At 71.5% G+C, this 56,674-nt stretch carries 52 protein-coding genes (2 of these 52 cut by a window edge); 13 read left to right on the top strand and 39 right to left on the bottom strand.

Going from position 1 to position 56,674, the window contains the following annotated elements; genetic code table 11:
- The 9 genes from ACFVJQ_RS06295 to infC all read right to left on the bottom strand — a co-directional run.
- Nucleotides 1-263, bottom strand: the 5' portion of a protein-coding gene (locus ACFVJQ_RS06295) for a transcriptional regulator (protein ID WP_385515969.1). The gene continues 1,078 nt to the left of window position 1, outside the view; the window shows 263 of its 1,341 coding nt (coding positions 1-263); the start codon lies at nt 261-263; the stop codon falls past the left edge of the window.
- A gap of 223 nt (nt 264-486) precedes the next feature.
- The gene (locus ACFVJQ_RS06290) at nt 487-1,464 is read right to left on the bottom strand and encodes a PP2C family protein-serine/threonine phosphatase (RefSeq protein ID WP_385781649.1); all 978 of its coding nucleotides are present in this window, start codon (nt 1,462-1,464) and stop codon (nt 487-489) included.
- A gap of 148 nt (nt 1,465-1,612) precedes the next feature.
- Nucleotides 1,613-4,126, bottom strand: coding sequence for a phenylalanine--tRNA ligase subunit beta (pheT, locus tag ACFVJQ_RS06285; protein WP_385515968.1), 2,514 nt, complete (start codon nt 4,124-4,126; stop codon nt 1,613-1,615).
- Nucleotides 4,126-5,247, bottom strand: a complete 1,122-nt coding sequence (gene pheS, locus ACFVJQ_RS06280) for a phenylalanine--tRNA ligase subunit alpha (protein WP_385515967.1) — start codon at nt 5,245-5,247, stop codon at nt 4,126-4,128. The genes pheT and pheS overlap by 1 nt, the downstream gene beginning before the upstream one ends.
- A gap of 129 nt (nt 5,248-5,376) precedes the next feature.
- The gene (locus ACFVJQ_RS06275; protein ID WP_385781348.1) at nt 5,377-6,513 is read right to left on the bottom strand and encodes an ATP-binding protein; all 1,137 of its coding nucleotides are present in this window, start codon (nt 6,511-6,513) and stop codon (nt 5,377-5,379) included.
- Between the two features lie 53 nt (nt 6,514-6,566).
- The gene (locus ACFVJQ_RS06270; RefSeq protein ID WP_385515965.1) at nt 6,567-7,418 is read right to left on the bottom strand and encodes a TrmH family RNA methyltransferase; all 852 of its coding nucleotides are present in this window, start codon (nt 7,416-7,418) and stop codon (nt 6,567-6,569) included.
- Between the two features lie 178 nt (nt 7,419-7,596).
- Nucleotides 7,597-7,980, bottom strand: coding sequence for a 50S ribosomal protein L20 (rplT, locus tag ACFVJQ_RS06265; protein WP_004933571.1), 384 nt, complete (start codon nt 7,978-7,980; stop codon nt 7,597-7,599).
- A gap of 96 nt (nt 7,981-8,076) precedes the next feature.
- Entirely contained in the window at nt 8,077-8,271 is a 195-nt protein-coding gene (rpmI, locus tag ACFVJQ_RS06260) for a 50S ribosomal protein L35 (protein ID WP_007829094.1), read from the bottom strand.
- Nucleotides 8,272-8,379: 108 nt separating this feature from the next.
- Entirely contained in the window at nt 8,380-9,018 is a 639-nt protein-coding gene (infC, locus tag ACFVJQ_RS06255) for a translation initiation factor IF-3 (protein WP_385262136.1), read from the bottom strand.
- Between the two features lie 381 nt (nt 9,019-9,399).
- On the opposite strand from infC, the gene ACFVJQ_RS06250 reads away from it, so the two are divergent.
- Entirely contained in the window at nt 9,400-9,747 is a 348-nt protein-coding gene (locus ACFVJQ_RS06250; RefSeq protein ID WP_224738340.1) for a DUF1844 domain-containing protein, read from the top strand.
- 1 nt (nt 9,748) lies between these two features.
- On the opposite strand, the gene ACFVJQ_RS06245 is transcribed toward ACFVJQ_RS06250, so the two are convergent.
- Nucleotides 9,749-10,480 carry an SseB family protein gene (locus ACFVJQ_RS06245; protein ID WP_385515964.1) on the bottom strand — a complete coding sequence of 244 codons (732 nt, stop codon included), beginning with the start codon at nt 10,478-10,480 and terminating at the stop codon, nt 9,749-9,751.
- 148 nt (nt 10,481-10,628) lie between these two features.
- Here ACFVJQ_RS06245 and ACFVJQ_RS06240 point away from each other — a divergent pair, with 148 nt between their 5' ends.
- Nucleotides 10,629-11,594 carry a serine hydrolase gene (locus ACFVJQ_RS06240; protein ID WP_385781343.1) on the top strand — a complete coding sequence of 322 codons (966 nt, stop codon included), beginning with the start codon at nt 10,629-10,631 and terminating at the stop codon, nt 11,592-11,594.
- Here ACFVJQ_RS06240 and mycP read toward each other — a convergent pair.
- Nucleotides 11,591-12,772, bottom strand: coding sequence for a type VII secretion-associated serine protease mycosin (mycP, locus tag ACFVJQ_RS06235; protein ID WP_385515962.1), 1,182 nt, complete (start codon nt 12,770-12,772; stop codon nt 11,591-11,593). The genes ACFVJQ_RS06240 and mycP overlap by 4 nt on opposite strands.
- Complete coding sequence (locus ACFVJQ_RS06230; protein ID WP_385781340.1) at nt 12,769-13,857, bottom strand: hypothetical protein; 1,089 nt, start codon at nt 13,855-13,857, stop codon at nt 12,769-12,771. The genes mycP and ACFVJQ_RS06230 overlap by 4 nt, the downstream gene beginning before the upstream one ends.
- Before the next feature lie 687 nt (nt 13,858-14,544).
- Here ACFVJQ_RS06230 and ACFVJQ_RS06225 point away from each other — a divergent pair.
- Entirely contained in the window at nt 14,545-15,747 is a 1,203-nt protein-coding gene (locus ACFVJQ_RS06225) for an amino acid deaminase/aldolase (RefSeq protein WP_385515960.1), read from the top strand.
- Between the two features lie 4 nt (nt 15,748-15,751).
- Here the strand turns inward: ACFVJQ_RS06225 and ACFVJQ_RS06220 are convergent, their stop codons facing one another.
- From ACFVJQ_RS06220 to ACFVJQ_RS06205, 4 genes are read right to left on the bottom strand one after another with little or no spacing between them, the layout of a single operon-like run.
- Nucleotides 15,752-16,666, bottom strand: a complete 915-nt coding sequence (locus tag ACFVJQ_RS06220; protein WP_385515998.1) for a DUF2510 domain-containing protein — start codon at nt 16,664-16,666, stop codon at nt 15,752-15,754.
- A 27-nt stretch (nt 16,667-16,693) separates the two neighbouring features.
- Nucleotides 16,694-17,476 carry a 3-oxoacyl-ACP reductase gene (locus ACFVJQ_RS06215; protein ID WP_224738237.1) on the bottom strand — a complete coding sequence of 261 codons (783 nt, stop codon included), beginning with the start codon at nt 17,474-17,476 and terminating at the stop codon, nt 16,694-16,696.
- The gene (locus ACFVJQ_RS06210) at nt 17,473-18,846 is read right to left on the bottom strand and encodes an aldehyde dehydrogenase family protein (RefSeq protein WP_385515959.1); all 1,374 of its coding nucleotides are present in this window, start codon (nt 18,844-18,846) and stop codon (nt 17,473-17,475) included. Before ACFVJQ_RS06210 ends, ACFVJQ_RS06215 begins: the two co-directional genes overlap by 4 nt.
- A gap of 8 nt (nt 18,847-18,854) precedes the next feature.
- The gene (locus ACFVJQ_RS06205) at nt 18,855-20,219 is read right to left on the bottom strand and encodes a glutamine synthetase family protein (RefSeq protein ID WP_385515958.1); all 1,365 of its coding nucleotides are present in this window, start codon (nt 20,217-20,219) and stop codon (nt 18,855-18,857) included.
- A gap of 119 nt (nt 20,220-20,338) precedes the next feature.
- Between ACFVJQ_RS06205 and ACFVJQ_RS06200 the strand changes: the two genes are divergently transcribed.
- Together ACFVJQ_RS06200 and ACFVJQ_RS06195 are read left to right on the top strand one after the other, a co-directional pair.
- Nucleotides 20,339-21,073 carry a FadR/GntR family transcriptional regulator gene (locus ACFVJQ_RS06200; RefSeq protein ID WP_224738234.1) on the top strand — a complete coding sequence of 245 codons (735 nt, stop codon included), beginning with the start codon at nt 20,339-20,341 and terminating at the stop codon, nt 21,071-21,073.
- Between the two features lie 69 nt (nt 21,074-21,142).
- The gene (locus tag ACFVJQ_RS06195) at nt 21,143-21,832 is read left to right on the top strand and encodes a gamma-glutamyl-gamma-aminobutyrate hydrolase family protein (RefSeq protein WP_385515957.1); all 690 of its coding nucleotides are present in this window, start codon (nt 21,143-21,145) and stop codon (nt 21,830-21,832) included.
- Between the two features lie 156 nt (nt 21,833-21,988).
- On the opposite strand, the gene ACFVJQ_RS06190 is transcribed toward ACFVJQ_RS06195, so the two are convergent.
- From ACFVJQ_RS06190 to ACFVJQ_RS06170, 5 genes are all read right to left on the bottom strand, one after another.
- On the bottom strand, nt 21,989-22,951 hold the full coding sequence (locus tag ACFVJQ_RS06190; RefSeq protein WP_385515956.1) for a LysR family transcriptional regulator: 963 nt from the start codon (nt 22,949-22,951) through the stop codon (nt 21,989-21,991).
- 58 nt (nt 22,952-23,009) lie between these two features.
- Entirely contained in the window at nt 23,010-23,729 is a 720-nt protein-coding gene (locus ACFVJQ_RS06185; protein ID WP_385515955.1) for a helical backbone metal receptor, read from the bottom strand.
- Nucleotides 23,729-24,295 (bottom strand): helix-turn-helix domain-containing protein, encoded by a 567-nt coding sequence (locus ACFVJQ_RS06180; RefSeq protein ID WP_129796937.1) that lies wholly within the window; start codon nt 24,293-24,295, stop codon nt 23,729-23,731. Before ACFVJQ_RS06180 ends, ACFVJQ_RS06185 begins: the two co-directional genes overlap by 1 nt.
- A gap of 464 nt (nt 24,296-24,759) precedes the next feature.
- Entirely contained in the window at nt 24,760-27,375 is a 2,616-nt protein-coding gene (locus tag ACFVJQ_RS06175; RefSeq protein WP_385781332.1) for an ABC transporter permease/substrate binding protein, read from the bottom strand.
- Nucleotides 27,368-28,456, bottom strand: coding sequence for a glycine betaine/L-proline ABC transporter ATP-binding protein (locus ACFVJQ_RS06170; RefSeq protein ID WP_385781329.1), 1,089 nt, complete (start codon nt 28,454-28,456; stop codon nt 27,368-27,370). The genes ACFVJQ_RS06175 and ACFVJQ_RS06170 overlap by 8 nt, the downstream gene beginning before the upstream one ends.
- 198 nt (nt 28,457-28,654) lie before the next feature.
- Here ACFVJQ_RS06170 and ACFVJQ_RS06165 point away from each other — a divergent pair, with 198 nt between their 5' ends.
- Nucleotides 28,655-29,584, top strand: a complete 930-nt coding sequence (locus ACFVJQ_RS06165; protein ID WP_385514519.1) for a 5'-3' exonuclease H3TH domain-containing protein — start codon at nt 28,655-28,657, stop codon at nt 29,582-29,584.
- Between the two features lie 115 nt (nt 29,585-29,699).
- Entirely contained in the window at nt 29,700-30,545 is an 846-nt protein-coding gene (locus ACFVJQ_RS06160; RefSeq protein WP_385514491.1) for a siderophore-interacting protein, read from the top strand.
- A gap of 63 nt (nt 30,546-30,608) precedes the next feature.
- Here the strand turns inward: ACFVJQ_RS06160 and ACFVJQ_RS06155 are convergent, their stop codons facing one another.
- From ACFVJQ_RS06155 to ACFVJQ_RS06145, 3 genes are all read right to left on the bottom strand, one after another.
- The gene (locus tag ACFVJQ_RS06155) at nt 30,609-31,385 is read right to left on the bottom strand and encodes an ABC transporter permease (protein ID WP_385514492.1); all 777 of its coding nucleotides are present in this window, start codon (nt 31,383-31,385) and stop codon (nt 30,609-30,611) included.
- Nucleotides 31,382-32,389 (bottom strand): ATP-binding cassette domain-containing protein, encoded by a 1,008-nt coding sequence (locus tag ACFVJQ_RS06150; RefSeq protein WP_385514493.1) that lies wholly within the window; start codon nt 32,387-32,389, stop codon nt 31,382-31,384. Before ACFVJQ_RS06150 ends, ACFVJQ_RS06155 begins: the two co-directional genes overlap by 4 nt.
- Nucleotides 32,390-32,565: 176 nt before the next feature.
- Nucleotides 32,566-33,213, bottom strand: coding sequence for a PadR family transcriptional regulator (locus ACFVJQ_RS06145; RefSeq protein ID WP_385514494.1), 648 nt, complete (start codon nt 33,211-33,213; stop codon nt 32,566-32,568).
- 228 nt (nt 33,214-33,441) lie between these two features.
- Between ACFVJQ_RS06145 and ACFVJQ_RS06140 the strand changes: the two genes are divergently transcribed.
- The gene (locus ACFVJQ_RS06140; protein ID WP_385781324.1) at nt 33,442-34,983 is read left to right on the top strand and encodes an amino acid permease; all 1,542 of its coding nucleotides are present in this window, start codon (nt 33,442-33,444) and stop codon (nt 34,981-34,983) included.
- A gap of 1 nt (nt 34,984) precedes the next feature.
- Here ACFVJQ_RS06140 and ACFVJQ_RS06135 read toward each other — a convergent pair whose 3' ends face one another.
- A complete protein-coding gene (locus tag ACFVJQ_RS06135) occupies nt 34,985-35,566 on the bottom strand; it encodes a GNAT family N-acetyltransferase (RefSeq protein ID WP_385781321.1) in 582 nt (193 codons plus the stop codon).
- Between the two features lie 79 nt (nt 35,567-35,645).
- On the opposite strand from ACFVJQ_RS06135, the gene ACFVJQ_RS06130 reads away from it, so the two are divergent.
- Complete coding sequence (locus ACFVJQ_RS06130; protein ID WP_385514497.1) at nt 35,646-36,593, top strand: RluA family pseudouridine synthase; 948 nt, start codon at nt 35,646-35,648, stop codon at nt 36,591-36,593.
- Here ACFVJQ_RS06130 and ACFVJQ_RS06125 read toward each other — a convergent pair.
- From ACFVJQ_RS06125 to ACFVJQ_RS06100, 6 genes are all read right to left on the bottom strand, one after another.
- Nucleotides 36,587-38,065 (bottom strand): cytochrome P450, encoded by a 1,479-nt coding sequence (locus ACFVJQ_RS06125; RefSeq protein ID WP_385514498.1) that lies wholly within the window; start codon nt 38,063-38,065, stop codon nt 36,587-36,589. The two genes, ACFVJQ_RS06130 and ACFVJQ_RS06125, sit on opposite strands and share 7 nt — an antisense overlap.
- A gap of 48 nt (nt 38,066-38,113) precedes the next feature.
- Entirely contained in the window at nt 38,114-38,734 is a 621-nt protein-coding gene (locus ACFVJQ_RS06120) for an ATP/GTP-binding protein (protein WP_385514499.1), read from the bottom strand.
- Nucleotides 38,715-39,110 (bottom strand): DUF742 domain-containing protein, encoded by a 396-nt coding sequence (locus ACFVJQ_RS06115; protein ID WP_385781316.1) that lies wholly within the window; start codon nt 39,108-39,110, stop codon nt 38,715-38,717. The genes ACFVJQ_RS06120 and ACFVJQ_RS06115 overlap by 20 nt, the downstream gene beginning before the upstream one ends.
- A complete protein-coding gene (locus ACFVJQ_RS06110; protein ID WP_129796948.1) occupies nt 39,107-39,514 on the bottom strand; it encodes a roadblock/LC7 domain-containing protein in 408 nt (135 codons plus the stop codon). The genes ACFVJQ_RS06115 and ACFVJQ_RS06110 overlap by 4 nt, the downstream gene beginning before the upstream one ends.
- Entirely contained in the window at nt 39,511-41,157 is a 1,647-nt protein-coding gene (locus ACFVJQ_RS06105) for a sensor histidine kinase (RefSeq protein ID WP_385514500.1), read from the bottom strand. Before ACFVJQ_RS06105 ends, ACFVJQ_RS06110 begins: the two co-directional genes overlap by 4 nt.
- Before the next feature lie 303 nt (nt 41,158-41,460).
- Nucleotides 41,461-42,096, bottom strand: a complete 636-nt coding sequence (locus tag ACFVJQ_RS06100) for a TetR/AcrR family transcriptional regulator (protein ID WP_385781311.1) — start codon at nt 42,094-42,096, stop codon at nt 41,461-41,463.
- Between the two features lie 161 nt (nt 42,097-42,257).
- Here ACFVJQ_RS06100 and ACFVJQ_RS06095 point away from each other — a divergent pair, with 161 nt between their 5' ends.
- From ACFVJQ_RS06095 to atzF, 4 genes are read left to right on the top strand one after another with little or no spacing between them, the layout of a single operon-like run.
- Nucleotides 42,258-43,082, top strand: coding sequence for an urea amidolyase associated protein UAAP1 (locus ACFVJQ_RS06095; RefSeq protein ID WP_385781308.1), 825 nt, complete (start codon nt 42,258-42,260; stop codon nt 43,080-43,082).
- A 5-nt stretch (nt 43,083-43,087) separates the two neighbouring features.
- A complete protein-coding gene (locus tag ACFVJQ_RS06090) occupies nt 43,088-43,687 on the top strand; it encodes an urea amidolyase associated protein UAAP2 (protein ID WP_385514520.1) in 600 nt (199 codons plus the stop codon).
- Nucleotides 43,684-47,196 (top strand): 5-oxoprolinase/urea amidolyase family protein, encoded by a 3,513-nt coding sequence (locus tag ACFVJQ_RS06085; RefSeq protein WP_385781305.1) that lies wholly within the window; start codon nt 43,684-43,686, stop codon nt 47,194-47,196. Before ACFVJQ_RS06090 ends, ACFVJQ_RS06085 begins: the two co-directional genes overlap by 4 nt.
- Before the next feature lie 17 nt (nt 47,197-47,213).
- Nucleotides 47,214-48,878: an allophanate hydrolase gene (atzF, locus tag ACFVJQ_RS06080; RefSeq protein ID WP_385781302.1), complete on the top strand. Its 1,665-nt coding sequence runs from the start codon at nt 47,214-47,216 to the stop codon at nt 48,876-48,878.
- 80 nt (nt 48,879-48,958) lie between these two features.
- Here atzF and ACFVJQ_RS06075 read toward each other — a convergent pair whose 3' ends face one another.
- The 8 genes from ACFVJQ_RS06075 to ACFVJQ_RS06040 all read right to left on the bottom strand — a co-directional run.
- Nucleotides 48,959-51,808, bottom strand: a complete 2,850-nt coding sequence (locus tag ACFVJQ_RS06075) for a DEAD/DEAH box helicase (RefSeq protein WP_385514505.1) — start codon at nt 51,806-51,808, stop codon at nt 48,959-48,961.
- Nucleotides 51,809-51,848: 40 nt separating this feature from the next.
- Nucleotides 51,849-52,739 carry a diacylglycerol kinase gene (locus tag ACFVJQ_RS06070; RefSeq protein ID WP_385514506.1) on the bottom strand — a complete coding sequence of 297 codons (891 nt, stop codon included), beginning with the start codon at nt 52,737-52,739 and terminating at the stop codon, nt 51,849-51,851.
- Between the two features lie 58 nt (nt 52,740-52,797).
- The gene (gene tatC / locus ACFVJQ_RS06065) at nt 52,798-53,751 is read right to left on the bottom strand and encodes a twin-arginine translocase subunit TatC (RefSeq protein ID WP_385514507.1); all 954 of its coding nucleotides are present in this window, start codon (nt 53,749-53,751) and stop codon (nt 52,798-52,800) included.
- Between the two features lie 47 nt (nt 53,752-53,798).
- Entirely contained in the window at nt 53,799-54,086 is a 288-nt protein-coding gene (gene tatA, locus ACFVJQ_RS06060; protein WP_224736490.1) for a Sec-independent protein translocase subunit TatA, read from the bottom strand.
- Between the two features lie 259 nt (nt 54,087-54,345).
- On the bottom strand, nt 54,346-54,540 hold the full coding sequence (locus ACFVJQ_RS06055) for a hypothetical protein (protein ID WP_129796954.1): 195 nt from the start codon (nt 54,538-54,540) through the stop codon (nt 54,346-54,348).
- A gap of 20 nt (nt 54,541-54,560) precedes the next feature.
- Nucleotides 54,561-54,854 carry a hypothetical protein gene (locus tag ACFVJQ_RS06050; protein WP_385514508.1) on the bottom strand — a complete coding sequence of 98 codons (294 nt, stop codon included), beginning with the start codon at nt 54,852-54,854 and terminating at the stop codon, nt 54,561-54,563.
- Nucleotides 54,851-55,900: a helix-turn-helix transcriptional regulator gene (locus ACFVJQ_RS06045; RefSeq protein WP_385781297.1), complete on the bottom strand. Its 1,050-nt coding sequence runs from the start codon at nt 55,898-55,900 to the stop codon at nt 54,851-54,853. Before ACFVJQ_RS06045 ends, ACFVJQ_RS06050 begins: the two co-directional genes overlap by 4 nt.
- A 19-nt stretch (nt 55,901-55,919) precedes the next feature.
- Nucleotides 55,920-56,674: the 3' portion of a YafY family protein gene (locus ACFVJQ_RS06040; RefSeq protein ID WP_224736494.1), read on the bottom strand. Its footprint extends 199 nt past the window's final position; the window shows 755 of its 954 coding nt (coding positions 200-954); its start codon lies off the right edge, out of view; its stop codon occupies nt 55,920-55,922.

Below are 56,674 nucleotides of genomic sequence, written 5' to 3'. Positions count from 1 at the left end.
GCGCCGGCCGACTCCCCCGGTACGCCGAGTCCGATGTCGTCGAGTGTCACCGGCCGGTGCAGCCGGGCGGCGAGCACCTCGCAGATCAGGTCGGGCACCTGGCCACGCGGCCGCTGGCCCTTCAACCAGCGGGCCACGGCGGTGTGTTCGTAACGGAGCGCGAGCCCGCGCGCCCGCCCGGCCTGGTTCACATGTGCCGCGAGGCCGGCGTGCGAGATCCCCGCCTCGTCCAGGATCGCGTCGAGCAGAGTGTTGGGCTGCATCGGAAAGGCCCCCCAGATGGCTCGGTGTCGACAGCGTAGTGAATTCGCCTTCACACGGGGTGTGAACGGAGTGCGCGAATCCGGGCTGTGCGCGCACTGTTGCGGAGAGTTTCCGGCCGGTTGACTGAAATGCCTCGCAAGAGGCCGGCCGGGCCGTCGGCTCCCCCTCGTACAGCGGCGGCCCGGCGGCGGCGCTGCGCTCGCTGTGCCGGGGACCGTAGGGCTAGCGGTGGGTTGTCGGCTGCGGGTGGGGGGTGGCTGGTCGCGCCCGCGCGGCGGAGCCGCATGTGTCACTGTCCCGCGCCCCTGAGGGGCGTCTGTGGTGCCGTTCGTTGCGTAGTGCCAGTAGGGCTATGTCGTCGGTGGGGCTGCCGCTGGTGTGGCCCAACACGCGGATGAAGACGGCACCCAGCATGGACTGCGGGGTGTGCGCGCCCTCGCGCAGAGCCTCCGTGAGTACGTCCGGCAGCGGAAAGAACCGGCCATGCACGTCTCGGGCGTCCTCGGCGCCGTCCGTGAAGAGGAACAGTGCCTCGCCGGGCCGGAGTTGGCCGAAGGGTGCGGCGGGCAGGTCGAGCGGTAGCGGGAACGAGCCCAGGGGTGGGAGGGGATCGGCTCGGGCGAGTGGTTCGACGTGGGTGCCGAGGAGCCGGTACGGCCAGGGGTGGCCGCAGTTGAGGGCCCGCACCTCGCCGTCCCGCCCGATCTCCAGCAGCAGGACGGTCACGAACTCCTCGGCCACAAGGCCGTCGGACCGCTCTCTCAGGTACCGGGCCAGGGCGCGGTCCAGCCGGCGCAGAACTCCGGCGAGTTCCGGCTCGTCGTGCACGGCCTCCCGGAAGCTGCCGAGGACGGCGGCGACGGTCCCTGTCGCGGCCAGCCCGTGCCCGCGTACGTCCCCCATCACAACGCGGACACCGTGCTCGGTGGCGACGACCTCGTACAGATCGCCGCCGACGGAGGAGCTGCGGTCGGCGGCGAGCTGGGCGGCGGCGACGCTCAGCCCGTCGATGCGCGGGGGCACGGGCCGCAGCAGCGCGTCCTGCGCGCCCCCCATGGTGGGAAGCCCCAGCGCAAACACCCTGCCGGGCACCCGCAGCTTACGGATCATACGGATGCCCCCATTGCAGGCCGTAACAGCGCAGACCGGCCTCGAAAGACCGGTCCGATTCTGTCGCCGTGTGCCCCGTAAGAGCCAGATCGCCCGAACTTGCCACCCGAACGAGTGAGGTGACCGATAGGGGGTGTGGGGGGCATGCCCCCCCCACAAGGGGCGCGGGGAACTGCGCAACCAGCCACGAACAACCCGCAGCCGCCCACCAACGCGCAGTCCCCGGCGCTACCGCGACCTAACTCCGCAGCACTGCCCCCGTACGCTCAGCGGCCAGCGCCACCGCCGCGTCCCGAGCCGCCGACGCCTCGTCGACCGTCAGCGTCCGGTCAGCCGCACGGAACCGCAGCGCGTACGCCAGCGACTTCCGCCCGTCGCCGAGCTGCTCCGCGTTCTCGTACACGTCGAACAGCCGGATGGACTCGAGCAGTTCACCGGCGCCCTCGCGCAGCGCGGCCTCGACCTCGGCGTGCGGGACCGGTTGGTCGACGACGAGCGCGACGTCCTGCGTGGCGACCGGGAACGTGGAGATGCGCGGCGCCTGCGGGGTGCCGTCGCCCACCTGCTCCAGGGCGTCCAGGTCGAGCTCCATCGCGCAGGTGCGGGCGGGCAGGCCCAGCGCCTTCAGGACGCGCGGGTGCAGCTCACCGGCGTGCCCCACGACCCGCTCGGTGCCGTCGGCGACGACCACGAGCTCGGCACAGCGACCCGGGTGCCACGGCCCGTACTGGCCCTTGCGCACGACGAGTTCGGCGCCCGCCTCACGGGCCACCGTGCGTGCAGCCTCGATCGCGTCGGCCCAGTCGGCCGGGCGGTCCTTGCCCCACCAGCCGGCCTGTTCACGTGCGCCCGCGAGGACGACGGCCACGTGCCGCGGCTGCTCGGGCAGCGCGGCGTTCAGCGTGGCGATCTCCTCGTCGGTGGGGCGACGGTCGACCGGCAGATGGGTGGCGACGCCCTGGTCCTCACGCGGATGGAACACCAGCCCCGTCTCGAACAGCGCCAGGTCGTGCGAGCCCCGGCCGTCATTGCGCCGCAGGGCACCGAGCAGGCCCGGCAGCAGCGACGTACGGAGCGCGGGCTCCTCGTCGTTGAGCGGGTTGACCAGCCGGACGACGCGGCGGGCGGGGTCGTCGGCGTCGAGGCCGAGCTGGTCGAAGACCTGCTCGCTGACGAACGGGTAGTTCGGCGCCTCGACGTAGCCCGCACCGGCCAGGGCACGGCCGACCCGGCGGTGCAGCCGCTGCCGGTGGGTCAGGCCGCGGCCCGACGGGGGCTTGGGCAGCGTGGAGGGCAGGTTCTCGTAGCCCTCGAGCCGGATGACCTCTTCGGCGAGGTCGTTCTGCTCGAGCAGGTCGGGCCGCCAGGACGGCACGGTGACGATCAGCTCGTCCTGCCCGTACACGTCGCAGCCGATCTGCTGGAGGCGGCGTACGACGGTCTCGCGGCCGTACTCGACGCCCGCGACCTTGTCCGGGTGGTCGGCCGGAACGGTGATGGTGTGCGGCGCGGAGGGAGTGATGACCTCGGTGACACCGGCCTCGGCGGTGCCGCCCGCGAGCAGCACCAGCAGGTCCACCGTGCGCTGGGCGGCGGCGGACGCGGCCTCGGGGTCGACGCCCCGCTCGAAGCGCCGGGACGCCTCGGAGGACAGCTTGTGCCGGCGGGCCGTCCGTGCGATCGACACCGCGTCGAAGTGCGCGGCCTCGATCACGATGTCGGTCGTGGCGCCCTCGGTGTTCTCGTGGTCGGCGATCTCGGTGTTGGCGCCGCCCATGACGCCGGCGAGCCCGATGGGCCCGCGCTCGTCGGTGATCACCAGGTCCTCGGCGTGCAGCGTGCGGGTGACCCCGTCGAGGGTGACGATCTTCTCGCCCTCCTCGGCCCGCCGCACACCGATCGTGCCCTGGACCAGTGAGCGGTCGTAGGCGTGGAGCGGCTGGCCGAGCTCCATCATCACGTAGTTGGTGACGTCGACGGCGAGCGAGATCGGACGCATGCCGACCTTCTGGAGCCGGCGCTGGAGCCAGATCGGGGAGCGGGCCTCGGGCCGCAGGCCGCTGATCGTGCGGGCGGTGAAGCGGTCGCAGCCGAGCGGCTCGGAGACCTTCACCGGGTAGCCGTAGGCGTTCGGCGCCGGTACGTCGAGCAGGGCCGGGTCGCGCAGCGGCAGGCCGTAGGCGATGGCGGCCTCGCGGGCGACGCCGCGGATGGACAGACAGTCGCCGCGGTTGGCGGTGACGGCGATGTCCAGCACCTCGTCGACCAGCTCGAGCAGCTCGATGGCGTCCTTGCCGACCTCGGTCTCGGGCGGCAGCACGATGATGCCGTGCGTGCCGTCGTCGCCCATCCCCAGCTCGCTGCTGGAGCAGATCATGCCGTGCGAGTTCCTGCCGTACGTCTTGCGCGCGGAGATCGCGAAGCCGCCGGGCAGCACGGCGCCCGGGAGGACCACGACGACCTTGTCGCCCTCGGCGAAGTTGCGGGCGCCGCAGACGATCTCCTGGGGCTCACCCGTGCCGTTGGCGGTGCCGACGTCGACGGTGCAGAAGCGGATCGGCTTCTTGAACTCCGTCAGCTCCTCGATGGTCAGCACCTGACCGACGACGAGGGGGCCCTTGAGGTCGGCGCCGAGCTGCTCGACGGTCTCGACCTCAAGACCGGCCGAAATGAGCTTGGCCTGCACGTCACGACCCGTCTCCGTCTCCGGCAGGTCGACGTACTCCCGCAGCCAAGAAAGCGGGACCCGCATCAGATCTCCATCCCGAACGGCCGGGTGAACCGGACGTCACCCTCGACCATGTCTCGCATGTCCTCGACGTTGTGGCGGAACATCAGCATCCGCTCGATGCCGAACCCGAAGGCGAAGCCGCTGTACTTCTCCGGGTCGACGCCGCAGGCGGTGAGCACCCGCGGGTTGACCATGCCGCAGCCGCCGAGCTCGATCCAGCCCTCGCTGGAGCAGGTGCGGCAGGGCCGGTCGGGGTTGCCGACGGACTCGCCGCGGCAGACGTAGCACACCATGTCCATCTCGGCGGACGGCTCGGTGAACGGGAAGAAGTTCGGCCGCAGCCGCGTCTTCATCCCCTCGCCGAACAGGGACTGGACCATGTGGTCCAGGGTGCCCTTGAGGTCCGCCATGGTCAGGCCCTCGTCGACGGCGAGCAGCTCGACCTGGTGGAAGACCGGGGTGTGCGTGGCGTCCAGCTCGTCGGTGCGGTACACGCGGCCGGGGCAGATCACGTAGACCGGCAGCTCACGGTCGAGCAGGGAGCGGATCTGCACGGGCGAGGTGTGGGTACGCAGCACGACGCCGGAGTCGCCGGAGCCGTCCGGGCCCTCGATGAAGAACGTGTCCGCCTCGCCGCGGGCCGGGTGGTCCGGGCCGATGTTCAAAGCGTCGAAGTTGAACCACTCGGCCTCGACCTGCGGTCCCTCGGCGACCTCGTAGCCCATGGCCACGAAGACGTCCTCGATGCGCTCCGAGAGCGTGGTGAGCGGGTGGCGGGCGCCGGCCGGTACGCGGTCGTACGGCAGCGTGACGTCCACGTCCTCCTCGACCAGCACGCGCGCGTCGCGCTCGGCCTCCAGCTCGGCCTGGCGGGCGGCGAGGGCCTTGTTCACGGCGCCGCGGGCCTGGCCGACGCGCTTGCCGGCCTCGGCCTTGGCGTGCGGGGGCAGGGCGCCGATCTCGCGGTTGGCGAGGGCCAGCGGGGAGGTGCCGCCGGTGTGGGCGACCTTGGCCTCCTGGAGCGCGTCGAGGGAGTCCGCGGCGGCGAAGGCGGCGAGCGCCTCGTCCCGCATGCGCTCGATCTCTTCCGGTTTCAACGTCTCGACCTCGACAGGGTCGTACGACTTATTCGGTGCCGACATCTCTTCCCGTGCTTCCGATTGGCTGGCTGAAGGTCCCCGTCACCGACTCACAAGGCCGTCTCCGGGACACAAAGGTGCCAAAGGCCGAGTCTAACGGGGTGGAGGTAGGCGAATGCGCCCGTGGGCCGCTCAGGTCAGATATGCCGGAGCGCTCACGGGCAACGTAAATCGAAACTCGGCGCCGCCACCGGCGGCGCGGCCGACCGTGATGGTGCCGCCGTGGGCCTCGACGATGCCCTTGACGATGTACAGCCCAAGGCCCGTGCCGCCGCGCTTGCTGCCCCGCCAGAAGCGGGTGAAGACGCGGTTCATGGACTCCTCCGGAATGCCGGTGCCCTCGTCGCTCACGGTGACCGACGTGCCGACGTCCTCTCCCTCGCGGGGGGACGTGGCGGGCGTTACGTCGATCGTGACGGTTCCCTCGCCGTGCCGCACGGCATTTTCGATGAGGTTGCTGAGCACCTGGTCGATCTTGTCGGGGTCGGCCCACAGGGCGGGCAGCGGCTGCTCGATGCGCAGCAGGAACCGGTCGGCGGACAGTCCGGCCGCGACGTACGCCTGGATGTGCCGGCCGACGGCGGCCCCGATGTCGACGGGCTGGCGGCGCACCTCCAGCCGACCGGAGTCGATCCGGGAGATGTCCAGCAGCTCCGCGATGAGCCGGGTGACGCGGTCGGCGTCGGCATCGACCGTCTCGAGCATCAGCCGCTTCTGGTCGTCGGTGAACCTCTCCCACTTGGCGAGGAGGGTGGCGGTGAAGCCCTTGACGGAGGTGAGCGGCGAGCGCAGTTCGTGGGCGACGGTGGCGATCAGTTCGGCGTGGCTGCGCTCGGTGCGGCGGCGGGCCTCGGTGTCGCGCAGGGAGACGACGACGCGGCGGACGGGGCCGGTGGGTTCCGTACGGACGTAGCGCGCCGAGACGAGCACCTCCCGGCCACCCGGCAGCAGCAGGTTCCGCTCGGGCTGCCGGACCCGGATGGCGAGCCCGCCGTAGGGATCGGTCAGCTGCCACCACCGCCTGCCCTCCAGGTCCTCCAAGGGCAGGGCCTTGTCGAGGCGCTGTCCGAGGACGTCCTGCGCGGCAACCGTGGTGATGCGTTCGGCGGCGGAGTTGAAGCAGATCACCCGCCCGTGCTCGTCCGCGACGACGAGCCCGTCGGGCAGTTCGTCGGGGTCGATGCCGAGCTCGGCAGGATCGCCGTAGCGGGGCTCGGGCGGGCGCCGTACGTCCCGTCCCCCCGGTGCGCTGCTCGTGCCGACACTCATCCCCGTACCCCACCTCTCAGACGGCGCAGGTGGCCCCCGAGCTGGTCACCCTACTAGCTGTCGGTGACGGAGCGGCAGCCTCCGGGGGCGCGCTGTGCACGGGCCGACGCGTAGAGACATACGGCCGCGGCGGTGGCGAGGTTCAGGCTCTCGGCCTTCCCGTGGATCGGGACGCGGACGACGGCGTCCGCGAGCGCGCGGGTCTCCTCCGGGAGCCCCCACGCCTCGTTGCCGAAGACCCATGCGGTCGGCCCGCCCATGGTCCCCTTGTCGAGCTCCTCGTCGAGGTCGTGCTCCCCGGCCCCGTCGGCGGCCAGGATCCGCACACCGGCTTCCGTCAATCCCGCCACGGCCCGCTCGACGGGCACACCCACGGCGACCGGCAGATGGAACAGCGAGCCCACGGAGGCGCGGACGGCCTTGGGGTTGTACAGATCGACGGAGGCGTCGGTCAGCACGACGGCCTCGGCCCCGGCGGCGTCCGCGCACCGCAGCACGGTGCCGGCGTTGCCGGGGTCGCGCACATGCGCGAGCACGGCCACGAGCTTGGGCCGCGCACGGAGGATGTCCTCGAAAGGCGTGTCGAGGAACCGGCAGATCCCGACGAGCCCCTGCGGGGTCACGGTCGTGGAGATGTCCGCGATGACCTCTTCGGAGGCGAGGTGGACACGGGCGCCGGTGTCACGGGCCAGGCCGATGATGTCCGCGTACCGCTCGGCGGCCTCCACGGTGGCGAACAGCTCGACCAGCGTGTCCGGCTGCGCACCTGCCTCCCGCACGGCCTGCGGCCCCTCCGCCAGAAACAGCCGCTCTTTCCCCCGAAAGTTCCGCTTGGCCAGCCGCCGCGCGGCCAAGACGCGGGGAGAACGGGGGGAGATCAGCTCGGGGGTGGGGGCATTGTTCACTTCAGTAACTCTCCGCTACGACGGCGATCGGTCGCTTCTTCTCCGCCGCAACGGCGCTCAGCCACGACGGCGGATTCCGGCGGTGCCGAACCAACCGGTGCTCATACCAACGGACCCGCAGGCATCGCCCACGGGTCCGTTCAGTCACGTCGGACGTCGGCCTGAGCCGGCGCAGCGATCACGCAGCCTTCGGCGCGTTGACGTCGGCCGGCAGCGCCTTCTGCGCGACCTCGACGAGCGCGGCGAACGCGGTGGCGTCGTTCACGGCCAGCTCGGCCAGGATCTTGCGGTCGACCTCGACGTTCGCGGCCTTCAGACCCTGGATGAAGCGGTTGTACGTGATGCCGTTGGCGCGGGCAGCGGCGTTGATGCGCTGGATCCACAGCTGGCGGAAGTCACCCTTGCGCTTCTTGCGGTCGTTGTAGTTGTAGACCAGCGAGTGGGTGACCTGCTCCTTGGCCTTGCGGTACAGGCGCGAACGCTGACCGCGGTAGCCGGAGGCCTGCTCGAGGATCGCCCGGCGCTTCTTGTGGGCGTTCACTGCCCGCTTGACGCGTGCCACTTTTTAACTCCTTGTAGCGGGGCCGCGGTTGGACTCACACGGCCCGGAAACGATTGGGTCCCGGTCCAGACGCAGGGCGCTCGGCGCGCCGCTGGGTCACTTGCCGAGAAGCTTCTTGATCTTCTTGGCGTCGCCCGGGGCCATCTCGGCGTTGCCGGTGAGGCGACGCGTCAGACGGGACGACTTGTGCTCGAGCAGGTGGCGCTTGCCGGCGCGCTCACGGAGCACCTTGCCGGAGCCGGTGACCTTGAAGCGCTTGCTGGCACCGCTGTGCGACTTGTTCTTCGGCATAGCGCCGTTCTCTCCTCGTCGGTGGCGCTCCGGTGCCCGGTCGCGAAACCGGGCACGGTGGAGCGTCGCTCTTGTATCGGTTGTGTCCTGGGACTGACGTCCCCGGGGTCACGCCTCGGCGGGCTCCTCGGTGGGGGCCTCGGCATCGGCGGGGTTCTGCGAGCGACCGGGGTTGGCCTTCGCGGACGCCTTGCGGGCCTCCTGCGCCTGGCGGGCCTCGGCCATCGCCTCGGTCTTCTTCTTGTGCGGACCGAGAACCATGATCATGTTGCGGCCGTCCTGCTTCGGGTTCGACTCGACGAATCCGAGGTCCTGGACGTCCTCCGCGAGACGCTGCAGCAGTCGGTAGCCCAGCTCGGGCCGGGACTGCTCGCGACCACGGAACATGATCGTGATCTTGACCTTGTCGCCCTGCTTGAGGAACCGGACGACGTGACCCTTCTTGGTGTCATAGTCGTGCGGGTCGATCTTCGGCCGGAGCTTCATCTCCTTGATGACCGTGTGCGCCTGGTTCTTGCGCGCCTCACGGGCCTTCATGGCCGACTCGTACTTGAACTTCCCGTAGTCCATGAGCTTGCACACGGGCGGACGGGCGTTCGCCGCGACCTCGACCAGGTCCAGGTCGTACTCCTGCGCAAGCTCCAGTGCCTTGGCCAGCGGGACAATGCCCACCTGCTCGCCACTGGGACCGACAAGTCGCACCTCGGGAACGCGAATCCGGTCGTTGATGCGGGGCTCGGCGCTGATGGATCCTCCTCGGTAGCACCACGCGACGGTCTGGCGGACAGCCGCGTAACGTCTCTGTTCGTTAGACCTAACCGCGCCGAAGCACAAAAAATGCCCCGGACGATCACAGGCGGGGCTCCTCGAACTACCGGAGCGACCGCCGCGGTGACCGCGGGGCGCACTTTCGGGCGGTGGCCGCCGCTGGGGACGGGACCGCCTGACCGGTGACCCGCCGCCCTGAGGGCGGCCAGGTGGGAGTTCGAAAGCCTCCACTTGTAGGTCGGTCACACTTACACACATGCGTGTCCGACCGGTCGTTACACAAGGTTAGCAGCCTCGGCCGGAAAGGGCTAACTGAGGCCGACTGGGGCTGGTTGTCCCTCTGCCCCTATGGTGAACGGCATGAGTGAAGAGACGCCCGACTTCAACGCCATGACCCGCGACATCGCCGAGGTCCCCGCGGTCGAGGTGATCGTGACGGTCGCCGTCAACCTGATGAGCGCCGCCGCGGTGAAGCTCGGTCTGACCGAGGAGGGCGAGAAGCACAAGGACCTGGACGAGGCCCGCAAGCTGATCCACGCCCTGGCCGGTCTGCTGGACGGGAGCGCGACCGAGATCAGCTCGTTCCACGCGGCCCCGCTGCGCGACGGCCTGAAGTCGCTCCAGCTGGCGTTCCGCGAGGCGTCCCTGGTCCCGGACGAGCCGGGCCAGGGTCCGGGCGAGAAGTACACGGGCCCGGTCTACCGCTGACCTAACCCTTTACGTACAGGGGCTCGCCCGGTGGCGTCGTCCCGGCTGGCAGCAGTGCCAGGTCGAGGCCGCGTACCAGGCGGGCCCTCAGTGTTTCGTCGGCGGCCATGCGCCGGGCCACCGCGCGGGCGGCATCGGCCGGGGCGGCGGCCGGATCGAGGACGAGGGCCAGGGTGCCGTCGGCCTGTCCCGGGCCGAGGTGGGCGCGCAGTACGGCCGGCTCGGCGGCGACCGCGGCCCGTACCGCCGCGACGACGGCGGGGTCGGCGAGCGGGTCGGTGGTCGTACGCCCCTCGGCCAGCGCCAGCAGTGCGGGACCGGTCAGCTCGAACGGCACCGGTCCGGCGAGGTCCAGCACCACGGTGTCGGCCTTCTCGTGTGCGGCCGCCTGGAGAGCCTGGTGCAGAGGTACGGCCACCGGCCGGGCCTGCGGGTCCCAGCGGGCCAGCGAGTCGGTGGACGTGAAGGCGGGCAGGGCGGTGCGGTCACCGGCCTTGAGGGTCGGTACGGCCATGTCGCTGGTCTTCTCGCGGCGCAGCCCGTTCTCGTCCTCCTCGACCTCGCCGAGCACGGCCACCACGGGGACGAGCAGCCGGGCGCCCTTGAGCGCCGCCAGCACCGGTCCCACGGCGGTACGGTCCTCGGCCCAGGCGGCGAGCGCCGCGCTCAGCCGGGGATCGGCCGAGCCGTCGTCGTCGGAGAAGCCGGGGTCGGGAATGTTCTTGTTCGCCACGGTCACCGACCCTATAGGGGGGATGCTGCTGCGCTTGTGCGGGCCCGGTAACGCGGCCGTGACACCGCTCACGGGTTTCCCGGCATTTCTGACACACATCTAACGTCCGTCTAACGGCCCGCACAGGTGCCGCCGTCAGCATCGCGGCATGGAGTCCCGCAGAGCCCGCCGCACCCGTACCTTGATCTGCGCTGCCGCTGCCTCTGCTGTCGTGATGGGCGGTACGGCCTACGTGACGGCGCAGGCGCACTCCGGAGTGCCGGCCGTATCGTCGGCCGTGACGCCGTCGGCCCCGGCGTCGGGCAACGCCTCGGCGTCGGACATCGGGGAGGCATCGGTGGAACCTGTGGCGCGGCCGACGGTGGATCGTGACGCGCTGCTGGCCGAGGCCGTGCGGGGCGTGCCGGTCGAGGACGGCGCGGACGTGTCGGTGGCGGTGCTGGACGTGGACTCCGGGGAGGGTGCCTCGTACGGGGAAGGCACCTTCGACACCGCGAGCATCGTCAAGGTGGACATCCTGGCGACGCTGCTGTTGCAGGCGCAGGATGCGGGGCGGCAGCTGACGGCGGCGGAGCAGGCGTACGCCACGGCGATGATCGAGCACAGCGACAACGACTCCGCGTCGGCCCTGTGGCGGACGATCGGCGGGGCGGAGGGGCTGGACGCCGCGAACGAGCGGTTCGGGCTGACCGGCACCGAGGGCGGCGGCGGCCTGCTGTGGGGCCTGACCCAGACCACGGCTGTCGACCAACTCACCCTGCTCCAGCAGGTGTTCGGAGAGGAATCAGAGCTGCACGCGGCCTCGCGGTCGTATCTCCGGGAGCTGATGGGGCGGATCGCCGCCGGTCAGCAGTGGGGTGTGTCGGCCGCCGGGGACGACACGGCGTGGGCCCTGAAGAACGGCTGGCTGCCGCGGACCGCGACGGGTCTGTGGGACGTCAACAGCATCGGGCGGGTGACGGTCGACGGCCGTGACTACCTGGTGGCGGTGCTGTCGGACGGCAACTCGACCAAGGAGAAGGGGATCGCACTGGTCGAGGCGGCAGCGCGAGCGGCGGTGTCGGTGTTCGCCGGGACTTCCCTGCCAACGTCGTCCGCTGCCACCGCTGGTTAGCGCGTCAGGCCGTACCTGCGGCGGCCGCGCCACAGGACGACCGCCGTGATCAGCAGCACGCCGCCGGCGCCGCCGGCGAGCGGGGCGGCCCACCTCGTGGCGTCGTCGTCGGAATCCGCCGTGTCCGGGCCGGAGCCGAAGTACTTGTCGCCGTACGCCGCGGACTGCAGTCCCTCCGGCTTCAGCCGGCCGGCCTCCTCGATGGCGGCGGCCGGGTCGACGAAGCCGAAGCCGCGGGAGTCGTCGCGGCCGTCGGCCGGGGCGTTGCGGGCCGTGTCCTGGAGGAGCCGCTTGATCTGGGCGGGGGTCAGGCCCGGGTGGGCCGACTTGACGAGGGCGACGGCGCCGGAGACGAAGGCGGCGGCTGCGCTGGTGCCCCAGCCCTCGTAGTACCTGCGGTCGGGGTCGGCGATGACGACGTCGACGCCGGGGGCGCTGACGGTGGCGTACCAGCGGCGGGTGGAGAAGGAGGCGCGGGTGCCGAACTTGTCGACGGCGGTCGCGGCGATGACGCCCGGGTAGGCGGCCGGGTAGGAGATGTGGTCGCCCTTCTCGCCGCCGTTGCCGGCCGAGGCGACGACGACGGAGCCCTTCTTCAGGGCGTACTGGACGGCCTCGTCCTCGGCGGGTTCGGGGTGGGCGGAGGCGGAGTCGTCGCCGAGGGAGAGGTTGATGACGTCGGCGCCGTGGTCGGCGGCCCAGCGGATGCCGTCCGCGAGGGCGTTGCCGCGGGTCTTCCGGGCCTTGGCCCGGGCCGGGTCGCCGTCTTCGAGGATCACGCGGACGGGGAGGATCTTCGCCTCGGGCGCGATACCCAGGACGCCGTCGCTGTTGCCGGCGCCATGGCCGTGACCGGCGATGATCCCGGCCATCGCGGTGCCGTGGCGGGCCCAGGCGCGGTCGCCGGGCTCGGCTCCGAAGCGGATCATGTCCTTGCCGTCGAGGACGTTGCCGACGAGGTCGGGATGGTCGGCATCGACGCCCGTGTCGAGGACGGCGACGGTGATGCCCTCGCCCTTGGTGGTCTGCCAGGCCTGCGCGGTGTGCATGGCGTCCAGCGCCCACTGCTCGGCGCGGATGCCGTCGGCGTGCGCGGCGGTGGGCGGGACGAGGGCGACCGAGGCGGCGACGAGGACGCTCACGAGGCCGGCCCTGCGGGCGGCTGCGACGGGCTTCATGAGGGCTGTTCCGTGGACGAGGTGACGGACTTGCGCAGGCTGCGCTCGACACGGTCGGCGAGGCCCTTGGCCTCGTGGCCGAGGCCCGCCTGGGCGGGGGCGCTGGTGGCGCCGGAGCGCATCGCCTCCGCGGCGGGCTGCGGTTCGTCGACCGTGCGGGCGTCGGCCCAGCCGGAGACGGCGTAGACGACGACGGGGGCGTCGGTGAGGACGGAGACGGTCCACGAGGCACGCTGCTCGGCGCCGAAGCCGGCGGCGACCGTGCCCTTCGCGGCGTACGGGCGGGGCATCAGGTCGCTGCGGCGGTCCAGGCGCTCGTCCTCGAAGCGGACGTCCAGGGAGCGCATGGCGGCGGCGTCGGCCTTGGTGAAGAGCAGGCCGACGGTGGTGACGTAGCTCTGGGTGGCGTCGGTATAAGTGGCGCGCAGCAGGCGCTGACAGCCGACCGGGGCGAGTGCCCTGCGCAGCAGGGGGTCGAAGGCGTCCGCGCAGCCGCTGTCCGGGGCGACGGCGATACGGGTCCAGGTGCGGTCGGCGCCACCGGGGCCGGCGCCGCGCCCCTGCACGGTGGGCGGGAACAGCTGATCCACCGGCACGCTGTGCCACAGGCTCCCGGCTGCCGCAAAGGCCCCGCGTTCCCCGGCCTCTCCTGAGTCCCCGATCAGCCAGCTCCCCGTCACGGCGCCCCCGATGAGCCCCAGCCCGAGCACGACACAGGCGGCGACCGCCACGATACGCCCCCGTACCCGCACGCCGAACGACCGCGGCCGCGCCGACTCGTCGTACCCCTCGGGCTCCCCGAACGTGACGACCGGCCGCTGGGGCACCGACTGGGTACTCCAGGAGAACGCGGGGTTCGGGGAGACGGGGGTGGCGTTTTCCGGTGCGGATGACGTGGGCGAACCGTGCCGCCGCTCGCGTGCCGGGGCCGGGTCCGCAGGGATCGGGCGCAGACGCCGCGTCGTCTCCGAGGGCGCCTCGGCGGGCACACCGACCGGCCGCGGCGGCACGGGCCGACGGGTCGGCCGAGGCGGCACACTGCTCGGGGCGGCCGAGCCGGGGGCGGCTCCGGGGCGTGCGGGCACGGTGGGGCGGTTGCTCGGATCCGTCGGCCTCTCAGGACGCGCGGGCGCACTCGGCCGATCACCTGAACGCGGCGGCACGGCTCTCCGCGTGGTCGTTCCGCCGCTCTCACCCCGGGTCGGCGGTGGTGCGTCCGGGAAGCGGGCGGATGCGGGAGGCGGGGGCGGGGTGAAGGGGCCGGTGTCTCCGGCCGCCGTGGCCCGGCGTCCGCCGTCCCGGTCGCCGGCGTCCGTCCGGGACGGAGCGTGCAGGCCCGGGAAGGTGGTGGTGCTGCCGTTGCGGGGTGGCGGGGGGTCGCCGGCCGCTGTGGTGGGCGTCGGCGGCTCGGTGCGGCGTTCGGAGGGCGCCGCAGGGTCGGGCTCGTTCCCGGGGGTCGGCGGGTGGGGCGGACGGGGAGGTGTGGCCGGGCGGGGAGGTATGGGCGCGTGCCGCGCTTCCGTGCTCATGCACCCCCCGTTTCCTCGTGCCCGGTCCCGTGTCCTCGTACGCGGGCCGTCGTCGTCAATTCGCACGCATACCCGCACCGGCGGACCGGCATCCGGCGCGAGTGGCGCGCAGAGTCGTTCCTCCGTGCGTGCGCGTCACTCTACGGGTTGCCCCGGGTCGAACGGGAACCAGTCCACGAGCCCGGGGGATCTGCCCGGAACATCCCCCTACCCTGCGGTAATCCTGTCTGGCAGGCTTCGTTCATGACTGCGCGCGCCGCCGACCGGGCCCGTTACGACCGGGCCACCGCCCATCTCGACGCCCCTCTCGCGATCGTGGACCTGGACGCCTTCGACGCCAACGCGGACGACATGCTCCGCCGGGCGGGCGGGAAGCCGATCCGTGTCGCCAGCAAGTCCGTCCGCTGCCGTGCCCTGCTCGAACGCGTCCTCGCGAAGGACGGTTTCGCGGGCATCATGTCGTTCACCCTGGCCGAGTCCCTGTGGCTGGCGCGGTCGGGGTTCGACGACATTCTGCTCGCCTACCCGTCGGCCGACCGCGCCGGATTCGCCGAACTGGCCGCCGATCCCAAGCTGGCCGCCGCGGTCACGGTGATGATCGACGACCCCGCCCAGCTGACCCTGATCGACGGGGCGCGCGACGGCGGCCGTGAAGTGGTGCGCGTCTGCCTGGAGTTGGACACCTCGCTGAAGCTGCTCGGCGGGCGGGTGCGCGTCGGGGCCCGCCGCTCGCCGCTGCACTCTCCCGCCCAGGTCGCCGACATGGCACGGGCGGTGGCCCGGCGGCCGGGGTTCGAGGTCGTGGGGATCATGGCGTACGAGGGGCACATCGCCGGTGTCGGGGATGCGGTCGCCGGACGGCCGCTGCGCTCGCGTGCCGTGCGGTTGATGCAGGCCACCGCCCGCCGGGAGCTTGCCGAACGGCGCGCCGCGGTGGTGCGCGCGGTGCGGGCCGTGGTGCCGGGGCTGGAGTTCGTCAACGGCGGCGGCACGGGCAGTGTGCAGCACACGGCGGCGGAGGACGCGGTCACCGAGATCGGGGCGGGGTCGGGGCTGTACGTACCGCGGCTGTTCGACAACTACACGTCCTTCACCGGGCGTCCGGCGGCGCTGTTCGCGCAGCCGGTGGTGCGCCGACCCGGCGTGGGGGTCGTGACCGTGCTCGGCGGCGGCTATCCGGCCTCCGGCGCCGCCGGGGCGGACCGGCTGCCGGTGCCGTATCTGCCTCAGGGGCTGCGGTACGACCCCCAGGAGGGTGCCGGCGAGGTGCAGACCCCGCTGCTCGGTTCCCCCGCCGACGATCTGCTGATCGGCGACAAGGTGTGGTTCCGGCACGCCAAGGCCGGTGAGCTGTGCGAGCGGTTCGACGCGCTGCATCTCGTCGAGGGCGACCGGGTGACGGCGACGGTTCCGACGTACCGGGGTGAGGGCCGCACCTTCTTGTGAGGGGTCAGTTCGACGGGCCGACGCTGCTGCCCACGCCGCCACCGGCCTCGTCGCCGATCGACCGGATCCCCTTGGTGATCCGGTCCATGTCGGCCAGCGGCGGGCCGTCCTCGCCCGCGTCGAAGACGTAGCGCACGATGACCGGCGACTCGGTGCCGACGCTGGACTGGAAGGCGAGGGACTGGACGTAACCGCCGGGCCCCTCGGCCGTTCTGACGCGCCAGCGCACGAAGTACCCGGCGCGGCCCGCCACCGCGACCGGCCCCGACGCGACGAGTCGGTGGGACTCGATGCCCCCGTAGGGGCGGCGGCCGACGACGTCACGGTCGTAGGCCTCGTCGGCGGCGTCCGGGATGTCCGCCTTGGCGAGGGCCTCGGGGGACGTCTCGTCGTTCTCGGTCACCGTGCGCGAGATGACCAGTCCGTGCCGGCAGAAGCCGCCGTCGCCGGGGCAGTCGTAGGTGCCGTCCGTCGTCATCATGACGTTGTCCGTGGTGACGTTCTCCGGCCTGACCCAGCCGTCGAGCAACGGCACGGTGATGCCGTTGAGTTCGTCGACGACGACGGCCGGATCGTCGGCGGACGGTTCGGAGGTGGAGACCGACGGTTCGGGGGTGGACGCCGACGGTGCAGGTGTTCCACTGGTCGTGGCTGTGCTGGGTGCTGCGGGATTCGCCTCCGTGCCGCCCCCGTTGCCGTCGTCGCCGAGGACGACCGCCCCGGTGACGATCGCGGCGACCAGAACCACCCCGGCGGCGGTGAGGGCGACGGCCTTCGCGCGCGTGGACGTGCCGGCCGTCGGGGACGGCGGGCCGGGGACCTCCGGTGTGCGCCGGTGGTCCGTCCAGGCCGTGCCGTCCCACCAGCGTTCGACGTGCGGGGCCGACGGATCGCGGTACCAGCCGGGCGGGGGCGTCATGCTCATCCCGGCACTGTAGGACGACTCCTACAGCGGTGTGACGTACGCCCCCGAGATCCCGCCGTCCACCAGGAAGTCGGTGGCGTTGACGAAGGAGGAGTCGTCGCTGGCCAGGAACGCGACCGCGGCGGCGATCTCCTCGGCTTCGGCGAACCGGCCGAGCGGGATGTGGACGAGCCGGCGTGCGGCGCGCTCCGGGTCCTTGGCGAACAGCTCCTGGAGGAGCGGGGTGTTGACCGGGCCCGGGCAGAGGGCGTTCACGCGGATGCCCTCGCGGGCGAACTGCACGCCGAGTTCACGGGACATGGCGAGCACGCCGCCCTTGGAGGCGGTGTACGAGATCTGCGAGGTGGCCGCGCCCATGCGGGCGACGAAGGACGCGGTGTTGATGATGGAGCCCTTGCCCTGGCGCCGCATGTAGGGGATGGCCGCCTTGCAGCACAGGTAGACGGAGGTGAGGTTGACCTCCTGGACGCGCTTCCAGGCCTCCAGGCCGGTCTCCAGGATGGAGTCGTCGTCGGGTGGGGAGATGCCGGCGTTGTTGAAGGCGATGTCGACGCTGCCGTAGGTGTCGTACGCCGTCCGGAACAGGGCCTCGACCTGCTCGGGGTCGGTGACGTCGACCTTCGCGAAGAGGCCGCCGACCTCCTCGGCGGCCGCTTTGCCGCGCTGCTCGTCGACGTCGCCGCAGACCACGTGCGCGCCCTCGGAGGCGAGCCGGCGGGCGGTGGCGAGGCCGATGCCGCTGCCGGCTCCGGTGACGACGGCGGTGCGGCCGACGAGCCGGCGGCAGATGATGTCTTCGCTCACTGTGCGGGGCCCTCCGTGCTGATGAAGACGTTCTTGGTTTCGGTGAAGGCGGCCAGTGCGTCCGGGCCGAGTTCGCGGCCGATGCCGGACTGTTTGAAGCCGCCGAACGGGGTCCAGTAGCGGACGCTGGAGTGGGAGTTGACGGACAGGTTGCCGGCCCGGACCGCCTGCGAGACGCGCAGGGCGCGGCCGATGTCGCGGGTCCAGATGGAGCCGGAGAGGCCGTAGTCGGTGGCGTTGGCCAGGCGGACGGCGTCGGCCTCGTCGTCGAAGGGCAGGACGACGGCGACGGGGCCGAAGACCTCCTCGACGGCCACGCGCGCGTGCGGGTCGACTCCGGTCAGCACGGTCGGCGGGAACCAGAAGCCGGGGCCTTCGGGGGCCTTGCCGCGGATGCCCTGGGCGTCGGTCGGGACGTAGGAACGGACGCGCTCCAGCTGGGCCTTGGAGATGAGGGGGCCCATGTCGGTCTTCTCGTCGGCGGGGTCGCCGACGGTCACGGCCTCGATCGCCGGGGCGAGCAGCTCTAGGAACCGGTCGTGGGCGGAGCGCTGGACGAGGATGCGGGTGCGGGCGCAGCAGTCCTGGCCGGAGTTGTCGAGGAAGGACATGGGTGCGGCGGCGGCCGCGGCTTCGAGGTCGGCGTCGGCGAAGACGATGTTGGGGCTCTTGCCGCCGAGTTCGAGGGTGACGCGCTTGAGGAGGGCCGAGCCCTTGGCCAGCACCTGTTTGCCCACGGCCGTTGACCCGGTGAAGACGATCTTCGCCACGCCCGGATGCTCGACGAGCGCGTTCCCCGTGACAGGGCCGTGTCCGGGCAGCACCTGGAACAGGCCCTCGGGCAGGCCCGCCTCCAGGGCAAGTCCGGCCAGGCGGAGTGCGGTGAGCGGGGTTGTCTCGGCGGGCTTGAGGATGACCGCGTTGCCTGCGGCGAGCGCCGGTGCCGTGCCCCAGGCCGCGATCGGCATGGGGAAGTTCCAGGGCGCGATGACACCGACCACGCCGAGCGGTTCGAGGATCGTGACGTCGAGGCCGCCCGGGACCGGGATCTGTCGTCCGGTCAGCCGCTCCACTCCCCCGGCCGCGTAGTCGAGCAGATCACGGACGTTGCCCGCCTCCCAGCGGGCGTTGCCGAGGGTGTGTCCGGCCTCGCGGACCTCCAGCCGGGCGAGTTCTTCGAGGTGTTCGTCGACCGTGACGGCGAACCGGCGCAGCAGGCGCGCGCGGTCGCCGGGTGCGCGGCCCGCCCAGTCCGCCTGCGCCCGGGCGGCGCGCACGACGGCCGCGTCGACGTCGGCCGCGGTCGCGCCGGGGACAGTGGCGACGACCTCCTCGGTCGCCGGGTTCAGCACCTGGAGTTCGTACGACAAGAAGGGCCTCACATGCGTTCGAAGGAGCGGCGCAGCTCCCAGTCGGTGACCGCGGCGTCGAAGGCCTCGAGCTCGACCCGGGCCATGTTGCGGTAGTGCGCGACGACCTCGTCGCCGAAGGCGGCCTTGGCGATCGGGCTGTTCTCCCAGAGCTCGGCGGCCTCGCGGAGCGTGCCGGGGACGTGCGCGAAGTCGGCGGTGTAGGCGTTGCCGGGGCAGGGCTCGGGCAGCTGGAGCTTCTGCTCGATCCCGTACAGGCCCGCGGCCACCATGCCCGCCACCGCGAGGTGCGGGTTGACGTCCCCGCCGGGCAGCCGGTTCTCGAACCGCAGGGAGCGGCCGTGGCCGACGACGCGCAGCGCGCAGGTGCGGTTGTCGTACCCCCAGGCGACGGCGGTCGGGGCGAAGGAGCCGGGCTGGAAGCGTTTGTACGAGTTGATGTGGGGCGCGTAGAGCAGGGAGAAGTCCCGCAGCGCGGCGAGCTGCCCGGCGAGGAAGTACCGCATGACGTCGGACATGCCGTCCGGCGCGCTGCCCGGCATGACGTTCCTGCCGTGCTCGTCCGCCAACGACAGGTGGATGTGGCAGGAGTTGCCCTCCCGCTCGTTGTACTTCGCCATGAAGGTGATCGACATGCCCTCCTGGGCGGCGATCTCCTTGGTGCCGGTCTTGTAGACGGCGTGCTGGTCACAGGTGACCAGGGCCTCGGCGTAGCGGAACGCGATCTCGTGCTGGCCGGGGTTGCACTCGCCCTTGGCGGACTCGACGGTCATCCCGGCGCCGGCCATCTCGTTGCGGATCCGGCGCAGCAGGGGCTCGATGCGGCCGGTGCCGAGGACCGAGTAGTCGATGTTGTACTGGTTGGCCGGGGTGAGCCCGCGGTATCCGGCGTCCCAGGCCTGCTCGTAGGTGTCCTTGAAGACGATGAACTCCAGCTCGGTGCCGACCTGGGCGGTGAGGCCGAGGTCGGCGAGGCGCTCCAGCTGGCGCCGCAGGATCTGCCGGGGCGCGGCCACGACCGGGGAGCCGTCGCTCCAGGCGAGGTCGGCGATCACCATGGCGGTGCCCTCGTTCCACGGCACCCGGCGCAGGGTGCTCAGGTCGGGGTGCATGGCGAAGTCGCCGTAGCCCCGGTCCCAGGAGGACATCTCGTAGCCGTCGACGGTGTTCATCTCGGTGTCGACGGCGAGGAGGTAGTTGCAGCCCTCCGTGCCGTGTTCGAGCACCTCGTCGAGGAAGAAACGCGCGGCGAACCGCTTGCCCTGCAGCCGTCCCTGCATGTCGGGGAAGGCCAGGACGACGGTGTCGATCTCGCCGCCCGCGACGAGGGCGTGCAGCTCCTCGACGCTGAGCGGGGGTGTGCGGTCTGCCACGGGAGGGCCTCCTTGGGGCATCTTCCGTCGTCTTTCCGGCTTCTGCGCGCTTCTTCGGACGGCGCCGAGAGCCATAAGGTATTGCTGAGAACCATTGCTTGGGAAGGGGGCACGGCCATATGCCGGTGGATCCGGTCGGCGGCCCGGACGACCCGCTGACGCCGGTACTGCGGCCGGTGCGGGCGGGCAACGGCTTCGAGGAGGCGCTGGAGCAGATCCTCCAGGTCGTACGGCTCGGTCTGGTGCCCGGCGGGGAGCGGCTGCCCGCGGAGCGGGAGCTGGCGGAGCGGCTCGGGATCAGCCGGGTGACGCTGCGCGAGGTGCTGAAGGTGCTCCAGGACCAGGGGCTCGTGGAGTCGCGGCGCGGACGGTACGGCGGAACGTTCGTGCTGCCCCGCACGGACGCCGCCGGCGAGAGCGAGCTGCGGCGGCGGGTCGCCGCGGTCGACATCGAGGACGTGCTGCGGTTCCGGGAAGTGCTGGAGGTGGGCGCGGCGGGGCTGTGCGCGGCACACGGGCTCGACGACGAGCAGGCGGACCGGCTGCGGGACGCGCTCGCCCGCACGCACGACGCCCCGCTCGCCGACTACCGGCGCCTGGACACGCTGCTCCACCTCACCCTCGCCGAGCTGTCCGGATCGCCGACGCTGACCGCGCAGTACGCGGCGGTACGGGCGACGGTGAACGACCTGCTCGACTGCATCCCGCTCCTGGTCCGCAACCTGGAGCACTCGCAGCGCCAGCACACCGCGCTGGTGGAGGCGGTGCTCGACGGCGACGCGGACGGGGCGCGGGAGATCATGCGGGAGCACTGCGCGGGGACCGCGGCACTGCTGCGGGGGTTCCTGGCCTGAGGCCTTGTGCCGTACCGCTGCCGACGGCAAAGGTATGAGGGCGATCCATTGAGGGCAGCGGGAGGACGTATGACCGGCAGGCCGCTGATCGGCGTCAGTACGTATCTGGAGGCCGGGGCGCGCTGGGGCGTGTGGGAACTGGACGCGGCACTGCTGCCGGCCGGGTACCCGCGGCTGGTGCAGCGCGCGGGCGGGCTGGCCGCGATGCTGCCGCCGGATGCGGCGCAGCACGCGGCGGCGACGGTGGCCCGCCTCGACGCTCTGGTGATCGCGGGTGGCCCGGACGTCGAACCGGTCCGCTACGGCGCGTCCCCCGACCCCCGCACCGGGCCGCCCGCGCGGGAACGGGACGCCTGGGAACTGGCCCTGATCGAGGCGGCGCTGGCCGCGCACGTACCGCTGCTGGGGATCTGTCGGGGCATGCAGCTGCTGAACGTCGCCCTCGGCGGCACGCTCGTCCAGCACCTCGACGGGCACGCGGAGGTGGTGGGGGTCTTCGGCCACCATGCGGTCAAGCCGGTGCCGGGCACGCTGTACGCGGGTGTCGTCCCGGAGGAGACGTCCGTACCGACGTACCACCACCAGTCCGTGGACCGGCTCGGCACCGGTCTCGTTCCCTCGGCGCACGCGGCGGACGGCACTGTGGAGGCGATCGAGCTGCCGTCCGCGGAGGGGTGGGTGCTGGGGGTGCAGTGGCATCCGGAGATGGGGGAGGACTTGCGGGTGATGCGGGCGCTGGTCGACGCGGCGGCTTCTTGACCTGCGTGCGCGGTGCCCAAGAACTCGGTTCCGACTGCCGGATGGCGGCTGCGGGTCTTGGTGGGCTGGTCGCGCCCACGCGGCAGAGCCGCACAATGTCACAGCCCCGCGCCCCTTCAGGGCGCTGTCCCGGCCGACGGGTCCACGAAACCGGTGTCAGCCCCGTCGCTCCTTGGCCGGCGACACCCGCGTCAGCCCCAGCAGCTCCCGGGCCGGTCCCGTCGGTCGGTGGCCCGTGCGCCAGACCGCCCGTAGGTCGCGGCGAAGCCGTGCGCCGTCCACCGGGACGCTGACCAGGCGCCGGGTGGACAGTTCCTCCCCGACCGCCAGTTCGCTCAGCACCGCCGGTCCGGCGCCGCCGACGGCGGATGCCTTCACGGCCGTCGTGGAGGACAACTCGATCAGCGGCCGGGCGAGGCCGCCCAGCGCGGCGTCCAGGACCTGGCGGGTGCCCGAGCCCTTCTCCCGGAGGACCAGCGGCGTAGCCGCCAGTTCCTCGGCCGAAAGGGGGCGGCGTCGGCGGGCCCAGGGGTGGCCGGGTGCTGTGACGACGATCAGGTGGTCGTGGGCGATGACGACCGAGTCCAGTCCGGTCGGCACCGACAGTCCCTCCACGAAGCCCAGGTCGGCCTCGTCGGCCAGCAGCCGCTCCGCCACGGCCGCCGAGTTGCCCGCGAGCAGTGACACCGCCGTGTCCGGTCGCTGTGCGCGCAGCGCCAGCAGCCAGCCCGGCAGCAGGTACTCGGCGATCGTCATGCTGGCCGCGACCCGCAGCCGCGAGTCCCGCCGGTCCCGCAGCGCCTGTGCTCCCACGTCGAAGGCCTCCGCCGCCTCGACGACCCGGCGTGCCCAGTCCGTCACCAGCGCACCGGCGTCCGTGAGCTGCGATCCGCGCGGGGACCGGTCCACCAGGGCCACGCCCAGCTGCCGCTCCATGGAGCGGATCCGGCTGCTGGCCGCCGGCTGGGTGATGCCGACCTCACGGGCCGCCGCGCCGAGGCTGCCCAGCCGGGCCACCGCCAGCAGCAGCTCCAGCGCGCCCAGATCGGGCACCCGGTGCGCCAGCGAACCACCGCCCGTGGACGGCCGCCCGTTCTCCTGCTCCTCCGACCAGCTCATAACTCCACCTTATGCCCCCGGTAGAGGCATACTCCCTGGCTCCCCGGTGGGGGCCTGCTCAGCGGAGAGCTGCTCGCAGGGCCTCGCCCAGCACCCGTGGTGCCTCGACGAGCGATGGCCCGTACCACGTCAGGTGCCGGCCGCTGACGAGTGCGCACGGCAGCCCCGCGAAGGCCTCCGGTCCGTCGTCTGCGGTGAAGCGGTAGGGCTCGTCCGGCAGCACGACCACGTCCGGTGCCGCCGCGCGCAGGTCCTCGAGGGGAATCCGTGGATAGCGGTCCGCATGGCCCGCGTACAGGTGGTCGACGCCGAGCCGGGCCAGTACGTCGCCCGCGAAGGTGTCCCGGCCGAGCACCATCCACGGCCGCCGCCAGATCGGCACCACGGCGGTCGTACGCGGGTCCAGGACGGGTGGCCGCGACCAGGCCGCCTCGGCCTCGTCCAGCCACTGCGGCCGGGACCCGGCACCGCAGGCGTCCAGCACCCGGGCCAGCTCACGGAAGGCCTGCGGCACGTCCCGCACCTCGGTCACCAGTACCTCGACGCCGGCGGCGCGCAGGGCGTCGAGGTCGGGGGCGCGGTTCTCCTCCTCGTTGGCGATCACCAGGTCGGGGGCGAGGGCGAGGATACGCTCGGCCTTCGGGTTCTTGGTGCCGCCGACGCGGATGACGCCGAGATCCGCCGGACGGGTGCACCAGTCGGTGGCGCCGACCAGGGCGCCGGGCACGGACACCGCCACGGCCTCCGTCAGCGACGGCACCAGCGAGACGACCCGCACTACCGGGGCTTGTCGTGGACGGCCTCGATGTGCTCGGCCACGGCGACGACGAGGACCCGTGTGTCCGGCTCGGCGGCCCGCCAGCGGTGCCGGACGCCGCCCGTGAGGTACAGCGTGTCGCCGCGGCCCAGGCGATAGGCGCGGCCCTCCGCCTCTATCTCCACCGCGCCGTCCGCGACGTACAGCAACTGGTCGTTGCGGTACTGGAATTCACGGCCGGCGTCATGGTCGCCCGTGAACTCCGAGGCGTGCATCTGATGGTGACCGCGCACCAGGGAGCGCACCTGCGGTTCGGGCGTCGGCTCGGTGCTCTCGCAGCGCACCACGTCGACGCTGCACGCCGGATCGGCGGCCGCGAGGAGTTCGACGGCGGTGGTGCGCAGGGCGTCGGCGACCTTCTCCAGGGAGCTGCGGCTGGGTCGCGCCCGGTCGTTCTCCACCTGGCTCAGGAAGGGGACCGACAGGCCGCTGCGCTCGGCCACGACGGCGAGGGTGAGCTCCAGGGCGCGGCGCCGCCGCCGTACGGCCGCGCCTACTCGAAGGGACTGCTCTTTGTGGTCGCCCATCGCTCCGGCTCCCTCCTTCGCTCGTCGCTCGCTCCTCATGCGCCGCTGTGTCCGGGCGCACTCCGTTCTGATGAGTTCTCTGCACCCTACGCATGTTCGGCAAACCGTTTCATGCGCCTGTCACATCGCCGTCACACCGGGTGCCTCCCGACCTCACAGTTCGCGCCAGTGGATCGGCCCTCACAGTGGTCTTACGCTGGCGTCCTTCTCACTGCAACGCGTGAGGCTCGCCAGGTGTTCTCACCACCGCGGCGGCGGCCATGCGGTCGAGCGGACGAGGCTCGGGCAGGACGTAGCTCTTCGTGGTTGGCCGGATCCTTTTCGTTCCTTCCATTGTCCAGGTACGGGGCAATGCCACGAGGGGTGGGCTTCGCCGCACGCGTCGGTCGTGCGGCGAAGCCCACCCCTCGGGCAGGGCGTGCCGGGCCGGTCAGGTCACCCGGGCACGCGTCGGGGGACGACGGTCACTGCGGTGTCATCCGGCTCACCATGTCGGGGTGCTCCTCGAGCCAGGCGGCGACGGCCTCCTCCTCGTGGCCCTGGCCGCGGTCCTTGATCTCCGCCTCCAGGGTGCCCAGCTCGTCCTCGCTCATCTTGAAGTTCTTGATCCACTTCGTGAGCTGCGGGTACTGCTCCGGGAACTTCTCGCTGGAGATCGTGCGGATCGTGTTGCCCTCGCCGAAGTACTTCTCGGGGTCCTTCAGCTTGGTCAGCTCGTACTCGCTGTACGCCCAGTGGGGTGACCACAGCACGACGGCGATCGGCTCCTGCTTGGCGTACGCCCGCTTGAGCTCGGCCAGCATCGCCGGGGTGGAGCCGTCGACGACCTCGTACTCCTTGTCCAGGCCGTACCCGGGCAGGACCTTGGTCTTCAGCAGGTTCATCTCACCGGTGCCCGGCTCGATGCCGACGATCCGGCCGTCGAACAGGTCGGCCTTGCCCTTGAGGTCCTCCAGGGAGTCGACGCCCTTCACGTAGGAGGGGACGGCGAGCTCCAGTGAGGTCGGCTCGTACCAGGTGCCGAGGTCGTTGAGTTTGTCCTTGTGTTTGTCCCAGTAGTTCTTCTGGGCGTACGGCAGCCAGGCGTCGAAGTTGAGGTCCAGGTCGCCGGAGGCCAGGCCGGTGTAGACCGGGCCGACGTCCATCTGCTTGAGGTTCAGCTTGTAGCCGCGCCGTTCCAGGACGTTCTTCCACAGGTAGGTGACGGCGATGTCCTCGTCCCATGGGAACCAGGCCACGTCCACGGGGCGCTTGGTCTCGGCCGGGGCCGCGCCGGCCGCGTTCTGGACCGGGGCCAGCTTGTCGACGACACCCTGGTTGTCCTTGAGCCAGGCCCGCACGGCGTCCTGCTGCTTGCCCTTGCCGGCCCTGTTGATCTCCGACTCCAGGCTGGTGAGCTGTTCCTCGCTCAGCTTGAAGTTCTTCAGCCACTCGCCGACGACCGGGTTCTCCTGGGCGAAGCCCTTGCGCGCGACGGTGTGCACACCGTCGCCCTCGCCCCAGGCGCCCTTCGGGTCCTTGAGCTTCTTCAGCTTGTAGTCGTTGTACGCCCAGTGCGGCGACCAGAGCGTGACGACGATCGGCTCCTGCTTGGCGTACGCGCGCTTGAGCTCGGCCAGCATCGCGGGCGTGGAGCTGTCGACGACCTTGTACTCCTTGTCGAGGCCGTACTCCTTGAGGACCTTGCTCTTGAGCAGGCTCATCATGCCGGCGCTGGACTCGATACCGGTGATCTTGCCGCCGAACTTCGACGCCTGTCCCTTGAGGTCCTCCAGGGAGTCGACGCCCTTCATGTAGGCGGGCACGCTCAGCTCCAGGGAGGTGGGGCCGTACCAGGAGCCAAGGTCCTCGAGCTGTGCGCCGTACTTCTTCCAGTACTGCTCGTGGGTGATCGGCAGCCAGGCGTCGGTCTGGAAGTCGACGTCGCCCTGGGAGAGCGAGGTGTAGAGCGGCCCGGCCTCGAACTGCTTGGTCTCCACCTCATAGCCGCGCTGCTCCAGGATCTCCTTCCAGAGATAGGTGGAGGCGACGCCCTCGTCCCAGGGGATGTAGCCGATGCTGATCTTCTTGCCCTGGCCGACGTTCGTGTCGGCGGCGACCGGGGCGGTCTTGTCGCTGCTGCCGAAGATGCCCATGCCGCCCGCCACGAGGGCGAGGACGACGACGCCGACGACGGCGACGGCCGGGCGGGGCCGGTACGACCAGATCTTCAGGCCCTGGGCGGCGCGCAGCCGGGCGGCGGCCCGCCGGCCGAGCGGCGAGACCTCGGTGCCCAGCGCGCTGGTCATACGGTCGAGGTAGATCGCGAGGATCACGATGGCGATGCCCGCCTCGGCGCCCAGGCCGACGTTGAGCTGGCCGATCGCCTCGTTCACGTCGCCGCCCAGGCCGTCGGCGCCGACCATGCCGGCGATCGCGGCCATCGACAGGCCGAGCATGATGACCTGGTTCACGCCGGCCATGACCGTGGGCAGCGCCAGCGGGAGCTGGACGCGCAGCAGGGTGTCGCGCGGGGTGGTGCCGAACGCCTCGGCCGCCTCGACCAGTTCCTTGTCGACCTGGCGGATGCCCAGCTCGGTCATGCGCACGCCCGGGGCGAGCGCGAAGATCAGGGTGGCGACGATGCCCGCGGCGGCGCCGCTGCCGAAGAAGAGGATCGCCGGGATGAGGTAGACCATCGCCGGCAGCGTCTGCATCAGGTCCAGCGCGGGCCGTACGACCGAGCTGACGCGGTTCGAGCGCGCCGCCCAGATGCCCACCGGGACCGAGATGACGAGCGCGATGACGGTGGCGACGACGACGAGCGACAGCGTCATCATCGCGTTCTCCCACAGTTCCAGGGAGATGACGAAGGCGAATCCCGCGAAGGTGAGGACGCCGGCGAGCGCGCCGCGCAGCCAGAAGGCGATCACGGCGAAGATGCCCGCGAGAAGCAGCGGTTCCGGCGCCTGAAGCACGGAGTCGACGCCCTCGTAGGCGCCGCGGAAGACCTGCTCGAAGAAGTCGAAGAGCCATCCCATGTGGGTGGTGAGCCATTCGACCGTGTCATTGACCCAGGAGCCGAACTCGATCCTAGGCACGGGCGATCACCTTCTCTCCGCCCTTGCCGCGCGGGGAGTCGCACGGCTGCGGTGCGCCCGCCTCTTCGCCGAGGAAGCCGACGAGCCGCTGCCGCGGGACGACCCCGACCAGTGCGCGCTGCTTGTCGAGCACCGCGACCGGGTGCGGGACCCGGGCGCTGATCGCGCACAGCTCACCGAACGGGGTGTCGGGCGTCGCGGTCTCGCAGCCGCAGTCGGCCTCGTCGCCGCGCACCTCGGTGTCCATGACGGCGCCCGCGGTCAGCACGCGGGAGCGGTCGACGTCCTGGGTGAAGGAGGCGACGTAGTCGTTCGCGGGGCGCAGCAGGATGTCCTCGGCGCTGCCGGTCTGCACGATCCGTCCGTCACGCATGACGGCGATGCGGTCACCCAGACGCATGGCCTCGTTGAGGTCGTGGGTGATGAAGACGATCGTCTTCTTCAGGCTCCGCTGGAGTTCGAGCAGCTGGTCCTGCATGTCACGGCGGATCAGCGGGTCGAGGGCGCTGAAGGACTCGTCCATCAGCAGCAGGTCCGCGTCGGTGGCGAGGGCGCGGGCCAGGCCGACGCGCTGCTGCATACCGCCGGACAGCTCGTCGGGCCAGGACTTCTCCCAGCCGGCCAGACCGCACAGGGCGAGCGCCTCGCCGGCGCGCCGCTCGCGCTCGGCGCGGGGCACGCCCTGCACGGCGAGGCCGTAGGCGGCGTTGTCCAGGACGCTGCGGTGCGGGAAGAGCGCGAAGTGCTGGAAGACCATGCTGATCTTCTTCGCCCGGACCTCGCGCAGGTCGCGGTCGCTGAGCGCGGTGAGGTCCTGGCCGTCGAAACGGACCGAGCCGGCGGTCGGCTCCAGCAGCCCGTTGAGCATGCGCAGCAGCGTGGACTTGCCGGACCCGGACAGGCCCATGACGACGAAGATCTGGCCTGGTTCCACGGTGAAGGAGGCGTCGATCACGGCGGCGGTGGTGCCGTCGGCGCGCAACTCCTCCCGGTCTGCCCCTTTTCGGAGCCTGTCGACTGCCTCATCGGGTCGTCTGCCGAACATCTTGTACAGATGCTCGGCTTCTAGCCTGGCTGACACGCGTACCTCTTGTCTCGACGGCAGGGGAAAAGGAGATGATGAGCGGACATACTGTTTGAAAGTGCAACCGGCATCGCTCCGAGGCGGCGCCTGCCCTCGTTCCGCCTGCACAAACGCACTAGTGGCCCAGTTCACAGGGCGTACGGCAGGCGGCTCGCCCCGGCCGTCTCCGGGTGACTGTCGGAGCCGTACGGCATGATGCGAGGCGTGACCGGACGACTGATGCTCCTCGACACCGCCTCGCTCTACTTCCGCGCCTACTTCGGCGTCCCGGACTCGGTGAAGGCCCCGGACGGCACACCGGTGAACGCCGTGCGCGGACTGCTGGAGTTCATCGACCGCCTGGTCCGGGACCACCAGCCGGACCACCTGGTCGCCTGCATGGACGCCGACTGGCGACCGAAGTGGCGGGTCGACCTGATCCCGTCGTACAAGGCGCACCGCGTCGCCGAGGAGCACGAGGTGGGGCCCGACGAGGAGGAGGTGCCGGACACGCTGTCGCCGCAGGTGCCGGTCATCGAGGCCGTCCTCGACGCGCTCGGCATCGCGCGCGTGGGCGTCGAGGGGTACGAGGCGGACGATGTCATCGGCACGTTCACCGCGCGGGCGGCCGGCCCGGTGGACATCGTCACCGGCGACCGGGACCTGTACCAGCTGGTGGACGACGCGCGCGGGGTGCGGGTGCTGTACCCGCTGAAGGGCGTGGGCACGCTGCAGCTCACGGACGAGGCGTGGCTGCGCGAGAAGTACGGCGTCGACGGCCGGGGGTACGCGGATCTGGCCCTGCTGCGCGGCGACCCGAGCGACGGTCTGCCGGGCGTACCGGGCATCGGCGAGAAGACGGCCGCGAAGCTGCTGGCCGAGTTCGGCGATCTGGCGGGGATCCTGGCCGCCGTCGACGACCGCACGGCCCGGCTCACACCGACGCAGCGCACGCGGCTGACCGAGGCGCGGCCGTATCTCGCGGTGGCGCCGACGGTGGTCCGGGTCGCGACGGACGTGCCGCTGCCGGACGTCGACACGACACTGCCGCACACTCCCCGCGACCCGGCGGCGCTGGACGGGCTGGCCGTGCGGTGGGGGCTGGGCGGGTCGTTGCAGCGGCTGCTGACGACCCTCGGATCGTGACGATTCCGGCAACCGCGGCAACTCAGACTCATAAACTCGTCAGGAGAGAGGCGTTCACTTGAGGGAGATGGTAAGTTAGGCAAGCCTAAGTTTCTTGGGGAGCAGGGAGACCGTCATGGCAGAACGTCCGGCCCGGCAGCCGCGGAGGGCCCATTCCGCGCAGGTCGTCCGCACCGAACGGCTCACTCCGCACATGCAGCGTGTGGTCCTGGGCGGCCCGGGTCTCGCCGAGTTCGCGGCGGGCACGTGCACCGACCACTACGTGAAGCTCCTGTTCCCCGCCGACGGCGTCACCTACCCCGAGCCCTTCGACATGCAGCGGATCCGCGAGGAGTTCCCGCGCGAGCAGTGGCCGGTCACGCGGACGTACACCGTGCGCGCCTGGGATCCCGAACTGCGCGAGCTGACACTGGACTTCGTGCTCCACGGCGACGAGGGACTGGCCGGCCCCTGGGCGATGCGTGTCCAGCCCGGCGAGACCATCCACTTCATGGGCCCCGGCGGCGCCTACGCCCCCGACGCGGGCGCCGACTGGCATCTGCTCGCCGGTGACGAGAGCGCGCTGCCCGCGATCGGGGCCGCCCTGGAATCGCTCCCGGACGGCGCCGAGGTCCGGGCCTTCGTGGAGGTCTCCGGCCCCGAGGAGCGGCAGAAGTTCGACTCCGACGTGGAGGTCGTCTGGCTGTACCGCGGCGACCGTCCCGTCGGCGAGGCGCTCGTCGAGGCCGTACGGGCACTGGAGTTCCCGGCGGGCCGTGTGCAGGCGTTCGTGCACGGCGAGGCGGGCTGCGTGAAGGAGCTGCGCCGACTGCTGCGGGTCGAGTACCAGATCCCGCGCGAGGACCTGTCGATCTCCGGCTACTGGCGGCTCGGCCACAACGAGGACGGCTGGCAGGCCGCGAAGCGGGACTGGAACGCCCGCATCGAGGCGGAGCAGGAGAGCGGCGTGGCCGCCGCTTAGGCATACGTCGATCGAACCGGCGGCACCGTGCGAGGTGCCGCCGCTTCGCTGTCTGCGGCCGGGTCACACCGACCGCTGGTACGACCTGAACGTCCGGATCGACAGCCACACCGCCGCCACCGCGAGCGCCAGCAGTCCCCCGCCCCGGCTGAGCACGTCCCCCCAGTCAGGGTCGGCGGACAGTGCCGAACGGCCCGCCACCATCGCCCAGTCGAGCGGGTTGAAGTCGGCGACGTGCCGCATCCACCCCGGCATCTGGGCCGGCGCCATGAAGGCGCTGGACAGGAACGTCAGCGGCAGCAGCAGGAAGGTGTTGATCCCGATGAGCGACTCCCGCTCCCGCACCAGCATGCCGAGCGCGTTGGACAGCGCCCCGAAGACAGTGCCGAGCAACACCGAGGCCGGCACCAGGACGACCACTCCCCCGATGCCGCCCGGGTAGTCGGCGCCGCCGAGCAGGCCCAGCAGCACGATGATCAGCGACTGCAGGGCGGTGACCAGGCCGTTGTACACGACATTGCCGTTCATCAGCGCGGCCCGGCTGACCGGCGTGGTCAGGAAGCGGTTGAGCGTGCCGCGCTGGATCTCCTCCAAGGTGCCCATGCCCGCCCACATGTTGGAGCTGAGCGCGCTCATCACCACCACGCCCGGTACGAGGTAGTCGAGATACGAGCCGGTGCCGAAGCCGCCCAGCTCGACGACCTTCCTGAAGAGGCTGCCGAACAGGAACAGCCACACCACCGGCTGGATGAGTGTGATGACCGCGTACGCGGGCTGCCGTGCGAACACCATGAGTTGACGTTGCGTCATGTACCAGGTCTGGGCGACCGCGGTGCTCATCGCGCACCTCCCGCGAGGACGAACTGATCGGCGGAGTCGGCCTCGGCATACCGGCGGCCGGCATAGCGGAGGTAGACGTCGTCGAGGGAGGGCCGGGCGACCGTCGCGGCGGCGACCCTGACTCCGGCGCGCTCCAGCGTGGCCAGCAGCGCAGGCACCACGGCGGCGCCCTCCTCGGCCCGGACGCTGATGCGCAGGCCGTCGATCAGCACCTCGTGCACGCCCGGCAGTCCGCCGAGGGTGCCGCCGAGCACCGTACGGCCGGCTTCACCGAGCGCCTCGCGCAGTTCCACATGGACGGCATCACCGCGCAGTTCGCCCTTGAGGGAGTGGGGGCTGCCTTCGACGACGACGCGACCTCGGTCGACGATGGCGATGCGTTCGGCGAGCCGGTCGGCCTCTTCGAGATAGTGAGTGGTCAGCAGGATGGTCAGGCCCTCCTCACCTGCCAGCCGCCCGATCTCGTCCCACATCGCACTGCGGGCCTCCGGGTCGAGGCCGGTGGTGGGTTCGTCGAGGAAGAGCACCTCGGGCCGGTGTACCAGGCCGAGGGCGACGTCGAGCCGGCGGCGCATACCACCGGAGTAGCCCTTCACCGGGCGCCGGGCGGCGTCCGAGAGCGTGAAACGCTCCAGCAGCTCGTCCACCCGCCGACCGAGCGCGGCGCCCTTCAAGCCGTGGAGCCGGCCCTGGAGTTGAAGGTTCTCACGGCCGGTGGCGACCGGATCGGCGCCGGAGTTCTGGGCGACCACCCCGATCGCGCGGCGCACCCGGTCGGGGTGGCGCAGCACATCGTGGCCGGCGACGGTGGCCGCGCCCGAGTCGGGGCGGGCCAGGGTGGTGAGGATCTTGACGGTGGTGGACTTTCCGGCCCCGTTGGGGCCGAGGAGCCCGAAAACCGTGCCGGGCTCGACGGTGATGTCCAGGCCGCCCAGGGCCGTGACGTCACCGGGGTAGGTCTTGACGAGTTGCCGCGCCTCGACGGCGGGCGCACGGGAGTTCATGACGACAGCTCTCCTGGATGAGCGTAGGGACGACTGATCCACGTGAAGAGCGCCGGGCTATCCTGGGTGTGCCGCACCTCGATCGCCCGGTTCTGCCTCACAGCGGACTCGGTTCGGGGTTGGGGACCCTGGCGGGACTGCTGCAACAGTCCTGCCGGGGTCTGTTCATGCAGGGGTCACGTGCCGAAGTGGCGGTGCTCCACCTCCTCCAGCTCCGGCGGCCACTCCCCCGTCTCGTGGAAGCGCCGCCATGCTTCGACGCCGGGCAGCGAGCCGTCGCGGATCTCCGCGACGAAGCTGCGGACCCACTGCGCCTGCGCCTCGACCATGTGGAGCTGGTACTCGACCTCGACGAGGAACAGCCGCGGCAGCGTCTCGTAGAGCTTCTCCAACACCGCCCGCCCGCTCGTCACCTGAACGTCCAGGGACGTGAGGCGCTCCTGAAGCAGCCGCGCCACGTCGTCGGGGGGCAGCGCCCCCAGCAGCGAGAGCGCGGTCTCGAAGATCGGGTACTCCTTCGCCGGGACGGCGATCAGGTCCGACAGCCACTCGGTCATCTCCTCACGCCCGGCCTCGGTGAGCCCGTAGACCGTGCGCTCGGGGCGGTTGCCCTGCCGCTCCACGTCGGTCACCTCGACGAAGCCGTGCTTCTCGAGGTTCTGCACGACCGTGTAGAGCGAGCCGTAGTTGATCTTCGTACTGGCGTCCTTGCCCTGACGGCGCAGGGTCTGGGCGATCTCGTACGGATGCATCGGCTTCTGCCAGAGGGTCGTCATCACGGTCAGCGCGAGCGGGTTGCTCAGCTTGCGGCGCTTGCCCGGCATGGCGACGATCCCCTCGTTTCCGAATATCCGTGACCGAATATATCGCGAACCACCCCAGGAAGTCGAGAGGGTGCAACGAACACGATGTATCGCGATTGAACCCCGGCGGCAAGTGCGTGAGGACTTGGGCCCGACCCGGACATGCCGGCGTGACGCGCCGGAAACAGGCCCTCCCTAATTTCTGTCGCCCGACAGGAATCAGCGCCAACGCCCAAGGCAGGTGCCGCCGTGACCACCACCGCCCCCTCCGACGTCCGCCCCGATCCACCGGAGCCGGACTCCGCCGACGCCCGCTCCCTCGAGGAGTTCGGCTACCGTCAGGAACTGCATCGCAGCCTCGGCCGGTATGCCTCGTTCGCAGCCGGGTTCTCCTTCATCTCCGTCCTGACGACGGTCTTCCAGTTCTTCGCCTTCGGGTACGCCTTCGGCGGCCCCGTCTTCTTCTGGGCCTGGCCGGCGGTGCTGATCGGGCAACTGCTGGTGGCCGCCTGTTTCGCCGAGCTGGCGGCGCGCTATCCGATCTCGGGCGCGATCTACCAGTGGTCCACACGGCTGTCGAACCCGGCCTTCGGCTGGTTCGCGGGCTGGATCATGGTGATCGGCCAGATCGTGGTCGTGGCGGCCGCGGCGCTTGCGCTGCAGATGGTGCTGCCCGCGATCTGGTCCGGCTTCCAGCTCATCGGCGACGACCCGGCCCCGACCTCCGCCGACGGCGCGGCCAACGCGGCCGTCCTCGGCGTGGTCCTGCTGGCGCTGACCACGCTGGTGAACGTCGTCGACAACCGCGTGATGTCGGTGATCAACCGGGTCGGCGTGACCGCCGAGATCATCGGCGCCGTCCTGATCGTCGTCCTGCTGCTCACCCACTCCGAACGCTCCCCCGGCATCACCTTCCACACCGAGGGAGCCGCGCAGTCCGGACTGCTCGGCGCGCTGCTGGTGGGCTCGTTCACGGCGGCGTACGTGATGATCGGCTTCGACAGCGCGGGCGAGCTGAGCGAGGAGACGCACCACCCGCGCCGCACCGCGCCCCGCACCATCCTCACCGCGCTGGCCTCCGCCGGACTGCTCGGCGGCCTGATCGTCCTCGGCGGACTGCTCGCCGCGCCCAGCCTCACCGACGGACACCTGGCGGTCGACGGTCTGAGCTACGTCCTCACCAGCAGTCTGGGTGACGGGGTCGGCCGCCTGCTGCTGGCCGATGTGGTGGTGGCGATCGTCGTGGCCACCCTGGCCATCCAGACCGCGGCCTGCCGGATGTTGTTCTCCATGGCCCGCGACGGCGGGCTCCCCTTCGCCCGCCGCCTCGCCCGGGTCAATCCGCGCACCGGCATGCCCAGCGCCCCCGCAGTCGTCGTCGGCGCCCTCGCCGCCGCCCTGCTGCTGCTGAACTTCGCCTCCCCCGAGGCGTTCCTGGCCATCGGCACCACCTGCATCGTGCTGCTCTACCTTGCGTACGCCATGGTCACCGGCCCCCTGCTGGTGCAGCGCCTGCGCGGCCGTTTCACCTCCGCCGGCACCGACGAGACGGGTGCACCCCTGTTCTCCCTCGGCCGCTGGGGCGTCCCGGTCAACGCGCTCGCCCTGCTCTACGGCCTGTTCATGACGGTCAACCTGGCCTGGCCACGGGCAGCGGTGTACGACCCGGCGGGCGGGCACTGGTACTTCCAGTGGTTCACGGTGCTGTTCCTGACGGTGACCGTCGCGGTGGGCACGGCCTACCGGGTGTACCGGAGGCGGACGGCCGTACCGGAGACGGGGGTGGTCTAGGTCAGTCGCCCCGCACGCGCGCGTGCAGGTGCATGTCGTGCCAGCCGTCGGTGTGGAGACCGGCGCTGCGCTTGGTGCCCTCGAGGGCGAAGCCCGTCTTCGCGGCGACGCGGCAGGACGCCGTGTTGGCGACGGCGTGGGTGAGTTCGAGGCGGTGGAAGCCGATCTCGTCGAGGGCCCAGCGGGCGAGGGTGGTGGTGGCGCGGGCGGCGACGCCCTGGCCGCGGGCCTGAGGCACCGTCCAGTACGCGACCTCCGCCGCGCCGTCCTCGAGCACGATGTCGCGCAGGGCCACGCGTCCCATGAGCCGGCCGGTGGCCGCGTCGGCGACGGCCCACTGCGCGTTCCTCTCCTCGTTCCAGGCCCGGCGCCACTCGTCGATCCAGCCGCGCACCTCGGCCTCGGATCCGGCCGAGCGCAGATGCCAGGTGTGCAGGACCGGGTCCTGGAAGGCCTGGTGAACCGCGGGGGTGTCCTCGGCGCTCCAGGGGCGCAGGAGGAGGCCGTCGCCGGTGGGGAGGGTCGGCTGCGGGGTACGGGCGAGGATGCCGGCGGGCAGCACCGGGCTGGTCAGGAAGGGCATGACCCGCATCCTGCCGGGCGGCGGCGAAGCGGCCCAGCGGTTTTCCGGTGTCGTGCGGTGGCTCGTACGCTTGCACGCGATGAGACGCAAGAGCCGGATTCCGCCCTCCCCGCTGCCGCAGCGTGCCGGGGTGGATCCGGTGCGGGTGCGGCTGCCTGCCGAGGGGCCGTGGGCCACCGTCCGTGAGCATCTGGTGGAGCGGCTGTCGGGGGCGGGGGCCGGGGTCGTCGACGGGATGTTCGCGGCCGGGCTGATCGTCGGGGCGGACGGGACGGCGGTGGCGCCGGAGGCGGCGTATGTGCCGGGGATGTTCGTGTGGTTCCACCGGGAGCTGCCGGACGAGGTGCGGGTGCCGTTCCCACTGGAGGTCGTGCACCGCGACGAGCACATCGTCGTCGTCGACAAGCCGCACTTCCTGGCCACGACCCCGCGCGGCAGCCATGTCGCCGAGACCGCGCTGGCCCGGCTGCGGCGGGAGCTGGGCATCCCGGCGCTGAGCGCCGCGCACCGGCTGGACCGGCTCACCGCGGGGCTGGTGCTGTTCACGGTGCGGCCCGAGGAGCGCGGCGCGTACCAGACGCTGTTCCGGGACCGGCTGGTGCGCAAGGAGTACGAGGCGGTCGCCCCGTACGATCCCGCGCTCGACCTGCCCTGTACGGTGCGCAGCCGGATCGTGAAGGAGCGCGGCTCGCTGACCGCCCGCGAGGTCGAGGGCGAGCCGAACGCGGTGAGCCGCATCGAGCTGATCGAGCACCGTACGGGCCTGGGCCGCTACCGGCTGGTGCCCGGTACCGGGCAGACCCATCAGCTGCGGGTGCACATGAACGCGCTGGGCGTGCCGATCCTCGGCGATCCGCTCTATCCGGTGGTGACCGGCCCCGTGCCGGCCGGTGACTTCCGGCGCCCGCTGCAACTGCTGGCGCGGGAGCTGGAGTTCACCGATCCGGTCACGGGGGTGGCGCATCTGTTCCGCAGTGAGCGGACGCTGACGGCCTGGTCCTGTTTCCCGCAGTGGGCGGGTCAGTAGCCCCGCCACCAGCGCAGGAACCGCTGCCAGGCGCCCGGCCTGCGGGGGGCCGGCTCCGGCGTCGGTGCGACGGGCTCGGCCGGCCGGGGTTCGGGGACGACGGCGGGTGCCGGCTCGGGCTCGATCGTGCCGATCTGCCAGCTGCTGCGCTGCTGCGGCACCTGCCGCGGGCTCGGCGGTTCCATGATGTCCTGCGGCGGCTTCGGCACGAAGTGCACCGGGAGCTCCACCAGATGGCGTGAGGCGATCGACTCCTGCCACTCCAGTTCGTCCTCGTCGCAGTCGAGTTCGACGTCCGGCAGTCGCATCAGCAGCGCGTCGACGCCGACGTCGGCGATGGCCCGGCCGATGTCCTGACCGGGGCACTCGTGCGGGCCGCCGCCGAAGGCGAGGTGGGAGCGGTTGCCCTGCATGTTGGCCGCGAGGTCGGGCCGCACCTTGGGGTCGATGTTGCCCGGGGCCGGCGCGAAGAGCAGTCCGTCGCCCTTGCGGATGCGGTGACCGCCAAGCTCGGTCTCCTGCTTGGCGAAGTAGCCGAGGACGGTGCTGAACGGCGGCTCGTCCCACAGGGACTGCTCGACCGCCTCGGGCACCGTCATCTGGCCGCCGTTGAGCTGGGCGCGGAAGCGTGGGTCGGTGAGCACCATGCGCAGCGCGTTGGACAGGAGGTTGACCGTGGCCTCGTAGGCGGCGAAGAGGACGAGGCGCAGGTGTTCCCTGACCTCGTCGTCGGTGAGCCGGGCCGGGTGGGTGATGAGGTGGCTGGTGAAGTCCTCCTGGGGGTGGGCGCGGCGGCGTGCGGTGAGCCGACCGAGGGCGTCCATGACGTAGGCGTGGCTGGCGAGCGCGGTCTCGGTGCCCTTGAGCGCGTCACGGGCGCAATGCACCAGCCGCTCGTTGTACTCGTCGGGCATGCCGAGGATCTCGCACATCACCGCCATCGGCAGATGCTCGGCGAACTGGCTGACGAGGTCGGCGTGGCCCTGCTCGCAGAACTCGTTGACGAGCCGCTGGGTGTAGCGGTTGATGTGCCGGCGGATGCTGCGGTGGTCGATGGTCGACATGGCGCCGGTGACGGCTCCGCGCAGCCGCAGATGCTCCTCGCCCTCGGCGTGGGAGCAGATGGGCTGCCAGGCGATGTGCGGCATGAGCGGATGATCGGGCTTGACCATGCCCTCCAGGAGCGGGGTCCAGATTCGGCTGTCCCGGGTGAACAGCGAGGGCGTACGCACCATCTGCAGGTTCTCGGCGTGTCCGAGGACCACCCACACGGGGACGTCGTCGTGCAGCAGCACGGGCGCCACCTGGCCGTGCTCCTCGCGGAGTTGCTCGTAGAGGTCGCCCAGGTCCTCCGCCTGGTGCAGCCGGTGCAGTCCGCCGGGGCCGCGGCCGTGGGCGGGGCAGCCGGGCGGCGGGCCACCGAACGTGAGGTCGTCGTCCGTACCGGTACGGGAAGGGGTGTCAGGCGTCACAGCGGGTCGCTTTCGGGAACGGTGCTGGATCGGGGGATCGATCGGGGATCAGGCGAGCTTGCCCATCAGGGCGAGGGAGTGCAGGAACCGCATCAGGGTCATCAGGACGTCCCGGCTGGAGGCCCGGCGGCGTACGTCGCACTCGATGATGGGGATGGCCTCGGGCAGGTCGAGTGCGGTGCGCAGGTCCTCGACGGGGTAACGGGGGGCGTCCGGGAAGGAGTTGACGGCCACCACGAACGGCACCCCGCGCTCCTCCAGCCGCCCCATGACGTCGAAGCTGACCTCCAGGCGCCGGGTGTCGACCAGGACGACGGCGCCGAGGGCGCCTTCGAACAGGCCGTTCCACAGGAACCAGAAGCGTTCCTGGCCGGGCGTGCCGAAGAGGTAGAGCACGAGTTGGTCCGTGATGCTGATGCGGCCGAAGTCCATCGCCACGGTGGTGGCGGTCTTGGACTCGGAGCCGTAGTTGTCGTCGACTCCGATGCCGGCCTGCGTCATGGTCTCCTCGGTGGTCAGCGGACGGATCTCGCTGACCGAGCCGACCATGGTCGTCTTGCCGACACCGAAGCCGCCCACGATCACGATCTTCACCGCGGCCTGGGCCGTGTGCGGCAGATGATCCTCGGCGCGTGGGCCCGGGATGGTGTCAGAGCTTTTGAAGTCCATGCATCACCGCTTCGAGGATGGAACGGTCGGGGAGCGCCTGGCGGACGATCGGGGCGCGGGCCCGCACCAGTTCGGCCGTCAGCAGCTCGGTGAGCAGGACGGTCACCACGCTGAACGGCAGACTGAGGTAGGCCGACAGCTCGGCCACGGACAGGGGGGCCGAACAGAGCCGGAGCAGCGCCGCCTGCTCGGGCGTGGCGGAAGGCGGGGGATCGGCGTTCGCCACGATTAACGTGACCAGGTCGAGCGGCACCCGGGACCCGTCCTCGCCGGTGATGGTGTACAGCCGCTCGGGGTTCTGGCCGTCACCCTGCTTGGCGGGCTGCGGCGCCGGATCCGGCAGGGGATGACGCCTCTGGCGTTGGGGAGGAGTCATACGGTGCGCCCGCTGCGTCGGGGCGGACTGGTCAGATGGGCGCCGATCCGCACGACGAGGTCGCGCATGTGCGCGCTCATGTAGCCGGGTTCGCACCGCACGTCGGCGAGCACCGCGAGGTAGGCGTTGGCGCCGGCGGCCATCAGGTAGAAGTAGCCGCCGTCGATCTCGACGACGACCAGCTTCATCTCGCCCTCGCTGCCCGGGATCTCCTGGGCGACGGCGCTCGTCAGGCTCTGCAGCCCGGCACAGGCCGCGGCGACCCGGTCGGCGGCGTCCGGGTCGCCGCCGTGCCGGGCGATGCGCAGACCGTCGGCGGAGAGCACCACGATCATCTCGATGCCCGGGACGCCGTCGTCCAGCTCCTTGAGCATCCAGTCGAAGTTCCCTCGCTGCTGGATCACTTGGGCTCCCCCTCGTCATCGGCCTCGGTACGGGCCGGGTCCTTGATCAGATGAGTGAATGCGGCAGGGTCGCGGGTGAACGCGGTGGGGTGGACACCCGGGGGCAGGTCCTTCTTCAGGCCCTCCCAGAAGGCCTCGAAGGCCAGCCCGGGTTCGCGCTCCTTGTGCTTCTTCCGCTCCGGATCAGGCGCCGGTTCGGGCCGGGGCTGCATCCAGCGCAGGGCTTCCTCGTCGCCCTCGCGTGCGGCCTTCTCGAGGGCCGCCTGCTCGGCGAGCCGCTGGTCCAGCGGGATCTTCATCCGGCTGCGCCGCTGCGGCAGGCCCTGGGCGGTCCACTCGGTGACCTCGGGGACCTCGTCCTCCATGGAGACCGTGGCGGGGATGCGCGGGCTGGTGGGGCGGCGCTTCTTGGGCGTGCGCTTGGGGCCTTCCAGCGTGCCGGGCGTGGTCTGGGGCAACGCGGTGGCGCCGATGCCGTGGGCGAGGCCGACTCCGGGCTCGTCGGTCATCATCTCGCTGGGTACGACGAGGATGGCGCGGACCCCGCCGTACGCGGAGGCACGCAGGGAGACCTGCATGTTGTGCGCCGAGCAGAGCCGGCCGACGACGGCGAGGCCCAGCCGCGGGGTGTCGCTGTCGCCGAGCTCCTGCAGGTCGCCGCCGGCCTTGGCGCGCTCCAGCATGCCCTCGGCCCGCTTGCGGGCCTCCTCGCTGAGGCTGACGCCGGCGTCCTCGATCTCGATGCAGACACCGGTCTGCACCTCGGTGGCGGTGACGTGGACCTTGGTGTTGGGCGGCGAGTAGCGGGTGGCGTTGTCCAGGAGTTCGGCGGCGGCGTGGATGACCGGCTCGACGGCGATGCCCTTGATGTTGACCTTGGCGATCGAGGCCAGGTTGATCCGGCGGTACTCCAGGATCCGGGACATGGCGCCGCGCAGCACGCTGTAGAGGGCGACGGGCCGGGGCCACTGGCGTCCGGGGCGGCCGCCGCCGAGGACCGAGACGGAGTCGGCGAGGCGGCCGATCAGCGCGTTGCCGTGGTCGATGCGCAGCAGGTCGTCGAAGACCTCGGGGTTGCGGCCGTGGTCCTCCTCCATCTCCCTCAGTTCCTTGGCCTGCTGGTGGACGATGGCCTGGACGCGTCGGGCGACGGTGACGAAGGCGCGCTGGGCGGAGTCGCGCAGGGCTTCCTCGTGGTCCACGATCCGCAGGACCGTCGTGATCATCTGGATTTCGGCCTCGGAGAGGGCCCGGAAGTCGGGGTTCTCCTGGCCGAGCTGGCGCAGCACCTCGTGGGGCGAGTTGCCGGAGCGCAGCCGTCGCAGCGCGGCCGGCAGATGCTCGTCGGCGAGCCGGGCGATGTGCTCGTCGTGGGCGGCGATGCGCCGCTCCAGATACGCCGTGTGCCGGGCGTGTTCGGCACGCAGGTCCCGCAGCGCGCGGCTGCGGCGCACCGCCTCGGCCGCGGTCGCGATCACCAGGAGCGTGGCGATGCCGCCGCACCAGCCGACCGCGATCCGGGCGGACTGCGCCACCAGGGCGACGGACGCCCCGGTCGCCGCGGCCATCAGTATGGCCGGCAGCAACAGCACGCGCGCATAGGGAAGTTCACGGCGTACGGGTGGGGATTGAACACTCACCATGTGGGCCCTCTGAAACGAATCGGCTGGGTGTGGGGCGAGCTTGCAGGGGGGTATGTCATGAGAGATGTCAGGATCATCAGGATGTTTGGGAACAAGCGCACGAATACACCGCAACTCGGTGCGCTGCGGGCGAGCTTAGTCCGACCGGATCATCGCCGTGTCATATTCAGCAAGCACCTGAAACGGGGCGCAGGACGGGAGTACTCTCGACCGTTTACACGCTCGGATCGCGTTCGCACACACTGCGTGACGACGTACAGGCATACGAAAACACCCCACCGTCACGGGTGAACGAACGGCCGGTCAGACCCCGACGATGCGCAGCGCGGCGTCGGCCGCGGCCTCGGCGAACGCCGACACCGGCCGCTCCGGATCGGATCGGTGAACGAGGATGACGCCTTCGATCAGCCCGAACACCAGGTCCGTCCGCAGCTCCAGCTCACCCTTGGCGAGCCCCGCGCCGACACCGGTCGCGGCGAGCAACTGCCGGTAGGCGTCCTTGAGTTCGGCGCGCACGGCATGGAAGCCGGCGAACCGCTCGGTGCGCACCTCGGGCAGCAGGTAGAGCACGCCGAGGTTGTGCGGTCCGGCGCACAGCAGCTCGACGTCGGCGCGGCACAGCTCCCACAGCCGCCGCTCGGCGGCCACCGTGTCGTCCGCGAGCAGTTCCCGGGCGTACGCCAGGGAGGGCGTGACCGTGGACTCCAGCAGCTCGGCGAGCAGCTCCTCCTTGCCGGAGACGTAGTGGTACATGGACGCCTGCCGCATGCCCGCGCGCTCGGCGACGGCCCGGGTGGAGGTGGCGGCGTAGCCCTGGGTGGTGAACAACTCCGCGGCGGCGGACAGGAGTTCCTCGCGCGGCGCCAGCCCACTGTCCGGCCGCTGCGCGGCCCGCGGCCGGCCGACCCGGCGGCCCGGCTGTGCACCCGTCGTCCCCATGCGTTCGATCCTCGCACACGCCGCCGTACGGCGATCTCCGTGAGGGCTCGGTAACCGAGCGGCAACGCCCGGGCAATCCCGGCGACCCGCCCCGTACCTAATTTCTGTCGAGCGACAGAAACACGGGAACGATCCGTCGACAGACGAGCCGGAGGACCGCGATGGCGACAGCGACCACATACGGGGCCCGCGCCCACGCGCGCGCCCAGGAAGGCACCCGCACCGAGGCCATGCCCGTCGTCCCGGCCGCGGACTGGCCCACGCCGCCCTGCGCGGCGGGCCATCTGGTGTGGGCCGAGACGGTGGCGGGCGGCAACTACACGCACCGGGTGCTGGCCCGCGGCACCGAGCTGCGCCTGACCGACCTGCGCGGCGACGCCTGCGCGCACGTCCTGCTGTTCGTCGCCGACCGCCCCTGGGAGCGGCTGAACGTCGCCGACACGGTCAAGGTCCAGTGGAACGCCTACCTCGGCGAGGGCCGGCTGCTGCTGTCCGACCAGGGCCGCGTCCTCGCCTCGGTGATCGCCGACACCTCCGGCCGGCACGACGCGCTGTGCGGCACCTCCACGCTCGTACGCAACACCGAGAGGTACGGCGACGGCGCTCCGCAGTCGTCCTCCCCCGCCGGCCGTGAGCTGTTCAAGCTGGCCGCCGCCAAGAACGGCCTCGGGCCCCGCGATCTGCCGCCGTCCCTGTCGTTCTTCCAGGGCGTGGAGGTCCGCGACGACGGCACCCTCGACTTCACGGGCTCGGCCGGCCCCGGCGGCAGCGTCACGCTCCGCGCCGAGCAGGACGTCACCGTTCTGATCGCCAACGTCCCGCACCCGGCGGATCCCCGCCCGGAGTACGTCAGCACCCCGCTGGAGGTGCTCGCCTGGCGCGCCGGGCCGACCGGGCCCGGCGACGCCCTGTGGGACGCCACCCCGGAGGGCCGCCGCGCCTTCCTGAACACCGCCGAATTCCTCGCCGCCAGGGGGCTCGTGTGAAGAGCGTGCAGACCGAGATCGTTCCGGCCCGCGCCGCCTGGTCCTCCGTGGTCCGTGCCGGGGAGACGCTCACCGTCACCGACCTGCACGGCAACCAGGCCGTCGACTTCCTCGTCTACGACGCCCACGACACGTCCGTGCGCTACAGCGCGCCCGACACGATCCACGCACAGGGCTCGATCTTCCTCACCACGGGCAGCGTGCTCCTGTCCAACGAGCACACACCCCTGATGACCGTCGTCGCCGACGACGTCGGTCGGCACGACACGGTCGGCGGCGCCTGCTCCAAGGAGTCGAACACCCTCCGGTACGGCCACCACACCTGGGCGCAGCACGCCTGCGTGGACAACTTCCTCGCCGAGGGCGCCCGGCACGGCCTCGGCAAGCGCGACCTCGTGTCGAACATCAACTGGTACATGAACGTGCCGGTGGAGAAGGACGGCACGCTCGGCATCGTCGACGGCCTGTCGGCGCCGGGCCTTTCGCTCACCCTGCGCGCCGAGCGGGACGTGCTGGTCCTCGTCTCCAACTGCCCCCAGATCAACAACCCCTGCAACGGCTTCGACCCGACCCCGGTGGAGATGACGATCGGGGCCCCGGCATGACCTTCGACACCCTCCTGGTCGCCAACCGGGGCGAGATCGCCGTCCGCGTCATCCGCACCGCCCGCGAACTCGGCCTGCGCACGGTCGCGGTGTACTCCGACCCCGACCGCCGCGCCCCGCACGTCCGGCTCGCCGACGAGGCGGTGCGCCTGGGCCCGGCGCCCGCGAAGGAGTCGTACCTGGACGCCGACCTGGTGCTGAAGGCGGCCAAGGACACCGGCGCGGGCGCGATCCACCCCGGCTACGGCTTCCTGTCCGAGGACGCGGCCTTCGCGCGCCGCTGTGAGGACGCCGGGACCGTGTTCGTCGGCCCGACGCCGCGGCAGCTGGAGCTGTTCGGCGCCAAGCACACGGCGCGGGCGGCGGCCGAGGCGGCGGGCGTGCCGCTGACGCCGGGGACGGGACTGCTGGCCTCGCTCGACGAAGCGCTGTACGAGGCATCGCGCATCGGATATCCCGTCATGCTCAAGGCCACCGGCGGAGGCGGCGGTATCGGTATGTCGGCCTGTCGATCAGCCGACGAACTGACCGAGGCCTGGGAGCGGGTGCAGCGCGTCGCCGCCGCCTCCTTCTCCTCGGCCGGCGTGTTCCTGGAACGGCTCGTCGAACGCGCCCGCCATGTCGAGGTGCAGGTCTTCGGCGACGGCGAGGGCCGGGTCGTCACCTTCGGCGACCGCGACTGCTCCCTCCAGCGCCGCAACCAGAAGGTGGTCGAGGAGGCCCCGGCGCCCGGCCTTCCGGACCACGTACGTGCGCAACTCGCCGCCTCTGCCCGTGACTTGTGCGTCTCCGTCGGCTACCGCTCCGCCGGCACGGTCGAGTTCGTGTACGACGCGGACCGCGAAGAGGCGTACTTCCTGGAGGTCAACACCCGCCTCCAGGTGGAGCACCCGGTCACCGAGGAGATCTACGGCGTCGACCTGGTCGCCTGGATGCTGCGCCTGGCACGCGGCGAGCGCGATGTCGTCCGCGACCCGGGCCCCCTGCGCGGTCACGCCGTCGAGGCCCGCCTGTACGCCGAGGACCCCTCCCGGGACCACCGGCCGAGCGCGGGACTGCTGACGCGGGTCGCGTTCCCGCGGGGCGTGCGCGTGGACGGCTGGGTGGAGACGGGCACCGAGGTGACGACGGCGTACGACCCGATGCTGGCGAAGGTGATCGCGTACGGCCCGGACCGCGCGCATGCCCTGCGGCGCCTCGACGAGGCGCTGGCCGGCACCCGGGTGGACGGTATCGAGACCAACCTCGGCCTGGTCCGCGCGGCTCTCACCGACCCCGACTTCCGACGCGCGGCGCACTCCACGGCGACCCTCGCGTCCGTCACCGATCCGACCCCCCGCATCGAGATCGTCTCCGGCGGTACCCTCACCACCGTCCAGGACTGGCCGGGCCGTACCGGCTACTGGCAGGTCGGCGTGCCGCCGAGCGGCCCGATGGACGACCGCTCCTTCCGGCTCGGCAACCGGGCGCTGGGCAACCCGGAGGGCGCCCCCGGCCTCGAATGCACCCTCCAGGGCCCGTCCCTGCGCTTCACGCATCCCACGACCGTCTGCGTCACCGGCGCCCCGGCCCCGGTCACCGTCGACGGCGCCCCGATCCCGCAGTGGGAGCCGGTGACGGTGCCCGCCGGGGCCGTACTGGAGACCGGGGCGCCGGTCGAGCACGGCCTGCGGACATACGTCCTCGTCGCGGGCGGCCTGGACGTCCCGCCGTTCCTGGACAGCGCGAGCACCTTCACCCTGGGCCGGTTCGGCGGGCACGGCGGCCGGGCACTGCGCACCGGAGACGTACTGCACGGCGGAAGGACGGCCGAGGGCACACCCGTACCGCCCCCGGACCGCCCGGCGTTCGGTGCCGAGTGGCACATCGGTGCAGTGGAGGGCCCGCATGCCGCACCGGAGTTCTTCACCGAGGACGACATCCACGACTTCTACGCCGCCGACTGGAAGGTCCACTTCAACTCGGCCCGTACCGGCGTACGCCTCGTCGGCCCCAAGCCGCGCTGGGCGCGCACCGACGGCGGCGAGGCGGGCCTGCATCCCTCCAACATCCACGACACCCCGTACTCCGTCGGCGCCGTCGACTACACCGGCGACATGCCGGTGCTGCTCGGCCCGGACGGCCCGTCCCTCGGCGGGTTCGTGTGCCCGGCGACGGTCCACAGCACCGAGCGCTGGAAACTGGGCCAGCTGCGCCCGGGCGACACGGTCCGCTTCACGCCCGTGACCGTCGGCGGATCGCCCCGCCCCGAGATCGTGGACGGCGGCATTCTGGGCCGGGACGGCGACGTGACGTACCGCCGCAGCGGCGACGACAACCTGCTGGTCGAGTTCGGCCCCATGCAGCTGGACCTGGCCCTGCGGATGCGTGTCCACGCGCTGATGGACGCGGTGGCCGAGGCGGACCCGGCCGGGGTCACGGACCTCACCCCGGGCATCCGCTCCCTCCAGATCCAGGCCGACCCGAGCCGCCTGCCGCAGCCCGAACTCCTCGCCGCCGTACGGCAGCTGGTGGCGGCCCTCCCACCCACTGACGAACTCGTCGTCCCCTCCCGCACCGTCCACCTCCCCCTGTCCTGGGACGACCCGGCCACCCGCGAGGCGATCGCCCGCTACATGGCCGGCGTCCGCGACGACGCGCCCTGGTGCCCGTGGAACATCGAGTTCATCCGCCGCGTCAACGGCCTGGAGTCGGTGGCCGACGTGTACCGCACGGTGTTCGACGCGGAGTACCTGGTGCTGGGTCTCGGCGACGTGTACCTGGGCGCCCCCGTGGCGACGCCCCTGGACCCACGCCACCGCCTGGTGACGACGAAGTACAACCCGGCCCGCACCTGGACCGCCGAGAACTCGGTCGGCATCGGCGGCGCCTACCTCTGCATCTACGGCATGGAGGGCCCCGGCGGCTACCAGTTCGTGGGCCGTACGACCCAGGTGTGGTCGCCCTGGCAGCAGCGCGGCGCGTTCGAGCCGGGTTCACCGTGGCTGCTGCGCTTCTTCGACCGCATCAGGTGGTATCCGGTGGACGCGGACGAACTCCTCGAGCTGCGCGCGGACATCACGTCCGGCCGCTTTGTGCCCCGCATCGAGGAGGGCATGTTCTCACTCGCCGGGTACCAGGCCTTCCTGACCGAGAACGCCGAGTCCATCGCCGCGTTCCGGTCCCGGCAGCAGGCCGCCTTCGCGGCGGAGCGGGAGGCGTGGGAGGCGGCGGGCGAGTTCACCCGCGCTCAGGCCGCGTCCGCCCCGGCTGCTCCACCGGCCGAAGTGATCGTGCCGCCGGGCGGGCGCCTGATCGAGGCCGAATTCGCCGCCTCGGTCTGGCAGTTGCACGTGCGGCCGGGCGACGCGGTGACGGCCGGCCAGCCGCTGCTCGCCCTGGAGACCATGAAGATGGAGTCCCGTGTGCCGGCCCCGATGGACGGCGTGGTGGCGGAGATCCTGGCCCGCCCCGGCGACCAGGTGGAGGCGGGCACGGCACTGGTCGTCCTGGCTCCGGCCACGAGCTGAACACCCCGAGGAGCAAGATGTCCACCACCGTGGCCCGCGTCCGTTCCGCCTACGCACGCATCGAGGCCGTCGACCGCCCCGAGATCTGGATCGACCTGCGCCCGCAGGCGGAGGCCGAGGCGGAGGCGAAGGCCCTGGACGCACGCATCTCCGCCGGCGAACGGCTCCCCCTCGCCGGACGCCTCCTCGCCGTCAAGGGCAACATCGACGTCGCCGGCCTGCCCACCACGGCGGGCTGCCCGGCGTACGCCTACCACCCCGTGCAGGACGCGCCGGTCGTCGCCCGGCTGCGCGCGGCCGGCGCGCTCGTCCTCGGCACCACGAACCTGGACCAGTTCGCGACGGGCCTGGTCGGCACGCGCTCCCCCTACGGCGCGGTACGAGGCGCCCACGACCCGGCCAGGATCAGCGGCGGCTCCAGCTCCGGCTCGGCCGTCGCGGTGGCCCTCGGCCTCGTCGACCTGGCCCTCGGCACCGACACGGCGGGCTCCGGCCGGGTCCCGGCCGCCTTCAACGGCATCGTCGGCCTGAAACCGACCCGCGGCCTGGTCCCGACGACCGGCGTCGTCCCGGCCTGCGCCTCCCTGGACTGCGTCACGGTCTTCGCCCGCACCCTCCCGGAGGCCGAGCAGGCGCTGACCTTCATGACGTCCCCACCGGCCCGCGAGCTCCCGCCCCTCCCCCAGCGCACCCCCGGCCCCTGGCGGGTGGCGATCCCCTCCGACCTGGGCGACCTGGACGAAGGCTGGGCGCAGAGCTACGAGGCGGCGGTCGAGCAGCTCGCCACGGCGGGAGCGCAGCTCCGCCCGATCGACCTCACGCCTTTCACCGAGGCCGCTGCCATGCTCTACCAGGGCGCGTTCGTGGCCGAGCGGTACACCGCGGTGGGACCCTTTATCGACAAGTTGATGTCAGAAGGCGGCGAGGGCCTGGACCCCACCGTCACCGGCATCATCACCCGGGCCCGCGACATCCCGGCCCACCGACTCTTCGCCGACCAGGCCCGCCTGGCGACCCTCCACGCCCGAGCCCTGGCCGAACTGGCCGACGCGGACGCCCTGCTCCTGCCCACCACACCGGGCCACCCCACCCTCGCCGAGGTGGCCGCGAACCCCCTGGCCGCCAACGCCCGTCTGGGCCGCTTCACCAACTCCACCAACCTCTTCGACCTGGCCGCGGTGGCCGCCCCGGCGGGCGAGGTGAACGGCCTGCCCTTCGGCGTGATGCTGATCGGCCGGGCGTTCACGGACGAACGGCTGGCGAGAATCGCGGCGCTGCTCCAGCCGGAGACCCGGCTGGCGGTGGTGGGAGCGCACCTGACGGGCCAGCCGTTGAACCCTCAGCTGTTGTCTCTTGGCGCCCGCCTTGACCACACGACGACCACGGCCCCGGCGTACCGCCTCCACGCCCTGTCGACGACCCCACCCAAGCCGGGCCTGGTCCACGTCGGCGAGGGCGGCGCGGCCATCGAGACGGAGGTGTGGCGTCTCCCGGCGGAGGGCCTCGGCCGCTTGCTGACCGCACTCCCCCGCCCGATGACCCTGGGCAGCGTCGAACTGGCAGACGGCACCCGAGCCCCCGGCTTCCTGTGCGAGCCAGATGCGCTCACGGACGCTGCGGACATCACGTCATACGGCAGTTGGCGCTCATACCTGAATCGCCGAGCAGGACAACGCCCTTAGGGGCGCGGGGCTGTATCGATATGCGGCTCCGCCGCGTGGGCGCGACCAGCCACAAACCACCCGCACCCGCCAAGCAACCCTCACCCCACCGACGAGTAGGCCACAACCCCCCGCAGCAACCCGTCAACGGCCTTACGCGCACTCTTCCGCACCGAAGACCCCTCAGGCGCCGCCACCTGAATCTGCCCCAGCACATCAATCACCTGCTTGCACCACCGCACGAAGTCCCCCGCCGGCATCTCCGCCTCCCGCAGTACCTCGTCCAGGCTCTTCCCGGACGCCCACATGTACGCGGCCCAGGCGAACCCGAGGTCCGGCTCACGCTGCCCGACCCCCTCGGTCTGGTTGATCCGGAACTCCTCCTCGAGCGCATCCAGCCGCCCCCAGATCCGCACCATCTCACCCAGCGCGGCCTTGGCCTGGCCCGACGGCAGCTTGGGTGCCATCGCGTCGTCACCGACGCGCGCCTCGTACACCAACGCCGAGACGCAGGCGGCCAGTTCGGCGGGCGCGAGCCCTTCCCAGACGCCGGCCCGCAGGCACTCGCTCGCCAGCAGATCCAGTTCGCCGTAGAGCCGGGCCAGCCGCTTGCCGTGCTCGGTCACCTCGTCGTGGCGCAGATAGTCCAGCTCGGTCAGCAGCGCCACGATCCGGTCGAAGGTCCGCGCGATCGTGTTCGTACGTCCCTCGATCCGCCGCTCCAGCTGCGAGGTGTCCCGCAGCAGCCGGTGGTACCGCTCGGCCCAACGTGCATGGTCCTCGCGGTCGTTGCACCCATGGCAGGGGTGCGCCCGGATCGCCGTCCGCAGCCGGGCGATCTCCCGGTCGTCCACGGCCTGGGACCGCTTCTTGCGGTGCCGCTCCGGCGGGATGTGCCCGGCCTTGGTGCGCAGCGCGGACGCGAGGTCCCGACGGGACTGCGGGGAACGCGGGTTGAACGACTTCGGGATCCGCATCCGCTCGAGCGCCTCCACCGGCACCGGGAAGTCGATCGACGCGAGCCGCTTGACCTGCCGCTCGGCGGTCAGCACGAGCGGGCGGGGCCCGTCGTGGTACTCCAGGCCGCGATGCCCGTTGGACCGCCCGGCCGGCAGCCCCGGATCCAGCACCAGCGCCAGCCCCGCGTACTTGCCGGTCGGCACATGGATGACGTCACCGGGCTTCAGCTTCTCCAGGGCGACGGCGGCCTCGGCCCGCCGCTGCGCCGCGCCCTGCCGGGCCAACTCGGTCTCGCGGTCCTTCAGTTCCCGCCGCAGTCGCGCGTACTCCTCGAAGTCACCGAGGTGGCAGGTCATGGACTGCTTGTAGCCCTGAAGCCCTTCCTCGTTGCGCTGCACCTGCCGCGAGATCCCGACGACCGACTTGTCGGCCTGGAACTGCGCGAAGGAGGTCTCCAGCAGCTCACGCGAGCGATGCCGCCCGAACTGCTCGACGAGGTTGACCGCCATGTTGTACGACGGCTTGAAGCTGGACCGCAGCGGATATGTACGCGTCCCGGCCAGTCCCGCCAGGTGCTCGGGGCTCATCCCGCGCTGCCACAGCACCACGGCATGGCCCTCGACGTCGATGCCGCGCCGCCCCGCACGCCCCGTCAGCTGCGTGTACTCACCGGGGGTGATGTCGGCGTGCTGCTCGCCGTTCCACTTGACGAGCTTCTCCAGCACCACCGAACGCGCGGGCATGTTGATGCCGAGCGCGAGGGTCTCGGTCGCGAAGACCGCCTTCACCAGGCCCCGGACGAACAGTTCCTCGACGACCTCCTTGAAGGTCGGCAGCATGCCCGCGTGGTGGGCGGCTATACCGCGCTCCAGGCCCTCGAGCCACTCGTAGTACCCGAGCACGTGCAGGTCCTCGGTGGGGATGGAGGCCGTGCGTTCCTCCACCAGCGCCCGCACCCGTCCACGCGCCTCTTCGTCGTTCAGCCGCAGTCCCGCGTACAGGCACTGCTGGACGGCGGCCTCGCAGGCGGCCCGGCTGAAGATGAACGTGATCGCGGGCAGCAGCCCCTCGGCGTCCAGCCGCTCGATCACCTCGGGCCGGCTCGGTGTCCACACCCGCGACCGCTGCCGCCGCTCCCGCTCACGGTCGGCGTCGCGCATCGCGCGGCCTCGTCTGCGGTCCTGGAACGACGGCCGGCTCGCCTCCATGCGGGCCATCCGCGTCAGGTCGGGGTTGACGGCCTTCTTCTGGCCCTCGCCCTCCTCGAACAGGTCGTACATCCGCCGCCCGGCGAGCACATGCTGGAACAGCGGCACGGGACGGTGTTCGGCGACGATCACCTCGGTGTCGCCGCGGACGGTGTCGAGCCAGTCGCCGAACTCCTCGGCGTTCGACACGGTCGCGGACAGGGACACCAACGTCACCGACTCGGGAAGGTGAATGATCACTTCTTCCCATACGGCGCCCCGGAACCGGTCGGAGAGGTAGTGCACCTCGTCCATGACCACATAGCCGAGACCGAGGAGGGTCTGCGAGCCCGCGTACAGCATGTTCCGCAGCACCTCGGTGGTCATCACGACCACCGGGGCGTCGGGGTTGATGCTGTTGTCGCCGGTGAGGAGGCCGACCATGCCGTCCCCGTAGCGGCGGCACAGGTCGGAGTACTTCTGGTTCGACAGCGCCTTGATGGGTGTCGTGTAGAAGCACTTCCGGCCCTGCATCAGGGCGAGGTGGACGGCGAACTCGCCGACGATCGTCTTGCCCGAGCCGGTGGGCGCGGCCACGAGCACGCCCTTCCCCGCCTCGAGTGCCTGGCAGGCCTCGATCTGGAAGGGGTCGAGGCCGAAGTCGTACATCTCGCGGAAGGACGCGAGCGCGGTGGCCTGCGCGGCGGCACGCTGACGCGCCGCCGCGTACCGCTCGGCCGGTGAGAGGTCCTCTGTCATCGTGCTTTCGAGCGTACCGGGCGCCACTGACAACGGGACGATCATTATCCGGATCCGCCCCTGTGACTCCGGCGATACCCGCAGCTCAGGGGCCCACGATCCGGACGGCCCCGGGGGTGCACTCCACGGTCAGCGGCAGCGGTCCGAGCGGCTCGCCGTCCGCGTACCCCGTGATCCCCTCGGCGGCGAGCTCGACCCGCGCCGCCCGGTGCACGGTGACCTTGGGGTGGCCGACGTGCCCGCCCCGGTACACCGACGGGAACACCCGCAGCAGGGTCGTACGGCTGCAGTCCCCGACGATCGTGACGTCGAACAGCCCGTCGGTGACGTCGGCGCCGGGACAGATCCGCAGGCCGCCGCCGTACGACGATCCGTTGCCGACCGCCACGAGGGTCGCCTCGATCTCGCGGACCGCTCCGTCGTCGAGGGTGATCCGGTACGGCAACGGCCGGAAGGCGGCCAGTTCGGCGAGGATCGCGAGGTCGTACTTGAAACGGCCGACGGGCCACCGCATCCGGTTGCCGCGGTCGTTGACGCGGGAGTCGAAACCGGAGGCGAGGACCGTGCCGAACCAGTGGTGGCCGGCCCGGCCGAGGTCGATGTCCCGCACGCGGGCGCCCTTGAGTCCCTCGGCGATCACCCGGGCCGCGGCGGCCGGGTCGCGCACGGGCAGGCCGAGGGTGCGGGCGAAGTCGTTGCCGGTGCCGACGGCGACCAGGCCGAGCGGGGTGCGGGTGCCGGCGACGGCCTGCAGGGCCAGGTTCGCCATGCCGTCGCCGCCGACGGCGACGAGGGCACCGGTGCCGTCCGCGACGGCGGCACGCGCGCGTGCGAGGGCGTCGACGGCGTTCTGCCCGATGACCGTACGCACCGAGAATCCGGCCGCCTGGAAAGCGGAAGCGGCCGGCTGCGCCGCGCGGGCGCCCCGGCCGCGGCCCGCGGTGGGGTTGACGAAGAGGGTGATCTCGCTGGTCACGCCAGTGACCCTACGAGGTGCTCGCCGATCTTCAGGTCACGTCGTCATAACCGTTGCTTCAGGTGACGTCGTCGTATCCGTTGACCCGGTCCTTGCTCGCCTGCTCGGGCAGGGCGCGGCTCGCGCTGACGGTCTCGACCTCGCCGATGTCCTCGGGCGTGAGGTCCAGATCGGAGGCCTCGTCGTCGGCGGGACCCATGGCCTCGCGGCGGCGCCTGCGCCGGTCGTTGACGAGAGAGACGAACACGGCGCCGAAGTACAGGATCCAGATGGGTCCGGCGAGCGCCATCATGGTCAGCGGGTCGGTGCTGGGCGTGGCGATCGCCGCGAACACCGTGATGCCCATGATCATCGCGCGCCACCAGCCGAGCATGCGCTTGCCGGTGATCGCGCCGGTGAAGTTGAGCATGACCAGCAGCAGCGGCAGCTCGAAGGAGAGGCCGAAGACGATGACCATGCGCGTGACGAGATCGAGCAGGTCGTCGAGCGGCAGCAGGTTGTCGACGCCGAACGGGGTGAACTCGATCAGCACGTTCGCAGTGGTGGGCAGCACCTTGTACGCGAAGAAGGCGCCGCCGAGGAAGAGCGGGAAGCCGGTGCCGACGAACGCGTAGGCGTACTTCTTCTCGTGCTTGTGCAGACCGGGTGCGACGAAGGCCCACAGCTGGTACAGCCAGACCGGCGAGGCGAGTACGACGCCGGCCATCAGGGACACCTTCAGCGCCAGCGTGAACGGCGCGAGCAGACCGTTGATCGTGATCTGCGCACACGGATCCTGATTCTCGGCGGATGCCCGCGCCAGCTCCTCGAACGACTGCGAGCAACCGACCGAGTCGAGGATCGGCTCGGTGAAGAAGTTGATGATGTCGTTGTAGAAGAAGGCAGCGACGACCGTGACGAGGACGATCGCCAGCAAGGCCTTCGCGAGCCGGTTGCGGAGCTCACGAAGGTGCTCCGCGAGGGGCATCCGCCCCTCGGGATCCTTCTCCTGCTTGCGGGCAGACTTCAGCAACCCACGTTCCCATCTCGTGCGGCGGGCCGGAGGTCACCGGCCCTGCGTCAGCGCTTGGTCGTGTCCGTCGGCTCGGTGACCGGGCGGGAGCTGGACACGTCACCGGGTGCGGCCTGGATGATGCGCTGCGCCGGAGGCTGCTGCTCGTCGGTGTGAGGCGGGTCGGCCGGGGCGGAGGACTTGCCGTCGTCCTTCATCGCCTTCGCCTCGCTCTTCAGGATGCGCGCGGACTTGCCGAGCGAGCGGGCCATGTCCGGAAGCTTCTTCGCGCCGAACAGCAGGATGATGACGACGAGGATGAGAATGATCTCGGGGGCTCCGAGCCTTCCGAACATAAGTCTTTACCTTCTCACCGAGGCGGATGGGTGGGGAGCTGTCCGACCGGTCGGACAACTGTCCGAACGATCGTGCTGGCAGCGATCGTAACGCTCAGGGGTGAACGTGAGGCAATCCCTGTGCGTACTCCCGGTCCACGGCCCGGGCCTCGTTTTCCGAACCGTGACCAGCAGGGTACCTGCCGGGTGGGGGAAGTTGACAGGGCGAAGCCGCCCAAAGCGCATCAGGCACAGGACTCACAGGGCCGCACAACCCGCCTCACAGCGCGTCCACCGACCGGGCCGTGCTGACGGCGGCGCGCTCCAGGTCCTCCGCGGCCCGGTTGATACGGCGCGCGGAGTCCGACACCTGCCTGCCGAGGCGTTCCGCCTCCACGAACACCCGGACAGCGAGCACGCCGAGAACGGCAATACCCAGGAAACCCACACCCACCGCGAACATCGGCCAGAACATGACGCCGAGCCTAGAGGGTGCTACCCCGTGGAGTGCAGCCGCAGGGTGCTGACGCCGCCCCCGGTGAGCAGTTCGACGATGCGCTCGCCGGCCGGCTTGCGCACGGACGCGCCGCACTCGGGGCAGGTGAAGGAGTAGAAGGTGGTGCGGCTCGTGGCGCCGATGGCCAGGCGCAGGGCGCTCGCGGTGAGCTCGAAGCGGCCCCGGCAGTCCGGGCAGCCGGCTCTGAACACCACGGGAGTCACGCTTCTCATCCCCGCGAACGCGGACGCCACCGACATACCCCGCACCCCAGACGCCGCCGACTCGCTCAAAGTCCCTGCTCCTGCCCGTCGTGTGCCCGTTGTACTGCCTGCCCCGGATCCGTGGCCCGCGCCTCGAGCCCGTCGTACGCCGCCAGGGCCTCGCGGGCCGCCTGCCGGGCGCTGTCGGCCAGCTCCCGCGGGGCGACGATGCGCCCGTCGCGCCCGAGGCGCAGCGCGAGGCGGCGCAGCGACGCCGGGTCGGGGGTGCGCAGGGTGATACGCAGCCCGCCGTCCGCAAGCTCATCCGCACTGTCGTGGGGGTAGTACTCGGCGACCCAGCGGCCGCCCGGGCCGACCTCGACCACGACCTCCGGGTCCTCGGCCGCGGGCTGCACCAACCCTTCGGACAGGTCCCGCAGCTCGATCTCGGGCGGCGCGGACGGCTCGTCGAGGACCCTGATCTCGGCGACGCGGTCGAGCCGGAAGGTGCGGCGCGCCTCGGAGCGGTAGCACCAGCCCTCCACATAGGTGTGGCCGACGCTGACCAGGCGGATCGGGTCGACCTCGCGCTCGGTGACCTCGTCGCGGGCCGGCGAGTAGTAGCGGATCCACAGCCGGCGGCGCTCCGAGATCGCCCGGTCGACGTCCGCGAACACACCGCCCTCCGACTCGAAGGTCACCGACAGCCGGGAGCTGGCACCGGCCGCCTCACCGGCCGCCGCCTCCACCTTGGCGGTGGCGCGCAGCAGCGCCTGCCGGTCGCTCTCACGCAGGCCGGGCAGGGTGGAGACGGCACGGGCGGCCACCAGCAGCGCGGTCGCCTCGTCGGCCGCCAGCCGCAGCGGCTCGGCCGCCTCCGCCCCGAGGGCGGCGGGGTTGTGCCACCAGATCCGCTCGCCGTCGGTGTCGATGTCGAGCAGGTCACCGCCGCGGAAGCTGGTGCCGCACATGGGCAGTACGTCGAGGTCGGAGACCAGTTCCTCCTCGGTGATGCCGAAGGCGCGGGCGACGTCCTCGATCCGGGCGCCGGGGCGCTCCTTCAGATACGTCACCAGGGAGAGCATCCGCCGGGTCTGGTCGATGGCGTTCGCGGGCCTGATCGGTTTGCCGGCCACTGTCTTCTTCCGCTTCCCCTCAGCCCTTGGCCACGGCACGCAGCCGGTCCACGACATCGGCCCGCAGCTCGGCGGGCTCCACGACCACCACGTCCGGCCCGAACTCCACCAGCCAGGCATCCAGCCCATGGCCATACGGAATTTCCAACTCGTCCCAGCCGTCGCCGAGTTCCCGCACGGAGGTGGCCCTCGCCCGCAGCGGGTACCCCGCACCCGAGCGCAGCCGGATCAGCGCGCTGCGGTCGGCGGTCTCCCCCGCCCAGCTCGCGACGGTCTCCCGGACGGTGACGACATCGGGCACCTCGGCGGTGAACCGGCCACTGCGGGTGCGCACCTTGCCGGTGATCCGGGACAGCCGGAAGACCCGCTCCGCACCGCGATCCCGGTCCCAGCCCGCCAGGTACCAGTGCCCGCGCCAGCACTCCAGCGCCCACGGCTCGACATGCCGGGCCTCGGGGCGGGCGGCGGTGGCCTTGCGGTACTCGAAGGCGACCGGGCGGCGGTCGCGGCAGGCCAGCATCAGCGGCTCGAACGCCGCCTCGTGCACGGGGATCCGCGGCTCCAGCGCGCCATGGGCCTCGTACGGGTCGACGTCCTCGGGAAGTCCGGCGGCACGCAGCTTCTGCAGTGCGCCGCTCGCCGCCCCCGCGAGCCTGGCCTGCTGCCAGACCTTGGCGGCGAGCCCGAGGGCCGCGGCCTCCTCGGCGTCGAGGGTGATGGGCGGCAGCCGGTTGCTGTCCCGACGGGCCAGGTAGCCGACCTCGCCGTCGAGGT

The organism is Streptomyces sp. NPDC127197, assembly GCF_042672405.1.
GTDB classification, from domain to species: domain Bacteria; phylum Actinomycetota; class Actinomycetes; order Streptomycetales; family Streptomycetaceae; genus Streptomyces; species Streptomyces flavusporus.
The sequence above is the reverse complement of the archived record's forward strand: the minus strand, read 5'-3'. Positions and strand labels throughout refer to the sequence as shown.

Excerpts from the sequence above, each read along its gene's own strand:
- ACFVJQ_RS06190 (WP_385515956.1), bottom strand. The coding sequence starts at position 22,951 with ATGAGCTGGTCGGAGGAGCAGGAGAACGGGCGGCCGTCCACGGGCGGT.
- ACFVJQ_RS06160 (WP_385514491.1), top strand. The coding sequence starts at position 29,700 with ATGGCAGAACGTCCGGCCCGGCAGCCGCGGAGGGCCCATTCCGCGCAG.
- ACFVJQ_RS06200 (WP_224738234.1), top strand. The coding sequence starts at position 20,339 with ATGCCGGTGGATCCGGTCGGCGGCCCGGACGACCCGCTGACGCCGGTA.
- ACFVJQ_RS06135 (WP_385781321.1), bottom strand. The coding sequence starts at position 35,566 with ATGCCCTTCCTGACCAGCCCGGTGCTGCCCGCCGGCATCCTCGCCCGT.
- ACFVJQ_RS06150 (WP_385514493.1), bottom strand. The coding sequence starts at position 32,389 with ATGAACTCCCGTGCGCCCGCCGTCGAGGCGCGGCAACTCGTCAAGACC.
- ACFVJQ_RS06250 (WP_224738340.1), top strand. The coding sequence starts at position 9,400 with ATGAGTGAAGAGACGCCCGACTTCAACGCCATGACCCGCGACATCGCC.
- ACFVJQ_RS06100 (WP_385781311.1), bottom strand. The coding sequence starts at position 42,096 with ATGGGGACGACGGGTGCACAGCCGGGCCGCCGGGTCGGCCGGCCGCGG.
- ACFVJQ_RS06180 (WP_129796937.1), bottom strand. The coding sequence starts at position 24,295 with ATGGGCGACCACAAAGAGCAGTCCCTTCGAGTAGGCGCGGCCGTACGG.
- ACFVJQ_RS06105 (WP_385514500.1), bottom strand. The coding sequence starts at position 41,157 with ATGGTGAGTGTTCAATCCCCACCCGTACGCCGTGAACTTCCCTATGCG.
- ACFVJQ_RS06225 (WP_385515960.1), top strand. The coding sequence starts at position 14,545 with ATGACTGCGCGCGCCGCCGACCGGGCCCGTTACGACCGGGCCACCGCC.
- ACFVJQ_RS06055 (WP_129796954.1), bottom strand. The coding sequence starts at position 54,540 with ATGTTCTGGCCGATGTTCGCGGTGGGTGTGGGTTTCCTGGGTATTGCC.
- ACFVJQ_RS06120 (WP_385514499.1), bottom strand. The coding sequence starts at position 38,734 with ATGGACTTCAAAAGCTCTGACACCATCCCGGGCCCACGCGCCGAGGAT.
- ACFVJQ_RS06075 (WP_385514505.1), bottom strand. The coding sequence starts at position 51,808 with ATGATCGTCCCGTTGTCAGTGGCGCCCGGTACGCTCGAAAGCACGATG.
- atzF (WP_385781302.1), top strand. The coding sequence starts at position 47,214 with ATGTCCACCACCGTGGCCCGCGTCCGTTCCGCCTACGCACGCATCGAG.
- ACFVJQ_RS06220 (WP_385515998.1), bottom strand. The coding sequence starts at position 16,666 with ATGACGCCCCCGCCCGGCTGGTACCGCGATCCGTCGGCCCCGCACGTC.
- ACFVJQ_RS06155 (WP_385514492.1), bottom strand. The coding sequence starts at position 31,385 with ATGAGCACCGCGGTCGCCCAGACCTGGTACATGACGCAACGTCAACTC.
- ACFVJQ_RS06095 (WP_385781308.1), top strand. The coding sequence starts at position 42,258 with ATGGCGACAGCGACCACATACGGGGCCCGCGCCCACGCGCGCGCCCAG.
- pheT (WP_385515968.1), bottom strand. The coding sequence starts at position 4,126 with ATGCGGGTCCCGCTTTCTTGGCTGCGGGAGTACGTCGACCTGCCGGAG.
- ACFVJQ_RS06130 (WP_385514497.1), top strand. The coding sequence starts at position 35,646 with ATGAGACGCAAGAGCCGGATTCCGCCCTCCCCGCTGCCGCAGCGTGCC.
- tatA (WP_224736490.1), bottom strand. The coding sequence starts at position 54,086 with ATGTTCGGAAGGCTCGGAGCCCCCGAGATCATTCTCATCCTCGTCGTC.
- ACFVJQ_RS06115 (WP_385781316.1), bottom strand. The coding sequence starts at position 39,110 with ATGACTCCTCCCCAACGCCAGAGGCGTCATCCCCTGCCGGATCCGGCG.
- rpmI (WP_007829094.1), bottom strand. The coding sequence starts at position 8,271 with ATGCCGAAGAACAAGTCGCACAGCGGTGCCAGCAAGCGCTTCAAGGTC.
- mycP (WP_385515962.1), bottom strand. The coding sequence starts at position 12,772 with ATGAAGCCCGTCGCAGCCGCCCGCAGGGCCGGCCTCGTGAGCGTCCTC.
- ACFVJQ_RS06145 (WP_385514494.1), bottom strand. The coding sequence starts at position 33,213 with ATGCCGGGCAAGCGCCGCAAGCTGAGCAACCCGCTCGCGCTGACCGTG.
- ACFVJQ_RS06165 (WP_385514519.1), top strand. The coding sequence starts at position 28,655 with ATGCGAGGCGTGACCGGACGACTGATGCTCCTCGACACCGCCTCGCTC.
- ACFVJQ_RS06240 (WP_385781343.1), top strand. The coding sequence starts at position 10,629 with ATGGAGTCCCGCAGAGCCCGCCGCACCCGTACCTTGATCTGCGCTGCC.
- pheS (WP_385515967.1), bottom strand. The coding sequence starts at position 5,247 with ATGTCGGCACCGAATAAGTCGTACGACCCTGTCGAGGTCGAGACGTTG.
- ACFVJQ_RS06085 (WP_385781305.1), top strand. The coding sequence starts at position 43,684 with ATGACCTTCGACACCCTCCTGGTCGCCAACCGGGGCGAGATCGCCGTC.
- ACFVJQ_RS06195 (WP_385515957.1), top strand. The coding sequence starts at position 21,143 with ATGACCGGCAGGCCGCTGATCGGCGTCAGTACGTATCTGGAGGCCGGG.
- ACFVJQ_RS06275 (WP_385781348.1), bottom strand. The coding sequence starts at position 6,513 with ATGAGTGTCGGCACGAGCAGCGCACCGGGGGGACGGGACGTACGGCGC.